The following is a 46,387-nucleotide window of genomic DNA, read 5'->3' as shown; positions in this document are numbered from 1 at the left end:
CGTCTACACCCTCCGAAATCCCTGGCTAGCAAGGCGAAAGGGCGCCGTCCCCCCGACGGCGTCCGGGTTTTTTCAGTAGCCAGCCTTATAGACAACCGGCACCCAATCGTAATTGCTGTCATCACGACGGACATGGCCAATCCCAGGAAAGGCGTGATGGGCGCCGGCCACCAAATATTTCTGATCGGCGGCTTCCGCAAATGCAATGGCGCGGCTGGCTGCTGCCGCCTTCTGATCGACGTCAAAATCAACGGTGACTTCGGGTTGATCAAATTGCAGGACGTCACCATGGGCGATTGGCGACGAGCTTGCCAAGCGCCGGTCCCATCAGATCACCTGTCCCTGCATCAACAAGCACAAGTTTTTCACCAGTATTGATGAGGAAGGCATTGACTGAGGTTTCGGCGTCACCGGCCTGAAAATGACCTTCAAGATAGGCCTCGGCATCCGTTTCCTTGATGTTCCGGTAAATCTTCGCCATCGGTAATTTGACCGTACCATCGGAAAGCGCGGTGATTTCATAATCGCCGAGCTTCAGACGGTAATAGCTGGCGGCTTGCTTGCCAATGATTGCTGCCTTGGCAAGCACGGTGGACGGTAGGACACTGATGACACCGGCGGCAAGAGCGATACCGGCAGAGGATTTCAGTAGGTTGCGACGGGTTTGCATAAAAGGCTCCAGGGATTGTGTTGACATGGTCTTGAACTGACCTGGAGAGCATTTATGTATCGGACTATCAGTGAACAAATCGATGCGGCTCATGGTAACTATCGATCATTTCAATCTTCGCTCTTTTGATCTCAATCTGCTCATCGCTTTTGATGCTTTGATGTCGGAAGGCAACGTGACCAAGGCGGCGAAGCGGCTGAAAATCCAGCAGCCCGCCATGAGCCATTCGCTCTCCACCTTACGGGTACTTTTACAGGATGAGCTTTTTATCCGTGTCGGCCAGGTCATGCAGCCGACTGCGAGGGCAAGCAGTCTTGCTGTCCCGGTGCGCCAGGCGTTGCGGCAGGCTCAACTTGCACTGTCAGGCGGCGTTGCGTTTGATCCGGCAAGCGAGGAGCGCACATTTCGTATCGCCATGTCGCCGGAGATAGATTTGTTGCTGATCCCTGATCTCACCGCACGACTGCGGCAGCTTGCACCGGGCATCAAGGTGCTTGCCCGGGTTTTCCCCTATGAGGCGATGGAGCCTTCGCTGGAGGATGGCAGCATCGATCTGGCCGTCGGCTGCACTTACACCAAAACCAGTCGCCGTGCCTTCGAACCACTATATGCGACGGATTTTGCCTGCTGTTTCAACCCTGCGCTTCTGGATCTATCGAACCCGGTAGATCTTGAAGCATATCTTGCCGCCAAACATGCAACGATCTCACAGAACGAAACCTTGCAGGGCTGCATCAAGGACGCACTGGAAATTGCCGGCGTCGAACTCGACGTGGTGATGGCAGGGCCGGGTTACATGTCGGTACTTTCGGCAGCGCAGATAAGCCCGGTCATCGCGACTGTGCCAAGCCGCATTGCCGAGCGTTACGGGCCTCTGCTTGGTCTAGAAGTAAGCCCGCTGCCAGTACCACTCAGCTTTCCACCCGTTAACATGGTCTGGGCGCAACACGCTGATGGCGACGCCGCCAACGCCTGGCTGCGCCAGCAAATCCGTGAGATCGTCGCTGATGTCGGCATAACCAGGGAATAACTGTCAACTACAGCTGCTCATTGAGATGACGCGGTTGAAACTCCATCCCAAACGCTTTTCCGGGGCCTTTTAACTGTCCGCTCCCCAAAGCTCCGGGTTCTGTCTGAAGTACTCGACCAGCATTTCGGTAAGTACTCGCACTTTCCGGGTTGGATGCTGGCTGGGTGGTCGCACGACATAGACTGCACCCGGAGGAACCGGAAAACGCGTCATGATCGGAACCAGGGTGCCGGCGGCTTCGTACTCATGCGTGATGCACTGCGGGAGCCAGGCAACGCCGAGACCTGCCGCAGCGGCGGCGGCAAGTGCTGTGGCGCTATCGGCTTTGAACTTGCCCTGCGGCTGCACCGTAACGATCCTGTCGCCGTCCATGAACTGCCAGGCCTCCGTTCCCTGCATGAGGGCCGGATGGTTGACAAGTTGTAATATATTGTCCGGCGAGCCGTGTTCCTTGATGTACGCCGGGCTGGCGACAAGCTTGCCATGGATCGGCCCAACGCGTTTGGCAATCAGGTTCGAATCCTGAAGATAGGCGCCCCGGATCGCGCAATCAAACCCCTCTGCGATCAGATCGACAAAGCGATCGCTATAAGATGTATGGATGTGAAGCTGCGGATGCAAACGCGCCATTTCCGCAAGTACCGGGGCAAAGTGGGTTGGGCCAAAGGTAAGCGGCATGGCAACCCGCAAACGACCATGCAGTTGGCCAGTAGGATGGATGGTTTCCCGGGCAGTATCAATCTCAGCACTGGCGCGGGCTGCGTGATCCCTGAATGTTACTCCCGCTTCCGTCAACGCAGCACCTCGGGTCGTCCGCGCAAGAAGCTGCACACCAAGCTCGGCTTCAATCCTAAAAAGCCTGCGACTGACAATCGACTTAGACAGGCCCAGGCGACGGGCAGCCGCCGATACTCCTCCGGCATCAGCCACGGCAACAAATGTCTGCAGGTCCTCAATATCCATCTCAGCGTTCCTGATTCCGCGACACAGCTAGTCCGAACTTGATACTATTACAACATCAACAGGAACGGCAAATTGTCTTCTGGCAGCATCGCTCGCTGGCGTGTGTTTCCTGTGAACCCATGGCCGTCCACAACGGCAAAAAAAAGGAACTCTTGATGACCCCTCGTAACGGCCTCGATTCTCTTCTTCGTCCCGAAGATTCGGTCCTCGTTCTGATCGACCATCAACCTTATCAGCTCGCGAACCTAAACAGCCACGATCCGCAAGCTGTCGTCAACAACACGACCGCGCTGGCGAAGCTGGCAAAAGCCTTCAATGTTCCAACCATTCTTACCAGCGTCATCGCGACGCGCGGTGGACTGCTTTTCAAGCAGATCACCGACGTCTTTCCAGGCCAGGATGTCATCGATCGCACTTGGATAAACACCTGGCAGGACGAGAATGTCGTCAACGCCGTCGAGGCGACCGGAAGGAAGCAATTGATCATTGCCGGTCTGTGGACGGAGGTTTGCGTTGCAATGCCCGTGATCCAGGCCGCCGGAGAGGGCTGGGACGTGACAGTGATCACCGACGCATCGGGAGGGATCTCAAAGGAATCCCACGAAGTTGCCGTTCAGCGCATGATCTCGGCCGGTGCCAACGTCATGACCGTCATGGCTCTTGCTGGTGAATTTCAACGCGACTGGGCACGCACCGAGCATGTCGATGAGCTGACTGAGATTCTCATTCAGCACTTCGGCGGCAGCGGCATCGCCTATCTTTGGGAGCAACAGCTCCTCAACACGCCAGTCGCTGACTGATTAGGCGGCTTGAGCAAGCACCTCGGTGAGGGTCAGAACAAGCCGCCCTCACCGCCTTTCTCTCAAGCAATGACAGAGCAACCATGAAAGCAGCAGTCTACGATCACGCCGGGACACCGGATGTCCTCCGTTACGTGGATGTGCCCGATCCAGCCTGCCCAAGCGATGGCGTTCTGATCCGCGTCGAGGCCGCCGCCATTGAAGGTGGCGATCTGATCAATCGTGCGTCCACCCCTCCTCCCCATGCAGCCTTCATCATCGGTTATGCTGCCGCAGGAGAAATCATTGCGGTCGGGAAAAACGTGGCGGACCGTCACGTTGGCCAGAAGGTGACAAGTTTTGATCTTGCCGGGTCACACGCAGAGCTGCGCGCTGTTGCCGCTGGCCAGACATGGCTTGTGCCTGATGGGCTGGACATGGCCGCCGCCGCTGCTTTGCCAATCGCATTCGGCACGGCGCACCACTGCCTCTTCGCAAGGGGAGATATCAAGCGCGGCGAGACGGTCCTCATTCAGGCGGGCGCTGGCGGCGTGGGGCTTGCCGCCATTCAACTGGCGCATCAGGCAGGTGCTTCGGTGCTTGCAACCGTCTCGGGGGCCGAGAGGACGGAACGCCTTCTGCAGCTTGGCCTTGACCATGCGATCGACCATCACGCGACAGATGTCGTCGACGCGGTGATGCACCTGACGGCAGGTCGTGGCGTCGATCTGGTCATCGACCCGGTCGGAGCAACCCTGCAAAATTCTCTGGCGGTTCTGCGTCCCGAGGGACGTCTGGTTTTCGTCGGCAATGCCGGCGGTTCAAAGCTCAGCCTTGACCTGTGGCCAGCACTGCAGGCGAACCAGTCGCTTTTTGGCGTTTTTATGGGAACGCAATTGGAAAAGCCTGATGTCTACGACACAATTTCACAAATGCTAAAGTGGGCTGCGGCCGGTACTGTCAAAGTGGTCGTGGACAGGACATTCCCGCTTGACGCGGCTGCAGAGGCCCATGCCTACGCCGAAAACAACTCCATCCTCGGTCGCGTTGTCCTCCTTCCCTCGGGTTGAACACTAACGACAAAGAGCAACCGATTTCCAAATCGCCATTTGCGGAAAGCACGCGCCGAATGGCAGCCCAGCATTTTATGAAGCGCCGCCAGACGATGGCTTCCTGTGCAGGAAAGCAGTGAGGCGGCAGGCTGATTACGGCTTCAGGGTTTATCGTGTTGCACGCGCCCTAATCTCCTCAGACTTTGTGTCTCTCCTGCTTCCGATTGATTGCGGCAAGTTCCAACGCATTGCGAACCCCCATCTTCATCAACACCTTGCCGCGATGGGCCTCCACCGTTCGCATGGCGATGCCAAGAGTGTCGGCGATTTGTTTGTTCATCGCACCAGTCAACATCAAATCCATGACCTCGACCTCGCGCGCAGAAAGTGAAGCATGCCGGGTCTCGAGATCGCGGCGGCTTTCCGCCTGTGCCTGCATCATCTGGCCGGCTTCGATGGCATTAAGCGCGAGATCAACGATTTGATTGTCGTTAAACGGCTTTTCGACAAAATCGAAAGCTCCCGCTTTTAATGTACGTACCGCCACCGGCACGTCAGCGTGACCGGTCAGGAAAATGACGGGAACCTCAGATCCCATAATGCGTAATCGCTCGTAGACCTCAGGCCCCGACAGCGCTCCCATCCGCACATCCATGATGACGCAAATCATGTCGTCCAATGGCTGCGCCGCTAGAAAATCTTCCCCTGAAGCCCATGTCCGGGTCTGCACGCCACGGGTGGCAAGAAGGAACGACAGTGCGTCGCGAATTGCCTCCTCATCATCGACGATGTCAATCAAGTTACTCATCCGTATCCTCCCTCATACATCCTCCAGCTCCTCCTGCTTCGAGTAGCCCACGTCAGCAAGCGGAATGGAGACACTGAATATGGTTCCTCCCCCCTCCGCGCGCCGATGCATCAAGTGGCCTCGATGCAATTCGATAAGCGTGCGGCAGATTTTCAACCCCATGCCCATGCCCTGCGTTTTTGTGCTCGCAAAGGCATCGAAGATCGTATCGACCATTTCCGCGGGAATTCCAGAGCCTGCATCCTCAACTTCAATCACCGCCTGCCCGTCGTGTTCAAACAAACGAACGATGACCGCACCATCTCTTCGCGTGTCGGCCATCGCCTCCATTCCGTTGCGAATGAGGTTGATGAGAACCTGCTCAAGCAGAATGGCATCAGCCGCAACCGCGCAGGCTCCCTCCCCTTCGCGCAGAAGCCGCACGCCATGTTCGCGCGCATCGGCCTGAAGGAAATCGAGTGTCTCATCGATGACATCGGACAGCTGTAGATTGGTAAACCGTGGCTCGCGTTTTTTGACCAGATCCTGAATACGTCTAATGATGAGCCCTGCCCGATCCGCCTGACGTGCCAGCTTTTCCGTCGCTTCCCGCAAAAGTGTGAGATCCGTGTCCGGCCGGTGCATAAGATTGAGCATGCCAGCCGCATAAGACGCAATTGCCGATAGCGGCTGATTAAGCTCATGCGACAATGTTGAGGCCATCTCGCCAAGCGTCACCAGCCGGCCAGTTCTCGCCAGCGTCTCATCGTGGAGACGAGCCCGCCGGGCGGCCTGTCGTGCTTCGGTTACATCGATGATCGAGCCCATCCAGCCACGATGCTCACCACGCGCGTCAATCAATGGCGCCTCATAGACCTCGACTTCGATCTCGCGTCCATCGCGTGACACAAAATAGGTCTCAAATCGCTGGCTGACGGCACCGCCCGCCGCAAGTCGACGATGGCGCTCTTCCGTTTCAGGCAGATGGGCCGGGTCCCAGTAAGGCAAGGGTGGAGAGCGCCCGATAAGTTCATCTGCGCTCCATCCAACCAGCTTGCAGAATGCCGGATTTACAAAAAGAATCCGGCCATCGTGATCTTTGGCCCGCAATCCGACCGTCAAACTTTCTTCCATTGAGCGCCTGAACGCGGTTTCTGCCCAAAGACGCACCTCCGTCGCCCGCCTTCTTTTGCTCGACCGGTGCAGGATAATCATCGTCAAAACAGCGAATGCAGCAAGGCCGGCAATTGCTCCAAAAAGAGCTGTCGAAAGAAATGTCAGCGGGCGGCCATAGGCACTGATGCGAAGCCAGGTGCCGTGTAGAGGCGGATCGATACTGATCACATGTGTCGGGTTTTCAGGATCGATTTCCAACCGTTGCCGGCTGGCGAGCACATTGCCGGACAGATCGACCAGCGTCACGCCATATTGCTCGGCAATCCACCAGGGCAGATGCCGATCAAGCACTGACGGCAGTGAAATGGTGGCGGTCAGAACGCCGCGCTGGTCGGCCAGCAAGATGCCGAAAGTCACATGGCCTTCGGGTGTGATTTGTCCATAAACGGGTCTCGATGTGACCGTTGCAACATCCAGAATCTGCGCCGCCAGTGTCGGGTCACCGGGTGCTGCGTTGTCCGGGAGGCCTTTTTGTACCTGACCGTCAGAGCCATACCAGAGAATGGAGAGAACTTCAGGGTTGCTCGTGATATGACTACGCGCTCTGGCCGCAATAACCGGATCTGCCGTTTCGCCAGCATGATCCATCGCCAGGCGAACCAGCATATCTTCATCAACACCGAGCTGAAACCGCAGTGTCTGCTCGACCCACAAGGCATCCGTCGCCAACTTTATACGCGCACTTTCGCTATCGTCACGCGCAACAGCCCAGACGAATGCCCAGACCATTCCTGCCAAAGCAATGATTGCAATCAAAGGAACAATCGACAACAAATCAATGCGCATGGCCAATGGACTGGGATTATCATCCGACCATGGATACCAGGCAGCATTTGAAGGATTGTTGGTCTGCGTTAGAGAAGAACGCGTTGATTTTCGAGTTTTCTTGTCTCTCAATACCGGTTCCGTCCCCCAAACGTCCGCGAGCCTTTTCAGGCCTTGTCCGCACCATAGCCTTGTGTGCGTCAGGCCACTATTGCGGGAATCCACAATAGCGAGATTGCAAACATGGTGGCAAGGAAGCGGATGATAATTGTGTCGCAGCTGGAGGGTTGCGACTTTCAGGAGGAAAAGAATGTTCACTCGTCGTTCGTTAGCGGCCCTCGCCAGCGCAGCTATCATCTCGTTGGCTTCGGCCTTGCCAGCTCTGGCAAACCCTGTCGTCATCAAGTTCAGCCATGTTGTCGCCCCAGATACCCCCAAGGGTAAAGGCGCGCTAAAGTTCAAGGAACTGGCAGAGCAATATACCAAAGGCGCAGTACTGGTCGAAGTTTATCCCAACAGCCAGCTCTACAAGGATAAGGAAGAACTGGAAGCACTTCAGCTTGGTGCCGTCCAGATGCTGGCACCATCCCTCGCCAAATTTGGTCCATTGGGCGTTCAGCAGTTTGAGCTTTTCGATCTGCCGTATCTGATGTCTAACTACGATGATCTGCGTAAAATAACCGATGGCGAGGTCGGCCAGCATCTTCTGGGCCTGCTCGACAGCAAGGGCATAAAGGGCCTGGCCTACTGGGATAACGGCTTCAAGCTGATGTCGGCAAATTCGCCGATTGCATCACCCGATGATTTCCTTGGCCTGAAGATGCGTATTCAGTCATCGAAGATCATCGAGGGGCAGATGCTGGCTCTTGATGCAGTCCCGCAGGTTCTGCCATTCTCTGAAGTTTATCAGGCACTGCAAACGGGCGTTGTCGACGGCACCGAGAATCCGCCGTCCAACATGTTCACGCAAAAAATGCACGAAGTACAAAAGCACGCGACCCTGACCAACCACGGCTATCTTGGTTATGCCGTTATCGTCAACAAGGGGTTCTGGGACGCACTGGACCCGGAAATTCGCACACACATTGACCGTGCGATGGACGAATCCACGACCTACGCAAACTCGATCGCCCGCGAAGAAAACGAATGGGCTATGGCCGAGATGGTCAAGACCGGAACGACTAAGTTCCACGAGTTGAGTGATGAAGAGCGTGCCGAATGGATCGAACGTCTGCGTCCACTGCACGAACAGATGTCGTCTCGCATCGGTGCGGACCTCGTCAAACAGGCCCATAGCGTTTTGGGTATCCAGTAATTTCTTCAAATAACTTGTCCAATTGCCCAAAGGGGGTGCCTGCCGCGCCCCCTCTCTTATTCGTGAGGTTTGATTATGCTGCGCATGCTCGACCGTTTCGAAGAAATCCTTATCGCGGCGCTAATGGCGGCTGCCGTGACATTGATCTTCGTCGCTGTTCTTCACCGTTTTTCGATTGGCTATGCTGCCGATCTCGTTCGTTTTGCTCGTGCCAACAACATGCCCGAACTTCAGGCATGGGCGCGCTGGGTGTTTGCCAACATCAACGCCATCAAGCTGACATGGGCCCAGGAGGCTTGCATCTATCTTTTCGTCTGGATGGCTAAATTTGGCGCCGCCTACGGCGTACGTATCGGCATCCATGTCGGTGTCGACATGCTGGTCAACATGCTGGATGACAACCGTCGTCGGGTCGTGACGATAATTGCAATGTCAGGCGGCGTGATCTTCACCGCAATACTTGTCTGGATCGGCTCGACATTTGTCTACCACGTGGGTGTTGGAGGCCAGATTTCCGCCGACCTCGAAATGCCAATGTGGATCGTCTATCTCGCGGTTCCCCTGGGCTCCGCCTTGATGTGTTTCCGGTTTATTCAGGCGCTCCATCTTTACATCACCAAGGGCATCATCATTCACCACGAACTTGGACACGTGGATGGTGTTGAAGACGAGTCCGCCATTCAGCATGGAGGACATCGATAATGACCGCCCTCATCATTTTTACGATCCTGACCATTCTGCTGGCGACAGGCATGCCTGTCTCGATCGCCCTCGGTTTGACGGTGTTCAGCTTCCTGTTCGCCTTCACCAATATCCCCATGGATTCCATCGCCCTGAAACTTTTCACAGGCATCGAAAAGTTCGAAATCATGGCAATCCCGTTTTTCATTCTGGCGGGCAATTTCCTGACCCATGGCGGTGTCGCAAAACGCATGATCGGGTTCGCCACCTCCATGGTCGGTCATTGGCATGGCGGCATGGGCCTCGCGGCGGTTCTGGCCTGTGCGTTGTTCGCTTCGATCTCAGGCTCAAGCCCAGCAACGGTCATGGCCGTCGGCTCCATCATGATCCCGGCTATGGTCAAAATGGGTTATCCACCGCAGTTTGCCGTCGGTCCGGTCGCCGCAGCCGGTGGTTTGGGAATTCTCATTCCACCTTCCATCGTCATGGTCATGTACGCCGTCGCAACGTCCGGCATGCTCGCAGTCGGACCGGATGGTGAAACGGTATTTTCTCCATCGATCGGACAGATCTTTATCGCCGGTGTGGTGCCGGGGTTGATCCTCGCTGCCATGTATGCCGCAACCACCGTCTGGCGTGCCTGGAAAAATGGTTATCCGCGTCTGCCAAGAGCCGGATGGCGCGAACGATTTGTCGCGTTTCGAAAGTCGGTGTGGGGCCTTTTGCTGGTCGTTATCATCATGGGCGGCATTTATGGTGGATTGTTCACGCCAACCGAAGCGGCTGCAGTCTCGGCCGTGTACGCCTTCGTGATTGCCGTCTTCGTCTATAAAGACATCCGCATGAAGGATGTACCGCGCATCCTGTTGTGGTCCGCAGCCATGTCAGCCATGCTGCTGTACATCATCACAAATGCCGTGATGTTCGCGTTCATCCTGACATCGGAACAGATTCCGCAGCTGATGTCCGACTGGATCGTCTCGCTTGGTTTCGGCAAGATTGGCTTTCTGTTGATCGTCAACATCATGCTGTTGGTGATCGGCATGGTTATGGAGCCATCGGCAATCATCCTCATCATGGCGCCAATTCTTTATCCGATCGCCGTCAAATTGGGGGTTGATCCGGTCCATTTCGGGATCATCCTGATCGTGAATATGGAAATCGGTCTCGCCACGCCGCCAGTTGGACTTAACCTCTATGTTGGTTCCGCGATCTCACGACTGGGTCTGACGGAAGTCTCCAAATCTGTCGTGCCCTGGCTGCTGACAGCCATCGTTTTCCTGATGATGATCACCTACATCCCGGAAATCACGCTCTTTTTGCCAAGGCTACTAGGAATGTAAAAAAGCAACGCCTTTTGCCCCATAAGCCGCGGTCGACCTTGCGTCAGCCGCGGTTTTGTTTTGCACATGCCATTGCCTTCGTCGCTCCTCAAAAGCCGCTTGCCAGGACCTTCTTCTGCGGTAGCTTGGTTCTGCACAAAACACGGCAACAAGGGGGGAATACATATGGAGAGTTTTCGCAAAGGCCTGCTGTTTCCTGTGGCGCTTATCATTGCTGGCGTGGCGATATTCTTCCTCTATCTGTTCATCATCGGCCATGATCCGGATGAGCGCCCACTGACCGTCACGCAATGGGTAATCGGTGGAATATTGATCGGTCCCGGTTTCGGTTATCTGCTGAGGTGGAGGAAAGCGAAGGATAGCCAAAAGGCGAAATTGGACTGAGCCAAAAATCACATTTTTTCATCATCCAAACGACCTTACTCCGCGTGACCGGACAGCAATGCCTCGAGTTGATCCAATTGCTCCGGCAAAGCGGCCGCCGATCCGTGTAGCGCTTCTTCAAGCCCATCACTTGAAGGATAGGCCTCATGGTAAGTCAGCAGTGTTTGACCGTATCGGTCCTCAAAGGTCACGGTCGTGATTGCGCCTTCTTCGCCCTCGTCATTGGTCCAGACCATACGCGCATTCGGCACGACCTCGAGATACTTGCCGTAAAAGGCCATGGTTTCCGCGCCTGTTACAGCAAACTCCAGCCGATATTTACCGCCGGTGCGGACATCCAGCTCACATGTGACAAGCGAAATACCGGACACCGATTTTGGGAACCACCAACGCCGGAACAGTTCAGACTGGCTCCACGCTTCGTACACCCTGCTCCGCGGCGCATCGAACACCCTAATCACAACGAGTTCACGATCTCCTCTGCGCTCGACTGAAGTACGGTTCCGCGCAGAACCTGCATTACTAGTGCGCTCGCTCATCGCTTCCTCCTGTTCCACCTCTTGGGTGATTTCATCCAATGCTAGAAATGGATTTCGAAGAATTTGCGGCGGCAATGTCTCCGTCACTCCCGCATGCAAGAGACACATGGTCTTTCACAAGAGCCCTGCGTCCAGCCTTTCCGGCCGGGCGCAGGTTTGAATTGGTTTAGTGAGCCTTCATCTCGCTAACAATCCGTTTTGCGTCCATCGATGACGGATAATAGGTCGGCCAATTCGTGACTTCTTCCAGAAGAGCGGCGCGGTCATTACCCCAGTAGAGATGGTAATGGTCGGCTTTTTTCGGTGCGATACCGTGGTCGCTGAACTGGATGAACTGCGGGGCAGCGGCATCACCTTCGGTTTTCTTGAAGATAAACCGCACACCCCGATTGCCCTTCTTGTAGGTCAGAGTTTCCTTGCCGTCATATGCATAGCTGCCTTTCGTAGGCTTTCCGTCCTTGTAGAAACTGACAACATCACCCTCGATGGTGATCCGATCCACATCGGTCTTGTAACCAACCTCGTATTCGGCTCGGTATTCCGCGGCACTCATGGAACCCTTCTCGGCCTTATGGGACCAGACTGGATCAAGTGTGCCGTCCTGCAGGAACGGATAAACCGACTGCCAATCGCCGGCATAGTCGGAGAGTGGGCGGTCTTTGACCTGCGCATCTTCGAAATAGCCTGCGTAGGTCTTCGGATCACCGTGGCTGTGGCCAGCATGGTCATGGTCTTCACCATGTTCATGAACCTTGCCGCTGCCACCTGCTACCGCAATGTTGTAGGGTTTGCCTTCAACAGCGATCGTGCCAATTTCCTTGAGGTCATCCTTGGAGATACGGCGTACCAAGCCGGCATTCGGATCGCTCATGACAATCTCATCACCGGCCATCGCGATACGGGGCCGAGGATCATTCCAGTGGCCATCCATGGAGTAGGGTTCGGTCACTTTGGCACTCTTGAACAGTGTACCGTCCAGCACATCAACCTGATGAAGGGATCCATCTTCTGTCAGGACATATCCAAACCGGGCATTGGCCGGATCGAGGACAAAATCGATGCGACGGAAGGGAAGCTCAATATAACGGAAGTTGGGGGCATCGACAGGGTCAACGACAACCAAGCCCTTTGCTCCATAATTTCCAAGGAACACCTGCATGCTTTTGGCACCAAGCAAGGTGCCTGTGGTCTCGCCTGCAGGAAGGTCATCGGGATAGTTCAGCATGCTGGTGACCAAACCACCTTTACCTGATGTCACCGTGATGATCCCCTCCTTGCAGCCAGCTGCCAGATAGGCACCTGAAAAAGCTTCGCCATGGATGCCGGTGCACGTTGCAACATCGCCAACCGGCGTGCCGTCGACGCTTACAACTTGCAAGCCGACGCGTGATGGTGCTGCGCCGCCTTCTACAGGTGCGTCAGAGGCAACCGTCGTCACCCAACCCTTGCCGACCGGTGCAACAAATCCATGATGGGCACGCGCTTGTGTCAACCGTGTTGATTTTATTTCACCTTTAAACAAATCATGTGCCGCGATGATGTCGGCATATCCACCTTTGTCGAAGTGAACGACCACCTTGCCATCATGATCGATGACGTGGAAGGGGCGCGGACCGGTCAGCGTTTCTTTTACCGCAGCCGGGTCAGCAATCTTGATATCGGAATGATCGCCGTGCGAATGAAGCGAAATACCGCTATTGATGAAGTTGACCGCATCATTGTCTGATTGAACGGCAACGATGCCTGCGCCCTCATTGACGCTATAGAGTTTGTTCTGGCCGGTGGTATCGAATGTCCAGCGATTATCCGGCTTTTCCAGATCAAACGCGGTAATCTTGCCCTCGTCATGGTCTCCCACAAAGACGCGGTACAATGTTACATTCTCACTAGCGCTTTCATCGGCAAAGGCCATGGGGCCAATCAAACTTGCCGATAGCGCAAGGGCGGATACGCCCAGGATTAAATGTCTCACGTTTCTCTCCTTTTTTAATGATATATCATTACGGTTCAAGGTTATTTAAAACCGGGGAATATCGGGGTTTCAGCCACCACTTATCGCAGCCGCCAATGTCGAGGTTTCATTCCACACCTCACGAATGCTGAAGCGCTCGAAAAGCATCAGCGACATCGTGTTCCAAGACGTCCGCCATGGCTTTGTGAATGGAGACCTGGATCGTGTCGCCATTGCTCATCACGAGAATGACGGTTTCCTTTGGCGGGCAATCTGGCAAAGCACATGAGATTTCATTGACAGAAACAACGGCATCATCCGGAATTGCCAACGCCTGCCGGGCCCATTGTTTGATGGATCGCGCCTTTGCGATGATATCTGAGGAGCCACGCGCCAACGGGTTGTGGAATGCTGCTCTCATGTCCTTGCACCTCGTTTTCGCAAAGGACCTGCTGCCAGAGCGCGAAACAGGTCGCGAATTGGACCAAGCGGCATATCCAGCCCGATCAGTACGACACGACTGGAACGGTCGTGATCAGGCCACGCACTCAGCCGTTCAATCGGATAGAGTCGGTGCTGCACCGCGTGAGCAATGGCCGGCTTTTCCAGATTGTCCGCAAGGGCGAATATGCCTTTTAATCTCAACAGGCCGGACCGGGTATTCGTCGTGATAACATGGAGAAAAGTTTGCAAGGCCTGCTGAGACAGGGGCACATCATGCGTCAACACCACAGCTTCTATCTCGTCACCATGCCGATGAATGTCATGTGTATGGTCTGCATGTTTGGTCAGCGCTTCCATTGCCAACCAGCCGGCCACATCCTCGGCCTTGCCTGAAATGGAGTAAGCATCACCGTCCAAGAGATCAGCAATCTTGAAATCGGCATCATGATTATCGTGAAAATGTGCTGCCGGGTTGAGCAACTTGAGTTCACGCACCCAATCCTTCGGCTCATCGGCCAGATCTGTTTTCGTCAAAACAATATGATCAGCAAAAGCCAGCTGCTTCCAACCTTCGATGATGCTGTGAAGTGTCATGCGGCCGTTCAAAACATCGAAAGTGGTCACAACTCCAGAGAGTCGGAATTGCCTGGCAACCACATGGTCTCTCAGAGCGGCGGCCGGCGCACCTCCGGGTATGATGCTGTTTATGATGGGAGCAGGATCGGCCAGTCCGGTGGTTTCTATGATGACACGATCAATAGCCGGTATTTTCCGCTTTTGCATAGCATCGTGCAATTCATATAAGGACACGCGAATATCGCTGGTCGCGGTACAACAAATGCATCCGGTTGTTGTTTGAAAATACCGTTCCGATCCGACACGCACCAAACCGTGATCAATCGGCACACTGCCAAATTCATTGACGATAACAGCCGTGCCCGCCATGCGCGGATCGGTTAGGATCTCATTGAGCAAAGTGGTCTTTCCAGAACCAAGAAAACCCGTCAGGAGCAATACCGGCACGGAAGCTTCGTTGCTGTGGCCATCAACATGAGACGGACCAGACGGTTGCGATCTTTTGAACAGCCGGTGGAGCATTACCATCTCGCAATAAGGGCATCAGAATAGTCTTGTTGTCCGCTACACCCAGATCCGTTGAACTGGTTGTGTTGGGTCAATGCAACCCGAATATGTTATGACATTACACGCGTCAAGCAATATGTTTTGTTATAACATACCTTTCTATCTTGTAATCGATTTTGATAACGCCAGCGACGCTCTTACAGGGTAAAGCGCAGAAACTTACATGGGGAATTGAACCGCGCCTGAAGCCATCACTCTGATAAATTGAGTGCGATCCTGCTCAGCAGACGCCAATTCGCCTCTCACGAGTCAAGATCGTCTTTCTGCCTTACACCAAATAGTTGGCAAATCGACTCATGTCGTAACAGAATCGTTGGAGACGACATGCCACAGGGGTCGACAATTCAATTCCGCCCCGGCAAACCGGCGGCGGGAAATGTGTGAAACAACGAATTGTCAAAAAGAGTGACTGATCCATGGTTAAAAACCATCATGACATCTGGGATATCGTGGACGGCAAAAGTGCTGCCTATTTTGAACTGAGCGATACTGTTTGGGATCATCCGGAAACCAATTTCGAAGAATATGCATCCAGTGATGCACATGCCGCTATGCTCGAAGCAGAGGGCTTTCGTGTTTCGCGTGGCGTTGCTGGCCTGCCAACGGCGGTGCTAGGCGAAGCGGGTCACGAAGGTCCGGTCATTGCAATTCTTGGCGAATATGACGCCCTTCCCGGCTTGAGCCAGATGGCAGGTGTCGCGGAAGAATTGCCGAAAGAAGCCGGTGGACACGGTCATGGCTGCGGCCATAACCTTCTTGGTACGGACTCGCTTCTGGCGGCCGCTGCGGTCAAGGATTACCTGGCTGCCCACGGCATCGAGGGACGGGTGCGTTATTATGGATGCCCGGCCGAAGAAGGTGGTTCAGGTAAAGGTTTCATGGTCCGTGAAGGCCTGTTCGACGATGTGGACATTGCTTTTTGCTGACACCCGGCACCGTTTGCCGGCGTCAATGATCCCGTTTCACTCGCCTGCAATGAGATCACGTTCCATTTCACCGGCCGTGCCGCCCATGCCGCTTCCGCTCCTCACCTGGGCCGAAGCGCACTGGATGCAGTCGAACTGATGAATGTCGGCGCAAATTACATGCGCGAGCATACGCCCTCATCTGCACGTATTCATTACGCCGTGATAGATACTGGCGGGTTTGCCCCCAATGTCGTGCAGGCAAAGGCCGTTGTTCGTTACCTGATACGCGCCCGCAGCCTTCCGGAAATGCAAGCCCTGCTCGAACGTGTCAAAAAGATTGCGGACGGTGCAGCCCTGATGACCGAAACCACAGTACGAAGCGAAATCGTCAGTGGTGACGCCAATCTGATCGGAAATGTCCCGCTCGAACTCCTACTGCAGCGCGAGCTTGAGCGGCTCGGGCCGCCTGTCTTCGATGAAAAAGATCAGGAAACAGCGCGGCGCTTTCAAGCAACGCTGAGCAAGGAGGACATCTCTGACGCCTTCCCCCGTTTTGGTGTCGAGCCGAAGGCGGATCTCGCGCTATGCGATGCTATTTACCAGCCCTACCACGGCGATAATTCCCTTGTCGGGTCGACCGACGTTGGCACGGTAAGCTGGGTTGTCCCCACCGTGCAGATGCGTGGTGCGACCTGCGCTATTGGCACGCCGCTTCATTCGTGGCAGATGGTGGCGCAGGGAAAATTGCCTGCTGCTCATAAAGGAATGGCTCATGCTGCCAAAGTCATGGGCAGCACGGCGGTCGAACTGTTTCGAAATCCCGACCGGATTGCAGAAGCCAAGCGAGACCACGCGCGTAAGCTGGACGGCGTTACGTTCGTAAATCCGATCCCTGACAGCGTGCAGCCGGCTCTGCCCGTCGAAACGAAATGAAAGACAGCTCCTGGAGTTGACGGAAAGTGAAATGACGTTCAATTGCTCCCTCAAATTATGGCCTGATAAACCATGAAGGCCTTTTTCGACATTCTCAGCTTCGGTCCTGACGGCTGGGGTTATGTTTTAACCATGGCAGTCCTTGTGACGGTATCGCTGGCGGCGATGGGCTTTGCGCTTGGTGCAGCCATTGGCGTCTTTGCCGCCTGGGCAAAGATTTCCGGCGGGCGTACATTGCGGACAATCGCTGATGGTTACACGACGATCATTCGTGGCATTCCCGACCTGCTGGTTATCTACCTGTTTTATTTCGGCGGCAGCGCGGCCGTGACCGCCATCGGCAAGTTTTTCGGGGCGCAAGGTTTTCTTGGTTTTCCGGCTTTTCTTGCCGGGGTGCTGGCCATTGGCATTTCCTGTGGCGCCCATCATACCGAAGTGTTTCGCGGTGCATTCCGTGCCGTGTCGAAAGGGGAACTGGAAGCAGCCTCCGCCTGCGGCATGGGACAGGCACTTAAGTTTCGCCGCATCATCGCGCCGCTGGCGCTTCGCCACGCTTTGCCCGGTCTTGGCAATGTCTGGCAGGTTGCCCTGAAAGAATCCGCGCTCATTTCCGTCGTTGGTGTTGTTGATATTCTGCGTCAGGCGCAGATCGGTGCCGGGTCTACCGGGCTGCCGTTCAACTTCTTCCTGATCGCAGGCGCGCTCTATCTGCTGATCTCCTCGGTTTCAGGCACGATGCTGCAGGCCGCCGAGCGACACTTCTCACGTGGTGTCAGGAGGGCAAAATGAATCTGGAATTTTACACCGAAGCCTTCCTGGCAATGATGGGTGGCGTGCCCCTCACTCTGCAACTGGCAGCCAGCGCCATTATCTGCGGCGCAGTGCTTGCCCTGTTACTGGCGCTGATGCGCCTGTCCGGCGTGACTGTGCTTGACTGGATTGCACGCCTCTACATCTTCGTGTTCCGCGGCACACCACTTCTGGTGCAGATATTCATCATCTATTATGGGCTTAGCCAGTTTCCGGCGATCCGTTATTCCTTCCTGTGGCCCATTGTGCGTGAGCCCTACTGGTGTGCGATCATAGCACTGACCTTGAACAATGCCGCTTATGCCGGTGAAATCATCCGTGGCGGTCTTTTGTCCGTGCCTCACGGCCAGGTTGAAGCAGCGAGGGCCTGCGGCATGTCGCGTTTCACCTGCTTCCGACGCGTCGTGATGCCACTCGCCATCCGGCAGGCCCTGCCCGGTTACGGCAATGAGATGATTTCCATGGTCAAGGCGACATCGCTCGCCTCGATCATTACATTGATGGAAGTCACCGGTATTGCAGCGAAACTCATCTCGGAAAGCTACCGCGTCATTGAGGTATTCGTCATCGCCGGTGCACTCTATCTGGCCATCAATTTCGTTCTGACCCGCCTGCTTCTGATCGCGGAATACAGGCTTACGCCCTACCTGCGTCAGCCAACGGTCAGCATCCTCACCGAAGGAAAATCACTTTGAGTAAAGTTATCTCTACCAATGCCCCGGTGGCGCTGAACGTTGAGAACCTGCGAAAAAGCTTCGGCCCAAATGAAGTGCTTAAAGGCATTTCGCTTGAAGCGCGAGAAGGCGAAGTCATTTCAATTCTTGGCTCGTCGGGCTCGGGAAAGTCTACGTTGTTGCGCTGTATCAATCTGCTGGAAATCCCGACCTCCGGCACGGTGACTGTTTCCGGCGAAACCATTCGCATGGCCAAAAACTCGAAGGGTGAGGCTTTTCCTGCCGACAAACAGCAGGTTTCGCGCATCCGCTCTGAGTTGGGCATGGTTTTCCAGAGCTTTAATCTTTGGTCACACAAGACTATTCTCGAGAACATTATCGAAGCGCCGATCTATGTTCAGGGCCGCCCCCGTGCTGAATGTGTCGATGAGGCGGAAGCCTTGTTGGCCAAGGTCGGCATCGCGGACAAGCGTGACTTTTACCCGGCTCACCTGTCCGGTGGACAGCAGCAGCGCGCCGCGATCGCCCGTGCATTGGCAATGAAACCCAAAGTCATGCTGTTCGACGAACCGACATCCGCACTCGACCCGGAACTGGTCGGCGAAGTTTTGCGTGTCATGCGTGGGCTAGCCGAAGAAGGACGGACCATGCTGGTCGTCACCCATGAAATGGGTTTTGCCCGCGACGTATCCAACCGTGTCATCTTTGTTCATCAGGGCGTGGTGGAAGAAGACGGCGCGCCGGAAGACGTGTTCACCAACTCCAGATCGGAGCGGTTCCGTAAATTCATCAGCCACGAAAATGCGGCCTGAATATTTTAAACGGCATTCATTCATGCCAAACGCGGTTTGGCATTTAACTGCAGTAAGGGAAGTAAAATGAAGACCAAGGGATTTTTGAAAGCCCTGTTCGTTTCGGCCATCGTTGTGACCGCCGCTTCGGCACACGCTGAAGAAAAGACATGGACCAAGATCACCATCGCGACCGAAGGCGCCTTCCGGCCCTACAACTTCACCAAGCCTGATGGCACGCTGGATGGTTATGAAATTGAGTTGAGCAAAGACCTTTGCGCACGCATGAAGGTGGAATGCACCATGATTGCGCAGCCGTTCGACGGCATCATTCCAGCACTCAACGCTGGCAAGTTCGATGCGATTATGGCAGGCCTCACAGCGACTGCGAAGCGTGAAGAAACCATCGATTTCTCGGTATCTTACGGCCTGACACCACAGACCTTTGCAACGCTGAAGGACAGCCCGTTCGCCAAGCTGCCACACACTGGTGAAACGCTTTATCTTGCCAAGGACGAAGCTGCGGCCCAGAAGGCGATTGACGACGTTGCTGCGGAAATCAAGGGACGGACGATCGGCGTGCAGACTGCGTCGCTGGGCCTGACGCTTCTCGAGAAATATTTCAAGGATTCCACTGATATCCGCGAGTACAAGACCACCGACCAGCACGACCTCGACCTGAAGTCTGGTCGCGTTGATCTCGTTGTCGCTTCGCTTGCCTATCTCAGCGACACCGTCAAAAAGCCAGGCAACGAAGACATCGTTATGACCGGTCCATTCTTCAAAGGTGGCATTCTTGGGCGTGGCGTTGCCGTTGGTCTGCGCAAGGGCGAACCTGAGCTGCAGAAGATGTTCAATGAGGCGATCGACGCTGCGAAAGCAGACGGCACTGTGAAGCGCCTGTCTGAAAAGTGGTTCGGCTTCGACGTCACGCCGTAATCTCAGAACACGCTTTGTAAAAAAAGGCCGCCTCAGGGCGGCCTTTATTTTGAGACATTGAAGACCCCTTGTAGGCACATGACAGGCTAAAAGGCGTCGCTCACACATTATCGTTTTCTGAGCGAAAAGCCGGCGGTTTGCCGCCAGCTCCCAATCGATCAGGACTTCAGCGCAGTGCTTCTTCGCCCTTGTCAGCATCAAGGATTGCGTCAACCGAGATCATGTCAGGCATCTTGAGGGCTTTGGTACCACCACGGGTGGCAAGCAGGTAAACAAGATAAACGACACCGATCGCGAACATGATCGCGACGTAAGACCACGGCTTGGCAAACGATGCGTCACGGAAGATAGCCAGTTCAAAGGCCAGCCAGACGATTGCAACGACAAGAACCGGGGTTTCCCACGCACCAAGACGAAAACCCTGGCTTGGAGGAAGATTCTTGCGCTGGAATGCGTAGATCAAAACCGTCACAGCATAGATGATTGCCGGCAGAAGCGTCGCCGCAGAGAATAGTGCAAACAGCGCGTCCGTTTGCTTGGCGAACAGTGCGAGAATGACTTGGCCGACCACCGCCATGAAAACCGTGGCATTAACAGGGGTTTTCAGCGTTGGGCTGATGCGGTGCCAGAGCTGCCAGCCAGGAAAGCGCTCATCGCGCGACATCGCCCAAACAAGACGTGTGCCGCTGAGCAGGATGACAAGACCGCACGAGAAAATCGAGATCACAACGAGGACCAGCAACAGGTTTCCAAGGATCGGCCCGAGCACGCGATTGATCACATCTGCGATTGGAGTAGCAGAACCACTCAAGGCTGTCGGGTCGCCGAGCAAAGCCGTAACTGCGAGAAGGAAAAGCATGCCGATCACGCCAAGGCTGAGAACCGCCTGCCACATTGCCTTTGGAACCACGCGTGCGGGATCACGGGTTTCTTCGGCAAGGTTCGCAGCAGATTCGAAACCAACAATGGTGAATGCACCGAGCAAGGTACCCATGATCCAGGGACCGACGCTGGTCAGTGTTCCGAAGGAATAATATCCCTCCTGTTCAATTGCGCCTGTGCTGAACAGGTTCGAGATATCAAGTTCGTTGTTATAGGCTCCGACGCCAAACAGCAGTACGACCAGACCAATCATGCCAATCAGCTGGATGGTCACGGCAACGGCATTGAATTTTTGCGTGAACTTGGTGGAGAATGCGATCATCACTGCTTGGGCGATGATAACGAGGCTGGTTATCCACCAGGCGTTTTCGGCTGTTCCCTCATAGCTCAACAGGACGGGTAGAACCGTCGACGCGATTGTGTAGTCAACCGCAACCAGCACGACGGCAAGAAAAGTAAAGCCAATCCAGCCCATGATCCAACCGAATACGGGATTGGTGAGACGGGACGCCCACTGATAAATGTACCCCGTAACCGGTATGCGCGCAGCAAGCGAACCGATGATCAGGGCGACCATCAGCTGTCCGATGACAACAACAGGCCAGGTCCAGATACCCATGGGACCGGATGTCGAAAGCATGGCGCCGTAGGCCGTAAAAATACCTGTTGCGATGGATACGAAACCGAAGGCGACAGCGAATGACTGAAAGGGTGTTACGTCCCGTTTCAGGTGATCATGATCAGTCTGCACCGGCACCGATCCGGGTTTGGTTGCGATTGTCATTTTTATTCCCCTTTTTTTCCTCAAACGTCAGTTCGCGAATTCGTGTTCGACCTCGCTCCAAAGGCTGACGCGTTGCCCCTTGGATTTAAAAAACTCCATTTCCCGCTTGACCCCGGCGCTCTCTTGCCAGCCCGGACCATCGATCACGACGATCTCTTCCATCGCATCCATGAAGACCTGATCGATCGGAGCCCACAGCTTGCCGATCCCCGCTTTATCGAGATCCGGGAGATGGCTGTTGATGGGATGAGACATTGAAATCTGGCTGAAGACAGTCGATCCGCTGCGCGCAATCCTGGCTGCGACAGCATTGGCTTCGTGGAACCTTTTTTCCACGACTTCGCGATCCGCATGGCCGTATGGGCCAGCGAGAAATATCTTTCTCATTCTATTCTCCGAGTTTTAGATCATTACGTTAGAAGTCAGCTTCGCCAGCCTCGTGCCCTTTCAACGGCCTGAGCAAACAAAGCGTGATGTTCATCAGTGACGGATCCATCAGGTTCAAAACGCGTGTGCTTTGCCCGTGTCGCACTGACATCGAGGCCACAGAATTCGGCAAGTCCCAACGCTGTCACTTCATGCATCGATGGCACCGTGATGGAACGCTTGCTAGCCGACGCGAGAAACTGACCGAAATACGGACTTTGTGACAGGCCGCCATCGATCGAGATACTGGAACCAAGATCGGTCACTTCCGATGCCGCCTCGATCAATCCAACAGTCAACATCGCAATGCCTTCGAGCACCGCGCGAACAAGATCACGACGATCCGTGGCGTGGTCCATTCCGATGAACAAGGGGGCTGCAGTCCGATCCCAATAGGGAGCCGCAAGACCAGACAAGGCAGGCACGAAAATAATGCCACGGCTAAGGGCAGACGGGCCCTCGAAAACACCAAGTTCTTCCAGTGCGGAGTAAAGACCGATATTGCGCGCCCATTCCAACGCGGAACCGGCGTCGTAAACGCCGCCCTCGATCGCATAGGTCGTACCACCCTCCTGAAGCGCCCAAGCCACCGTCGGCAACAATTCAGACTGGGGTGGACGTTCCGACCCGCTTACCGCCAAAAGAAAGGCACCAGTGCCGAATGTGATTTTGCAGTCACCCGGGTTTCTGCATCCGTGTCCAAACAACGCGGCTTGTTGGTCCACGATGGATGCCTTGACCGGGATGCCGTTGATCGTGCCAAAATCATCGTCCACATTAGCGATCCGCGGCAGGCACTCTTTCGGAACGCCGTGAAGAGCGCAAAGTTCGTCGCTCCACTGGCCAGTTTCGAGGTCAAGCAGTCCCGTGCGGGAGGCCGTCGCGAGATCAGTGGCAAACACATTGGCAAGCGAGTCGAGAAAAAAAGCGTCGGTTGTTCCAAGGCGCAGGCGACCTGCTTCTTTGGCCTCGGCGATATTGGGGATGTGCCGAATGAGCCAGGCGAGTTTACTTGCCGAGAAGTACGGATCGAGCGGTAGGCCACAGATGCGCTTTGACACCTCTTCGGCATCAGGACCAAGATCAGCGAGGTACTTTGCCGTTCGGGAATCCTGCCAGACGATAACGGGAGACAACGCTTCCTTGGTTTCTGCGTCCCAGGCGATGCAACTTTCGCCCTGATTGGCGATAGCGACCGCATCAACGGGTCCAGCCGCGTCCAACACCGCCAGGATATTTTTCAGGAGCTCATGTGGATCGTGTTCGACCCAACCCGAGAAAGGATGATCCTGCCCGTGTTTGCGACTGGCAACGATCTTCCATTCTCCGCCATCCTCTACGACAAGGCAGCGTGTGGACGTCGTGCCCTGATCAATGGATGCAATACGCATTCAATCCTCCCGACTGAAACTGAAATGAATAGTCTGTGCATGACGAACGGCAGTTGGACGTGGCACGATTATCCGGCTTTCCGGCCGCCAAAGTGCTTTTTTTTGCCAAACAGAACGTCCATCGATTAACAATGAAAGCGTGCCGTTTACTCGGTCTTTAAACCGCAACTGAAAATCGTTGAGACCACCAGGCAGTTCGGCACCGCTCCGGATCAGGTTCGGCACCACCAATTTGATCGGTTCGTCAAACGTCACTTTGATTGGCGTCTCACCAGAAGCTGGCTGCAGCATATCGACCGCCAACGCATGTCCGACGGCCCGACCCTCCCTGAAGGCCCAGCCACCCGTTTCGACGGCACGCAGGACATTGCCTGCAGCAAAATAATGCGGGTTTTCGCAGCGACCATACTGGTCGACAGCCGGCCCTGTGCTCCCCCAGTCCATGGTTAGCCCTGACGTCATCAACAGAGAGGCTTCCGGCGTGAACCCGCCCGAGAACAGGATACCATCACAGTCTAGCGTCTCGGTCTTTTCGCCTCTTCGCACAACCACTGCTTCAACGCGTCCGCGGCCCAGAATATCGACAATCTCGGCGTCGCGATGGAACGGTATTCCCATCAATGAGGGAAACCAATTCAAGGGTGCCCGGACAAGCGCCTGTTTCCTTGGCTCCAGCACCGCGACTGGGCGAGCGCCATGGCTCAGACACGTCCAGACAGCAGAGAGTGTCACCAGCTCAGAGCCAACGATAACCGGTCGTTTGAACGGCATCATGTTGTGGAACGCGACATAGGATTGAAGCGTGCCCGTTGTCAGGACGCCCACGGGCCGGTCACCCGTCACAAGGCGTGCTGCGCGGGTTGTTTCACGCACACCCGTCGTGACCAGCACGCGCTTGGCGGATAGGGTCTGCAGCCCATCAAAATTCGAGACGAGAAGCTCACCACCGTCACCCAGACGGGCAACCGAATGTCCATAGCGAACGTCGATACCGAACTTGTGTGCTTCTTTTTCCAGCCTTTTTCCATAGGACGCCCCAAGATACACCCGTCCGAACTCGAGCATTCCAAACGGCGAATGACTACAGTGCCTGGTCGCACCTCCAAGATGCTGTTCACGTTCGAGCAGCGTGACGCTTTTGATGCCAGCCTTTCGCATGGAAATTGCTGCCGCCACACCGGAGGGACCACCACCAATGATGATAACGTCAGACTGGCTCATTTGCCGCCCTCCTGATCCACAGCCAGTGGGGTCGCCAGACAGCCTTTGCTCATTTCAGCCAGTTTGGCGTTACAATAAAAGCCCTGACAGCGCCCCATCCCCGCCCGGGTACGTCTGCGCAGACCACCGAAATCGCCTGGCGGCAAAGGCGACGTGAGGGTTGCCTCAATTTCACGACGTGTGACCATCTCACAATGGCAAACGATCTCGCCATGCTCTGGAGCCTGCCAGTCACGTTGGCGCGATTCCGCCAGATTGGGCATATGCACATCCGGGGCGTTTTTCTGTTGGAATTCGCCACGGGAGGCACCGCCATGGAGCTCAAGCGCGTGCCGGGCAAGACCGAGAGCGGCACTCAAACCCGTTGAACGAATACCGCCAAGCGTAATCGCATTATACTCAGGACGATTGATGACCCGGTATTCCTTCTTTTCCGATGCCGGACGAAGTCCGGCGTAGACAGCCGTGACAGGTATGTGTGCCAAGCCGGGAACCAGCTTGGTTCCATGCTTCACCAAAGCATCGAGCGTGTCATGTTCAACAGTCGCACGAATGCGGTCATCTTGCTCTTCAGCGGTTGGGCCTACGAGGATGTTTCCGAATGCGGTCGGACAGACAACAATACCTTTGGTTATCTCGTTGGGTACTGGAAGCACGATTGTCTTGAGCTGTCGTGATGCCGCCTTGTCGAGAACCACAAACTGCCCCTTACGTGGCTTGATCTGAAACTCTGGGCTGAAACCAAGCCGCGCATCGACGTGGTCACCGAAAAGGCCAGCCGCGTTGAGGACCGATTTTGCTCGCACCTCGCCGCGATTTGTCTCGAGTTTCCATTCGCCATCAAACTGGCCGGACCGTACTTCGCATTGACGCAAGACGACAGCGCCGAGCGCAATCGCCTGTTGTACATAGGCCAATGGTGCAGACCAGGGGTCGATGACGTGCTCATCGAACACGTGAAGCGCGGCAACGATGTTTTCAGACAGACCGGGCTCGACTGCGCGTGCTTCAACCGAATTGAGCAGACGCAACCGATCAACGCCGTTCTGGCGGCCTTGCTCGGCGATTTCTTCCAGCTTTAATGCCTCTTCCGGTGTCCATGCACAGACAAGTGCGCCGGTCTCAACCAGTGGCAGGTTCATGCTCTGATGTATGTCGAGGTACTCTTGTCGGCCAGCTTGGACGAGTGAAAGTTCCAGACTGTTCTTTGGTGCATCGAACCCGGTGTGAAGAATGGCACTGTTCGCCTTGGAGGCACCCGACAATATATCTGAGCCCTTCTCGATCAGAATGACCTTTGCGCCAGCCAAAGCAAAACGCCGAGCAGCCGCACAACCGACGACGCCCGCGCCAATGATGGCAATGTCGAATATTCCGTTTCCATCCCACTCAGATTGTGCGTTCACAATACTGTATCCTACCGTTCGGTCATACTATGCCCGAACGGTAACAATTAACTTTCCCAGTTGTAAAGAGCCGACCTGCGGAAATCTGATGTCCCGCGACCTATCCATTGATTCAAAGAGGAATTTTTTCATAGTTTAAGGTTTCTTCTTTGCCCATTCGGAACTATCTAGTAAGTGATTGTCTTGAATATTGCCCATTCGGGCATCTTTCTGCACAATATCTATGCGGCAGCGAAGGGATTAAACGTGCGTCCACATGAGCGCCATCAGGAAATAATTCGGCTTGTTACCCGCCAGGGCGAAGTCAGCGTTGATGAACTTGCCGATGAATTGCAGGTGTCACGAGAAACCATTCGCCGCGACCTTGTGAGCCTTGATGAATTGGGACGACTCCAAAAATTTCACGGCGGTGCAAAACTGCGCTCCGTCGTGGCAACCGATATCGGAGCGGAGGGACCATTCGCTACGCGCATGGCAGAAAACCTGTCGGCAAAACGTCTCATCGCAAAAACAGCCGCCAGCCTGCTATCCCCGGGAGACAGCCTTTTTATCGACACGGGAACGACGACCGTATTGTTTGCGGAAGCGATCGCCGGCTTTTCAGGTCTGACTGTTATCACCAACAGCACTCGAATAGCGTCAATCATTGCCGGTGGTGGAGAGAACAAGGTATTTCTCATTGGCGGGGCCTACAGCCCAGATGCGTCAGAGACAGTCGGTTCACTTGCTGTGGAGCAGATTGCACGGTTCAGAGCGCAGCATGCCTTTATTACGGTCGGCGCAATCGACAGCACAGGTCTTCTGGATTTTGACGAAGCCGAAACACAGATTGCCCGTGCAATGATAGATCGGGTCGAAACAGTGACGGTTCTTGCCGACGCGTCCAAATTCAACAAGCGTGGTATCTTCGAAGTGACCGGCTGGGATCGTGTGGACCGCCTTGTCACAAATGGCGCTCCACCGTCCGACATTTCTCTGGCGGCGGAAGCCGCAAATGAAACCGATATTATTATCTGCCGCTGAGGTCTTCACGTGTCGTTTTCGGCACATGATAGCAACACGAATGCTGACGGCACCGTGTCGTTAGAATAACCCGGGGCGATAGCGCCACTTGAACGGGGTTATCGTTCCTTGGCGCCTTGCGAAGACAGCAGCTTTTCCAACAACGAAGACAGGGTTTCCTGCTCATGCTTGCTCAAACCGTCCACGATCAGGTGCTGGTTTGCAACATGGGCAACGACAGCTTTCTCAATCAATCCCAACCCGTCTGCGGTAAGCGCAACGAGCGTACCGCGCTTGTCGGACGGGTTGGGACGACGCTCGATCAGCCCGGCTTTCTCCAACCGATCAATTCGGTTCGTCATGCTGCCGGAGGAGATCATCGCCACTTCGTAAAGTTCAGTCGGCGTCAGCGCGTAGGGAACACCACTGCGTCTGAGCGTCGCCAACACATCGAATTCGCCGGGTTGCAGTCCAAAGCTTGTGAAGACCGGACCAAGCCGGTCGCGACCAATGACCAACGCAGCCTCGTTCAACCGACCAAGCAGGACCATGGGACCAGTCTTTATCGTCGGTATTTCATTGGCCCACTGTGTGGCCGCAAACATCGCTCTATCCATATCTCACCTATCTTGACGTCAAGATATATTACCTCTACACCGAAACATATAGCTCTACATAGAGATATAATCCTCGAGCCTTCCCGGCAATAGCTCTGGCAGAAAAATGAACAAGTCCCCTTCTTCTCTCCTGTTTTTTACAAGTGTCATACTCGTTGGTCTTAACCTCCGCCCCATCCTTGCATCCATCGGCCCGTTACTCGATGGCATACAACGAGATACCGGCCTGAACGACAGCGCCGCAAGCCTTCTGACAACACTGCCTGTCGTCATGATGGGCGTTTGCCTTCTTGCAACATCATGGCTTCGACGGACTATCGGCGAAGACAGAGGAATCCTTCTTGGGCTGGCACTCATTTTCTTAGGCGCTCTCGCTCGGATCAGCGGGCCGACGTCGATAAAATTGCTGCTCACGGCAACGTTAGGCGGCGTTGGCATTGCAATCGTGCAAGCACTGATGCCGACTGTTGTCAGGAGACGCGCTGGTTCTCAGACCGCGCAACTCATGGGGCTGTACTCAACCGCTATTATGGGCGGTGCGCTGCTCGCCAGCATGATATCGCCGTGGCTTGCAAATATGTGGGGTTGGCCGTCAGCACTTGGCGCATGGGCACTCCCTGCGCTTTTGGCGATTGCCAGCTGGCTGATAACGCGCGACAGTCCGCAGGTCATACCGACATCATCAGCTTTGAACAGGTCGCCGCGGGCCTGGGCACTGCTTGCTTTTTTTGGATTGGGAACCGGCGCCTACACCCTAGTTCTGGCTTGGCTACCGCCATTTTTTACCCAGCTGGGCTGGTCGCCTCAGGCCGCAGGAAACATTCTCGGCGCCCTCACAGCCGCTGAAGTCGTCGCGGGAATTGCCGTCTCCTTATGTGTTGATCGCAGCCATGATCGCAGACCGGCATTGCTGACCGCATTGGCATCTCTGCTTGTCGGAATGCTGATGCTTTGCCTTGCCCCTTTTGCATTGGCTTGGCCGGCTGCGATTTTGGCAGGACTGGGGATCGGCGCACTGTTTCCTTTGTCGCTGATCGTCTCGCTCGACCACGGTGAGGGTAATGAAGCTGGTGTAATCCTAGGCTTTGTTCAAGGGGGAGGATATGTACTGGCTGCGACACTCCCCTTTGTCGCCGGCATAATACGACAAAACCTCTCTGACCTGACACCCGCATGGTGGCTGATGTCTGGGCTTTGTGTGGTGCTTGCCACTATCGCCGTTCGTTTGCGTCCCACTGACAGAATTCGCTCGTCAGAGATACAATCCGCTCAATCAGCATAGGCAACATGAAGCTGGCAGGCGACGCTCAGCAAGGTAAAATCCGCAGCATCGGCAATGTTGCGCCCCGTCAGGGTCTCGATACGGGTCAGTCGCTGATAAAGCGTATTGGTGTGGATTTGTAACGCATCAGCTGTGCGGCCCGCCGACTTTCCCTCCTGCACGTAGCGAAACAGGGTTTGGTAAAGGACGCGATGTTTTTGATCACTGAGAAGTGGGTCCAGGACCTGGCGGGTAAAGCGCAATACTTCTTGCCGGTCGCGCCCACCCAATAGCAGTTCGATGCCCATATCCCTATTGGTTAGAATACCTGGACGGCCCCGTCGCAAAAGGCACTCGGCCGCCTTTATGGCTTGGGCCTGTGCAGACCTGTGAAAACCCGGCTGTTCGTAAATATCGCTCGCCCCAATGCATACCGCCGCCACACTGGCCACATCCATCAATACCGCAAGGTTTCTCTCAAGCGCCGCCATGGTCGAGGCTGAAAAAAGCATGACGATCTGCTCGCGCTCATGAAACACAAGAGCATTGGTCAACTTGGTTGCATTCTGGAGTTCGACCTCATGTTTGTGCAAGGCTAGGTGCGCTCCAACGAGCGCCCGCTCACCGGGAGGCGTCGCAACAAGGATTTGGCTGAAACGATCCGGCCTGAAGCCAAATTGCGGTCCGAGAACGTCGCCCTCTATGCCCTCAGCCAGATCCTCGAAATAGGCTTTTTTGCTGGCGTTGAGCACATTGACGCGGGACATGTCCCGTACGAAATCCAGCGCGACAAAGGCGGCCAGCGTACCAAACAAAGCGCGGTGAAAACTCGTGTCACCAGACACATCGAAATGGAAGTATCCAACCGGCGCTTCAGCCACCTCCACGACTTGCTGCAGTGTTTCGCGCTTGCTGCTCCACTGCCCGGAGTGATAGTCCATACCAAGAACGTTTTCGAACCGAAACTCGACATTGAACAGCTTGGCGACCATGGCAAGTTGTTCAGCCAGTCCGCCGCTGGTCGAGAATATACGCAGCAATGTGTCGTGTAATTGAACCGCACGATCAAGCTCTGCATTCTTGCGGGCAAGATCGCTACGCATCGCTTCCAGCCGGTCAGATGTCGCAAGCGCGTTCTGGTAGACAAGCGACCTCTGGTAAGCGATCGCGACCTGTGCCGCCAGGGATTCAAGAACCTGCCGGTCAAATACCGAAAAAGCACCGTCGCGTGAAAAACACAGCGTCGTCAGTGTACCAAGGCGCTTACCTTCGGCCATGACGGGCACACACAGTAGCGCATTGGAGATTTGTGAGCGTTCCATGAAGGATTGATTTTCAGGGCGCATGACCCGGTGGGCATCAATAATGTTTTGACGACCGTTATGGATCGATGGCCGGCCGGTGGTGAACACGTCCCCGGAAACGGATTCGTTTGGTTGCAGGCGATAGTCTTTGTAGTCATCCGGCAGGCCGTCATACGAGACGGGGATGAGATAACCGCTGTCTTCATCGAACAAGCGAAATACCCCGGCATCCGAATGAGGCAAGACGTGCATCACTTCGCGCAAGACGTTATCGACAATTTCATTGTCGTCCAGCGAGTTGATGACAGCAGCGTTAACCGATGCCAGCATGCTGACCGTCTTGCTTTGAACGGAAATGATTTCATCCCTGACGATTTGCAGGATTTCGGCGACAATCATCTCACTCTTGCTGCCGAAAATTTCAAACCGCGTTTGCTTTGCAGTAAAATACGAGTGGTCAACGACCAGCAACAAACTGCCACCCGCACGCGTGATTGAGTGGTTCAAAGACAGCGGTGCGTTTTCAATGTCGACATCGAAATCCTGAAAACGGATCATCCCGGATCTCGCCAATTCGCGCAGCCGAGAATGAGAGTGCAAATCGATTTTCATAGACACCTTTATGGCTGAACACACATAACAATAATCATTCTCATGTGTGTTTCAACATAGCTTTATTTTGAGGGGGTGCCACAAAGAACAAAAGCCAAAGCAAGGGGAATTCTAGACATGTTTTCGAATATACAACGCCGCCATGTGATCATAGGAATGTTGTTCCTGTGTTGGGTCGTCGGTTTTATCGACAAGACCGCAATCAACATCGCCATCATCCCGATCAGTGAGGAGTTCGGCCTTAGCTCAGATCATCAGGGCATGATCATCAGCGCGTTTTTTCTTGCATATTCGATGACCCAGCTGATCGGCGGTTATCTGGTGGACCGTTTCGGAGCGCGGCGTGTTCTCAGTTCCGCTGTCGCCGTCTGGTCGCTTGGAACGGCAGTTTCTGGCGCGGTGAGTAACGCGGTGGGTCTCGCCGCTGCGCGTGCCGTTACTGGTGCAGGTGAAGCGGTGTTTCCGGCAGGCGGCTCGGTTGCCATCACGGAACACTTTGAAAAGTCGCAGATGGCGCGCGCCAAGTCGGTGCTGCAGTCCGGCGCATCGGTTGGTTTTGCCGTCGGCTCCATCGTCATTACAGCACTGATTGCTGCCCATAGCTGGCAGATGATGTTTTATGTGCTGGGCGGCATTGGCATCTGCATGTCAATCGCGCTTTTCTTCGTCATGAAGCCAGTAGATGACCAGTCCGTTGCCAAGGCAAAGGTTGAAAAGGTTTCCGAAAAGAAACGCATTGGTGCGTTGCTGAAAAACTCGCTGACCTGGAAAATCACGCTCGTCTATTTCTTCACCAACATCGTCTTCTGGGGCCTGCAGTCCTGGCTGCCGTCCTACTGGGTGAAGGTGAAAGGCATGAGCATGGTGCAGATGGGCGCCTATTCGATGATCCCACCAGCACTCGGGTTTATTTCCTTTCTGACTTGCGGCTGGCTGCTCGACCGCTACTTCCACCAAAAGGAAAAGTATCTCATCTGCATCGGCTCTGCCGTGTCTGCGATCTTCATCTACCTGATGGCCAATGAAGAATCCATTCCACTCGCCTTTGCCTATCTCTCGGTTTCCAACGTCTTCCTCAATGCGATCTCGATCAGCGTCTTCGTCAGCATTATGAAGCACTTCCCGCAGAACACCGTCGGAACGGCGACTGGCCTGATCAACTCGCTCGCCCAGCTCGGTTCCTTTGCATCACCGATGCTGATCGGAGCTGTCCTTTCGGCCACCAATCAGAATTACGGCATTGCATTCTCGGTGATTGTCGCCTGCGCGGTTGTGGTCTGCATTATCGCCACCACCTTTCCCGCCGTTCACGGCAAAAAGCCTGTCGAACAGACCGCCTGAAGGAATAAAATGACTTACCTCGACATTATCGAACGGACTGTCACGTCCCAGTCCGACAATCTCAAATCCGTATCCGATGCGATCTGGTCTTTTGCTGAAATCCGTTATGAAGAAACGCGCTCCGCAGCCCTTCTCGCCGACGAGCTGGAAAAGGCTGGCTTTGATGTCGCGCGTAATGCCGGCAACATCGAAACCGCCTTCGTCGCCAGCTACGGCGAAGGCCAACCGGTCGTCGCAATCCTCGGTGAATTCGATGCCTTGACCGGCCTCAGCCAAAAGAGCGGTGTCACCAGCCACGATCCAATCGTGGCAGGCGGTAACGGTCATGGTTGCGGCCACAACCTTCTCGGCACCGGCGCGCTTGCCGCCATTCTGGCGCTCAAGGCCTGCAAGGACGAACTAGGGCTGAAAGGCACGATCCGTTATTATGGCTGCCCCGCAGAAGAAGGCGGCGGCGGCAAGGCCTACATGGCGCGCGAAGGGCTGTTTTCGGACGTCGACGTCGCATTTACCTGGCATCCGTGGGATGAAAATCTCGCCTATAATGCCCGCATGCTGGCGACCAATCAGCTGTATTTTACCTTCCGTGGAACAAGCGCTCACGCAGGTTTTGAACCCCATCTGGGACGCTCGGCGCTGGACGCAGTCGAACTGACCAATGTCGGCTGTAACTATCTGCGCGAACACATCCTTCAGGATGGCCGCATTCACTACGCGATCACCGATACCGGTGGGCGCGCACCGAATGTGGTGCAGTCGCAGGCACAGGTGCTTTACAAGGTGCGCGCGCCGCGCATGGATCAGGTCCGTGAAATTACCGAACGGGTGAAGGACGTGGCACGCGGTGCAGCGCTGATGACCGGCACCCAACTGGAAATTACCTTTGATGCGGCATCGGCTGATCTTGTGCCGAATGTCACGCTGGCACGGATGATGCATCAGGAGTTCGAAAAGTTCGGTGTTGCCGGTTTTTCAAACAGCGAAAAGGATTTTGCCGGTAGCATCCAGAAAACGTTTTCGAGTGAAGTTCAGGCCCGAATTGCCAAACGCGGCAAGATCCTGTCAGAGGACCTGAACGCATTCGAGGAGGTGCCAACATTCCTGCATGGTTCGACTGATGTCGGCGACGTCAGCTGGCTTGTTCCAACAGGCCAGGTCTATGTGGCGACCGAAGCCTATGGCACACCTCCACACACATGGCAGATGGTGTCGCAGGGAACCTCGGGTTATGCCCATAAGGGCATGTTGCAGGCTGGCAAGGTGCTGGCAGCTTCCGCCGTGCGTGCACTGACCGACCCGGAACTGATTACCGTCGCAAAACGCGAACACCAGCAGCAGTTGGGCGGCGAAAGTTACATTCCACTGATCCCGGCAGACGCCACCCCGCAGCGTCTCCGCTGACAGACAATCCGCACCAGATCCAACCGCCCTGACTTGAGAAGCGGATGATCACGTGAAGCCAGACATGTTTTCAGCCTGCGAGCGGCCCGAGGCTGAAACCATCACGCTATTACCAGCAGGAAAAAGCCCGGCATTGCTGCCGGGCGTTCCCTATCGACTTTTGTTAGACCAGAACGAACGGGTCAGACGAACCCAGCCGAAAGTCGCGTCATCGATATTCGCGCTTTGGTTATAACCCTGTACTGCTAATTCAAGCAGTAAATGCCGCTGATCAAGCCCGAGAGGCGCAACCCAACATGAGGTCCAGCGGGCTCCACGGTGAAGAGAATTACAATCTTCCGTTGCAAAACCCAATCAGTTTGATAGACAAATAGCCATATAGGCTCTTTGATGACGAGTGACATATGATCGAAACTGATAGGCTGTTATTACGGCCGTACGTGTTGGCTGAATGTCAGTCTTATTTGGCAATGTGCTCCGATCCCCTAGTACTCAAATTCCTGGGTGGAAAACCCTTTTCACCCGAGGATGCCTGGCATCGGATTTTACGCTACACGGGCCACTGGGCATTGCTGAATTATGGCATCTTCGCCGTCATTGAGAGAAGTTCAGGCGAATATATCGGTGAAACCGGGATCGCGGATTTCCACCGGGGACTTGGTGACGCCTTTGATGGGTACGGTGAAGCCAGCTGGACATTCGCTTCGCGGGTGCACGGGCGTGGATTTGCATTGGAAGCGGCCGAGGCAGCGCACAAATGGTACAACGCCAATTTACACCAGAACCGAACCGTGTGCCTTATCGATCCCGATAACGCAGCGTCTCTGAAAATGGCTGGTCGACTGGGCTACACCGCCTTCGATACGAGAGATTATAAAGGGCAGACCATGGTAGTGCTCGAACGCACGGCCTCTGCTTAGTAAACTATCGGCAGGCCTTTACAGGACAGAGGTCGGCGGAATAATGAAGTACGATATCGACAAAACAAGCACATCGGTACCATTACTGCTGGCTCTCTAGGTATTTAGCGAAGCGCCGTAAGCTTGCCGTCAAACGCGATGACGCCCTGACTGATTTAAATCCACTCAGCGTTTTTATCGATTTCCCGTCATCTATCGATGCAAGATCGAGTATCACAGCATTGGCAATTGTATGGGCACGACTAGCGACTGCGATTCACCTGGGTCTCCGCGAGACACAAGGATTTGATGATCCGGCGTGGGGTCGATGCGGGTTCCACCAAGGTCTGCACCGGCCAATATGTTTGCCGCCAAGTCGCGGATTTCCTGAAGAAGCGGCGGCGCCATTCGGAACGCAAGCAACCAGACAACATCGTCCTCAGGTAAGGTCGTTCTGCTAACTGGTGCATTTGGCTGGCTTGATCGATTGCGACAGAACCGGGACTATTGAGGCGTAGGCTCTAGCGCCTTTGCTTGCAGACCTGTGCTCAACGATGAGGTCGAATGAGATTCAATGATCCCGCAGCTTGAGCCTACGGGTGAGTTTTTAGCGGCGCCAGTAAGAAATTGGTCATGGAAACCCCATACGCTCCTACCGATATGAAAGGCGGTGGCTGCCATGGTTTTTTGGGCATGATCGTTGATTACAGTTCACTCTTGATTGCGCTTGCCGTCTCGACGACGTGTCTTGGTGTGACCCTGCTTGGCAGTTGGTTCGCACGCCGCTCCGAGACCTTTCTACTGAGCTGTACGCTCGGGCTCGTGCTTATCGTTGGCGGCATTGTTACCTACGGTCTCTATGTAAACGATCCTGCTGTTTCGTTTGGCGTTGTGTCGTTCATACTTCTTCATGCAGGTTTCGCAATTATCTGGGGAGCGGGCTGCCAATTTCGCAGCAACATCTTGCCGCTGCGAGCTACAATTGCTTGGGCTTTGGCAGCAATGCTTGTCTCCATCCCTCCGCTGCTGATCGGTTATGATGGGATCGCATTTATCGCTCAAAATACGGCGATTGCCGCAATGCTCTTCGCGACCGCCTGGCAATATTGGCGCGCGCGCGGAGAAGCACTTGTTCCTCTCATCGGAATTTCCATCCTCTATTGCCTGGCGGCAACATCCTTTGTTGTCTGCGCCGCCGTTCTCGTTGCCGACGGAAAGACCGTACTGGGAGTTGCGCCAAACAATTGGGCCGAGGATCTCAATATCGCTGTTTGCATCGCTGGCATGACCGGCATCGGCGCCCTTTCACTGGCCCTTCACCAATGGCGGCTCGCCGCACGTCACCTTCTTGAAGCCATCACAGATCCACTAACCGGCCTCCTAAATCGCCGTGCGCTATTCGAGCGCTACGGTCAGCGTTTGATCGGACCGGAAACGGCAGTCTTGGTCTTCGACCTTGATCATTTCAAATCCATCAACGACACTTTCGGGCACGCTGCGGGCGACCGGGCGTTGAAGATCTTTGCTGCTGAGCTTGCGGTTAATTGTGGACCCGGCGACACTGCTGCGCGTCTTGGTGGCGAGGAATTCGCGCTGATCTTGACCGACGTCATGCCCAATCGTGCCGAGATGGTGGCGGAGGACATTCGCAAAGCCTTCGAAGATCAGAAAATCCATGTGGAAGGCGAAACCCTCACATGCACGGTCAGCGCCGGGATCGCCTTGGGATGTCCCGTTCCAATGGATTTCGACGCTATGCTGAGTGCGGCAGACAAGGCACTCTATATCGCCAAGCGCGCGGGCCGTAACCGGATCGAGCTTGCAAGCCACCTGCACTCTGTATCGATTGGTGCCGCTAGAACCGTATCGTAGGCGAACTGGGCATCAAGCGAACTAAGGACAAGGGTGTCACACCGCTCTCATCGTCGATTACAGCCGAAGCAGTTCGACAACTAACTCGACCCTTAGTACTTGATCCGGCTCGGGCCTAGCGACGACACCATGTACGCAAGAAACGCAAGGTCCTATTGGCAGGAAGAGCCCATCAGCCACTGCGGAACTAATCGATATCGCCAAGCAAACGATTAGGTCCTGGCCTCGCAAACCGAAGATACACCCTGGCGGCAAACCTAGCCAAGGGAATCAGGGAGTTGTTAGGTCTGCCGTCGTTGTGGAAAAGGCCACCGATCGTCTCCAGACGACTCCGTTGAAAAAATCGAGTTATTCAACGACGCGTTCATAGCGAAACAAGGTTCATTCACGCAAACTATGCGCAAAGAAAAAGCCCGGCATCTCTGCCGGGCTTTCATTAATCGACTTTTCGTCAGATTAGAACGAACGTGTCAGGCGCAGGAAGCCAGAAGTGTTATCGTCGCCAACGTCTGGGCTAACGTAGTCAACAGTCGCACCAACCTTAAGGCCTGTCGCAAGCTGGTATTCAGCCAATACACCAACGCCCCAGATGTCGTTGTTGTCCTGCGTGCTCCAGTAAGCAAGGGAAGGAGCGATTGTCAGCTTCTCTGTTGCCTTGAGAGCGTACGAACCGGAAACGGTCCACTCGTAGGACGTGGCAGCGAAGTCAGAGTCAAAACGGTCGACGTAAACGTTGTCACCCGAAGACCAGCCTGCGCCGAGTTCCAGAGTGCCTGGGCCGATCGGTGCAACGAGCGTTGCATAGATGGCGCCTTCTTCAGCTTCGTTGTCGTAAACACCGCGCAGTGCAGCGTTTGCGGAACCGAAATCAACCTGTGCATAACCCTGCAGACCAAATTCGGAACCTGCACGATCGGAGTATTCGCCAGACAGATCGTTGATGCCAACACCAATGCGGAATGTACCTGCGTCATAGAGGTAGCTGACAGTGTTGAAGTTTGTTGCAGCTTCAAACGCGTCAAGCTCACCGTAAATGCCGATGTCATCCCACCAGGTCAGAACTTTACCTGCAGTCAGGCCGCCGACGCTGACCCAGGCCTGCTCAAGCTCGAGAGACGAGGAAGAGTTTCCATCGCGAGGACGGTAGTCACCCTCCAAACGAATGTACGTGCCGATGGTGCCGAGTTCGGAGTCGGTCTTCGTGTCGAAGAACACGCGAGCACGAACCTGGGAGTTCCAGTCAGACGAACGACCGCCTGGAGCCAAACCACCAATGTCTTCGCCGAATGCGACGGTCGCACGAACTTCGCCACCAATGCGCAGGCAGGTTTCAGTGCCCGGGATGTAGAAGTAGCCAGCGCCAAAAGCGTCGCAAACGCGTACGTATTCCAGAGGCTCGGGTTCGGCAGCGACGATAGCGTCAGCGGCCTGTGCGCCAGAAACTGCTGCGAGTGCTGCAGCGGAGCCGATGAGAAGGCTCTTGATGTTCATAGTGACCTCCAGTGAAGGATTAGATTGCTATCGGTTAGATTTGTGAAAATCATCTCAAAACCTAAACCAGTTAAATAAAAACAGGCGAAGCCCGCTTCTTGACGGAAAGAATACGCGACGCACTCACGGTTGCAATCACGTTGCCTCAATTAGTGCAATTTTTTGGACGCTTCCCACCGTGACGTTGCAAAATACACACAAAAGTAATGAGAGGGCATCAATCGTCACTTATTTCGATATCCACCTGAAAAATAACGAATTGTGTTAGAATTCCGGTCGAATTACGGCAAAAATACGCCCTTATTTTCGGAGCAAAAAGCATCAGACAAAGAAACCGACACGCCTCTCCCGTAAAAACTGAGCGTCTAGAAATTTAGCCTGACAAAAACAATCATAGATTGTACTTCAGTTCAAATATCAAGTCCTCCTGAGCTTTTATAGATTGTCGTGAAGAAGAAATTTGAGAAGAGGTGCTGACCATCTAGCAGCCATCAAGCCGGTAAAATCGACGTATCTTGAGATCAAACGGATTGTGTCATCCTCTTCGCCCATTACACCAAGAGAGCGTGCTGCGTGTTGGAAATGAACTTTCTGAACCGCTCTGATTTAGGATTACGAAATACCTCTTCAATCGGACCGTCCTCCTCAATGACGCCTTCGTTAACGAAGACAATACGTGTTGCCACATCGCGTGCGAAAGCGATTTCATGCGTCACCAGCAACATGGTCCTTCCTTCTTTGGCAAGCGCACGCATTACGGCCAGAACCTCGCCCACGCGTTCGGGATCCAGTGCCGATGTCGGCTCGTCGAACAACATGACCTGAGGATGCATGGCAAGCGCCCGGGCAATCGCAGCATGTTGCTGCTGCCCACCGGAAAGATGACCGGGATAAGCATCGCTCCTGTCGGCAATACCGACCTTTTCCAGGAGGGCACGAGCTTCAACAACACATTCTGCCCGCGGGCGCCCCTGGACGTGGACCGGCCCCTCGATGAGATTCTCAAGAATGGTCATGTGAGACCACAAATTGAAGCTCTGAAAAACCATAGCGGCGCGTGCACGAATACCATCGATCTGCCGACCGTCGGCAATGGCAAGACCGTTACCCTGCTTTTTGAGCTTCACGATTTCCCCTGTCACCACGACCTCACCAGCTGTTGGAATTTCCAACATGTTGATACAACGCAGCATCGTGCTCTTGCCGGAACCCGAAGAACCAAGGATCGCGATGACCTCGCCTTTATGTGCATCAAGCGAGATGCCTTTGAGCACTTCGAGCGTCCCGAAGCTTTTGCGCAGGCTGCGTAGATGGGGTGTCAACCATGCTTTTTGGCTTTAAAATAAACAGTGAGCCATGCACAGAGTAATACTCAGATGAGTGCTGCTCATCGCGTATCGTTCCGAACGTGACCTTCCAGCTGGAGCGCAGCCAGATCGTTGGGTCACCGCCCTGCGTGGTCACGTTAACTTCAGCGGTGCCGTACCGCCTGCCACATCGATTTCCTCACCCGGTCCATCGCGCAGCAATAACTGGCCCATGTCCTGTTCCGCCACTTTAAAACCGTAGCAATTTGGGCCGTCGGCCAGAAATTTTCAGAATTGTTTGCTGGCAGCGAGCGAGGCCCCGATCGATTTCTGACCTTCGCCTTCAATATTGAAGAGAATGCTTGCATCGACCATCCACAGATCGGCCGTTTGCAGTGACATACCTGCCTTTATCATGCCGAATGTCCCGGATCCGTCGAGAGCAGCAAAGCCTCCCGTTGCGCCAAGCCTGGGTTTGAGCATTGCGCCGCTTTCGAGGATAAAGGAACGTGCAATCTCGGCGCCGAGACTGACCCGGAATTGCTTTGCATCGAAGCCATCAATGGTGATCGTGTCGCCTGCAGCGTTGCCGATCATGTAGTCCTCAACTTTTTCGGAAAAATACACAGCCCTGAGTTTTGGAGCCAGAGTGGTGTCGTTGCCGATATCCCATTGGCCGTCGATCGATGTATCGGCCATCCAGCGCCTTGTCTCGAATGCGCCATCCCAGAACATTGTATCGATATCATTGGATGAACCTCCATAGAGCAGGCTGCTGTTCCAGAAAACACCCTTGCCGATTTCTAAGGAAGCGTAAGGACCGGCGAGCCAGCCATTGCCCTTCAACTCTGCGTCCTCATCGGTCGGATTGGTCATATGGTCGTAATGGAAGGAGAGACCGAACAGCGCGCCCTCGCTCAGCAGATAGTCTGCCCCCATGTTGATCATTGCGAAGCTGCCCCATTTGGCGCCGTTGATGTCTTTGTCACTGTGGGCCAGGAAGGCACCGTCGATCCAGATGTTGAAGGCTGAGGAATAACCGCCGGTAATGCCATCCGCACTGTCACGTGCTGCTTCCATCTGAGCAAGGCTTGTGGAGACGTTGACCGTCATGCCGTTTTCGGACGGTGTCATGCGTGCAGAGACAGCATCGGTTGCCTCAGCCATCCGACGCCGCTCCAGAAGTCCTGGAACATGGATCATGGAGGAAATCATGTTCTGGCGGCTCCCGATGAAGCTGCGTACAAACCGGTCAGCATCAGATGCAACCTGCGCCGCGTCGTAGGCAATGTTATATGTCACTGTGCCGGTATTGGAGATTCCGAGAGCACTTGTCAGTCTGAAACCGACACGGACCTGTCCTTTATAGGCCGGGTTCGGCGTGAACTGCAGATACCAGCCGACTGGTGTCGTGACGGGCCCGCTCTGTGCGAGTTGCCCCTGAATAATCACAGCAGTGCCAGCATTCGGTGGCTCCACGAAGGTCCTCTCGGCTTGCACGAAAGGCCCGCCGGTGGCGCCACGATTAAGATACACATCGGCAGGCGATGAACCGGCCTCGACTGTGACGACTTTATCAACGACGGTCACGGCACGCGCTGTGACTGGCAGTGTGTAGCTTGCCGTTCCAGTGGCCCCGTTGCCATCACGCGCCTCGATCGTGAAAGCATAATTCTTTGCTTCGGCATCCGTCTCTAATGGACCTGTGAGTTCGCCTGTCGAAAGGTTGAGCGTCATGCCATCAGGTAGCGCGCCGGTGATCAGGCTGTAAACAAGAGCGCCGTTGCCGCCCGTTGCGCTGATAGGCTGGCTATAGTCTTCGCCGGCCATGGCTTCCATCAGCGTGCCAGCAGATGGCGTGAAGACGAAACTGCCCTCTGAAGGATTAACTTTTAGTGCATAGGTAGCAGAGCCGATCAGATTGTTTGCATCAACCACCGTAACTGAAAATTCGTAGGTTCCCGTCGCCGTCGGCGTTCCGGAAATCTTTCCTGTTGCGGGGTTGACGGCGAGACCTGCGGGCACCAATCCTGACGTTGTGAAGAGGAATGGTGCGGTTCCGCCAGTTAAAGAAAGAGCCTGATTATACACCACACCCTTCGTTGCCTCATTCAACACTCCGCTTACAGGTGAGATGATGATTGGCTCCGCCACATAAGTGAAGCTATTGACCAGCACGTCTGCACCGCCCGGCGTGCTCACGGTGACATTGAACGCACCGACAGCATGAGCGGGTGTCGTTGCGGTGATCTTTGTCGACGAAACGACGGTGATGTCTGTTGCGGCCACGCCGCCAATGCTGACCTCTGTCGCACCTGTCAGGTCCGTGCCGGTGATGGTAATGGAGGTTCCGCCCGCCGTGGTGCCGGAGTTCGGGGTAATGCCAGTCAGGGTCGGCGCAGCAGCGACCACTGTTATCGTGACAGTTGCCTCAGCCGATAAGCCATCGTCATTGCTGGCAGTGTAGGTGAAACTATCGGGGCCTGAGTACCCAACCGTCGGTGTATAGGTGATCGACGTACCCGATGCGGTTGCCATGCCGTGACTGGCCTGCGTGCCAACCGCGACCGAAGTCGCAACACCGCCTGTTATGTCGAGAGCAATCGGATTGTCGGAAGAGCCCGCAGACACGCTTTTCGAAACAGCATTAGCGACCGGCGGGTTTGTTGCGACATAGGTGAAGCTATTGGCCAGCACGTCTGACCCGCCTGGCGTGCTCACGGCGACATTGACGGGCCCCGCCGCATGAGCGGGTGTCGTAGCGGTTATCTTGGTCGACGACACGACGGTGACGTCTGTTGCGGCCACGCCGCCAATACTTACGCCCGTTGCGCCTGTAAGGTTGGTGCCTGTAATGGTGATGGATGTGCCGCCCGCCGTTAGGCCGGTCGTAGGAATAATCCCGTCCAATGTCGGTTCAGTGACCGGAGCCGAGCAAACAATTGTCACTGCACTCAGGTAGGTTTTTGAATCTATCACAATACCCAGCCCATCGGTGCTGAGTGTATTGTGGGTACCGGAATGGGCTCCAGCAGATCCGGAATACGAGGAGTAGCGGAAAAAGACCGTACTGCTTCCGTAGTTGTTTAGTCTGATTTGGCCGGAGAAAATTTCCGGAACGGACTTCGGGTCGGTCCCGTAGTCCGTGAAGGATACGCTGACAAACTCACCCGCTTCGAAATCGGAGGCAGGAAAATCCCGCGAATATCCTGTGGTTCCACTAATGCTGTTCAGTGCATTGCAAGCGGCCGAGAGAGCAAATGCGGGTGTGGAGATTGCCGCGGTACCGGCCATAAAAACAACCACGAGAACAATCGACGAGAAGACAGCCTGCATAAACTTCGGAACATATGATTTTTTTGCAGGAAGGTGGGTTGCGGTGGTGCCATTCATGTCTGCGCGTTTCCGTCGATTCTGCGTGTTGGCAACTACGTTGCCGTCTTCCACATGCGTTAAATCGGTTCGCTCTATTTCGAAAGAGCACAACTGGAACGGAATGATACGAATTGTAACGGTAGTTGTGCTTTGACCGCAACATTGGGCCGAAAATGCAAAATCCCCTTGAAAATGAAGCTGAAAAACGGACGTGCCGTATCATTCTTCTGACTTACGCATCCCTGGAAACTGCATGATTGCTCGTTGCATGATGATGGCCGAACCAGCCGTAATGCAGACTGCGATAATGCTCGTGGCGCTACATAACACCCCGCATCCGGCCAGGACTAGCAAACAGCGAATTATGCTTCGCCAGATAACTCCACAATATGATCAAACACTGCGGCCGGATCGTCATGATCTGGGTTAAGCATATCTGCACTCCGTTCAAGCGACGCAACAAGTGCGGAAACGGCAGAAAATTGGACCATTCACCTCACATTTTGCCGCTAGCTCGCACCCATGCCAGCGCTTCAAAGCCATCATGCACATCGCAGTTGCGCGGCATGACTGTAACTTTCGAGAATTCGGCCAGTTGATTTGAATGGCTGACTTGGAGGCGAAAAGTTGCACGTTGGCATTCGCCTGCAAAGACAACTTTGGACCGGTCGCGTTGAGAAACTCGTCATTGTCGTAGCGACCGGAACTCCCCGCCATGGCAAGGGAACGCAATGCCACCACGGTGGCTCAATGATAAGTGTGGCGTCTTCGTTTTGTAGCTGGGGTGATACGGATGCCGAACTGGTCGCTCTATTGTCTGGCCACGTCGTGCGCGGTTTCACCCGCACTTGACTCAACCTCTATACCCCCCGGCCAGCGACAGGCTGGCCAAGAGTGATCATCGACAGGTGGCAAATATTGCACTCCCATACGGCGTCAACATTTCAGCACCTATTGTCGTCATACGGGGCACAGAGCGCTGCTCCTGCCCCATATGAGTGTAGATTTTAGAAGTGGTAGTTCACGCCAGCCTTGACTGTGTGGTCGCTTACGGTCGTTTCGCTAAGCGGGCCACCGGTGCTGCTGCGCACATCGCCAGTGCGCGCGTAGTTGTATTCTACCTTGCCGGAAATCTGCTGGTTGAACTTGTGTTCAACGCCAGCGCCGACCAACCAGCCGGGCTTCCAGCCGTCGGGACCCTGAGCCGTACCGTCGCGCATGCTGGTAATCGTGGCGCCTGCCGTGCCGTAGACGAGTGTATCGCCAAGAGGCATGCCGGCCTTGGCCTTGGCAGAGACGCGGTAGCGCTCTTCCAGATTGCCGCCTGGTACGAGCACCTTGGTGTCGCCCAGGTGTGACAGCTCCCCTTCGCCACCTACGACGAAACCGTTCGTTTCCATGTTGTAGCCACCCTGAATGCCACCCATGAATTCACGGTCGCCGGAGAAAGGATTGCCATGGCGCGAAGCCGTACCGGCATGAAGACCGACATAACCGCCGGTCCAGCCGGATGACTGCCCTACCGGCTCGTTGTACGACGGTGCTTCATAGGAATTGGTGAGGTCGGCTGCGAAAGCAGGACCGGAAATGACAGCGGCTGCAAGCACTGATGCGATGTACTTCTTGATCATGACTTTACTCCATACACAGCCCGCAGATGGTGAATGCGCAGGCGAAACATCGGCTTTCGCCACGGGTGAGTTCAAATCGGAACAGCTTGGTCGCTGACCGTAAGCACACCCGCACCGGTATGCCTTTCATTTTCATTAAAACATTAACAGCCTGTTAACCGAGAGAGGCGAGGTGCCGAGATGAAGTGTCCAATTGGTCGGCTTATACGGTGGCTCACACCGCAATAGTGTAGGGGGGCAGAACGCGAGAGACAACGGAATCAAATGCTTGCAATCGATCCAGGGATCGCCATCCTTCGATTTTCAAACAGAGAACATTTTTTCGTGAGCATTGCGCTAAATTTACGTGATCGCGACGTCTCGAAACACGATCCATAGACTTTCGTCTGCAGGTGGTATGACAATCGGGTTTCCCGCGGCAATAACCGGCGGCCCTTCTATCATCGTACTCCATTGACACTACTGCGGCGCTCTGACCAACTTCATCGCGCAATGTTCAAACAACGTGCCAACACCAGGGCCGGTATTGCCTGGCACCGTCTTGGGACGACCTTATGAGCGCATGTTATTCTTGAGCCCACCCTAGGCGCCCCTGCGTTCCATCCGGATCATATCCGCTGCCTTTTCGGCAATCATCACCACTGGAGATGCGGTGTTGCCGGAAATGATACGCGGCATGATCGAGGCATCGACAATACGCAATCCTTGAACGCCTTTTGCCCGCAGTGCTGGGTCAACGACGGCGTCGGCATCCACTCCCATGCGGCATGTACCGACCGGATGGAAGATGGTGGTGGCGATATCGCCTGCTTTTTCCAGCAGCGCGTCATCACTTTCGAACTGGCGGCCGGGGAGAATCTCCTCGGGCTGGTAGGGGCGCAATGCGTTGGCCGCCATCACCTGCCGGGCCTGACGGATCGCTGCTATAGCAACGGAGCGGTCATGGCCGGTCGACAGATAGTTTGGCCGGATTTCCGGCTGCTGGTGCGGATCGGTCGAGCTGATGTGGCATGTGCCCACACTGCTCGGGCGCAATTGGCAGACCGAAACGGTAATGGCCGGGAACGGATGCAGCGGATCGCCGAGCTTGTCGGTGGAGAGCGGTTGGACGTGGTACTCGATATCAGGACGGTTTGCGCCGGGAGTGGATCGCGTGAACATGCCGAATTGGCTCGGTGCCATCGACATCGGTCCAGAGCGCATCAGCGCATATTCCGCTGCGATCCTGATCTTGCCCCTCCAGGAGTTGGCAAGCTGGTTGAGTGTGATGGTATCCTTGACTTTGAAGACGGTCCGGATTTGCAAATGGTCCTGCAGATTTTCACCCACAGAGGATTTTGCCAGATTGACCTTGATACCAAGCGATCCGAGACGGGCGGGATCACCGATGCCAGACAATTCCAACAGCTTCGGTGAGTTGATGGCGCCGGCCGCCAGGATCACCTCACCGCTGACTTTTGCGTGAAACAAGCCTGCGGATGTGCGATACTCGACACCGGTGACACGGCTTCCCTCCATCGTCAGCCGCTCGACCAGCGCATGTTTGATGAGGCGCAGGTTTGGGCGCTTCAGAGCGGGTCGCAAGAAGCCACGCGCCGTGTTCCAGCGCACGCCCTTATGCTGGTTTACGTCGAAGAAACCCGAGCCTTCATTGTCGCCATCGTTGAAGTCCGCACGAGGCTCGATGCCGAGTTCGCGGGCACCCTTCTGCACAGCCTCGAGGATCTTCCACTTCAGCCGCTGGCGACTGACCTTCCATGGTCCACCGGTCGAATGCATGTCGCCTTGCGGACCATGAAAGTCTTCGGAGCGTTTGAAATAGGGCAGCACATCCGACCATCCCCAGCCGTGATTGCCGAGGTCGCGCCAGCCATCATAATCGGCCGCTTGCCCACGCATATAGATCATGCCGTTGACCGACGTGCAACCACCCAGCACCTTGCCGCGCGGGTAAGCGAGACTGCGTCCATTGAGGCCTGCTTCGGCAGCTGTGCGCATCATCCAATCGGTTCGTGGGTTGCCAATGCAATAGAGGTAGCCCACGGGGATCTGCACCCAATGATACCGATCGGAGCCTCCGGCCTCCA

The 46,387-nt window shown here is 55.0% G+C and carries 37 protein-coding genes and 2 pseudogenes (1 of these 39 running past the window's edge); 19 read left to right on the top strand and 20 right to left on the bottom strand.

What is annotated here, in order from left to right; all coding sequences use genetic code 11:
• Positions 1–72 precede the first annotated feature (72 nt).
• Positions 73–670, bottom strand: a pseudogene (locus ACZ5FM_RS25310) (twin-arginine translocation signal domain-containing protein).
• 91 nt (positions 671–761) lie between these two features.
• On the opposite strand from ACZ5FM_RS25310, the gene ACZ5FM_RS25305 reads away from it, so the two are divergent.
• The gene (locus ACZ5FM_RS25305) at positions 762–1,700 is read left to right on the top strand and encodes a LysR substrate-binding domain-containing protein (protein ID WP_464041176.1); all 939 of its coding nucleotides are present in this window, start codon (positions 762–764) and stop codon (positions 1,698–1,700) included.
• Positions 1,701–1,769: 69 nt separating this feature from the next.
• On the opposite strand, the gene ACZ5FM_RS25300 is transcribed toward ACZ5FM_RS25305, so the two are convergent.
• Positions 1,770–2,663, bottom strand: a complete 894-nt coding sequence (locus ACZ5FM_RS25300; RefSeq protein WP_312950811.1) for a LysR family transcriptional regulator — start codon at positions 2,661–2,663, stop codon at positions 1,770–1,772.
• A gap of 155 nt (positions 2,664–2,818) precedes the next feature.
• Here ACZ5FM_RS25300 and ACZ5FM_RS25295 point away from each other — a divergent pair, with 155 nt between their 5' ends.
• Together ACZ5FM_RS25295 and ACZ5FM_RS25290 are read left to right on the top strand one after the other, a co-directional pair.
• Positions 2,819–3,463 carry a hydrolase gene (locus tag ACZ5FM_RS25295; protein WP_464041175.1) on the top strand — a complete coding sequence of 215 codons (645 nt, stop codon included), beginning with the start codon at positions 2,819–2,821 and terminating at the stop codon, positions 3,461–3,463.
• 83 nt (positions 3,464–3,546) lie between these two features.
• On the top strand, positions 3,547–4,512 hold the full coding sequence (locus ACZ5FM_RS25290) for a quinone oxidoreductase family protein (protein WP_464041174.1): 966 nt from the start codon (positions 3,547–3,549) through the stop codon (positions 4,510–4,512).
• A gap of 178 nt (positions 4,513–4,690) precedes the next feature.
• Here ACZ5FM_RS25290 and ACZ5FM_RS25285 read toward each other — a convergent pair whose 3' ends face one another.
• Together ACZ5FM_RS25285 and ACZ5FM_RS25280 are read right to left on the bottom strand one after the other, a co-directional pair.
• The gene (locus ACZ5FM_RS25285) at positions 4,691–5,302 is read right to left on the bottom strand and encodes a response regulator transcription factor (protein WP_464041173.1); all 612 of its coding nucleotides are present in this window, start codon (positions 5,300–5,302) and stop codon (positions 4,691–4,693) included.
• 12 nt (positions 5,303–5,314) lie between these two features.
• Positions 5,315–7,354 carry a two-component system sensor histidine kinase NtrB gene (locus tag ACZ5FM_RS25280; RefSeq protein ID WP_464041172.1) on the bottom strand — a complete coding sequence of 680 codons (2,040 nt, stop codon included), beginning with the start codon at positions 7,352–7,354 and terminating at the stop codon, positions 5,315–5,317.
• 178 nt (positions 7,355–7,532) lie between these two features.
• Between ACZ5FM_RS25280 and ACZ5FM_RS25275 the strand changes: the two genes are divergently transcribed.
• From ACZ5FM_RS25275 to ACZ5FM_RS25260, 4 genes are all read left to right on the top strand, one after another.
• Positions 7,533–8,537 (top strand): TRAP transporter substrate-binding protein, encoded by a 1,005-nt coding sequence (locus ACZ5FM_RS25275; RefSeq protein WP_312950824.1) that lies wholly within the window; start codon positions 7,533–7,535, stop codon positions 8,535–8,537.
• Between the two features lie 75 nt (positions 8,538–8,612).
• Complete coding sequence (locus ACZ5FM_RS25270) at positions 8,613–9,239, top strand: TRAP transporter small permease (RefSeq protein WP_250985837.1); 627 nt, start codon at positions 8,613–8,615, stop codon at positions 9,237–9,239.
• A complete protein-coding gene (locus ACZ5FM_RS25265; protein ID WP_250985836.1) occupies positions 9,239–10,561 on the top strand; it encodes a TRAP transporter large permease in 1,323 nt (440 codons plus the stop codon). Before ACZ5FM_RS25270 ends, ACZ5FM_RS25265 begins: the two co-directional genes overlap by 1 nt.
• Before the next feature lie 165 nt (positions 10,562–10,726).
• Complete coding sequence (locus ACZ5FM_RS25260; RefSeq protein ID WP_464041171.1) at positions 10,727–10,945, top strand: hypothetical protein; 219 nt, start codon at positions 10,727–10,729, stop codon at positions 10,943–10,945.
• A 35-nt stretch (positions 10,946–10,980) separates the two neighbouring features.
• Here the strand turns inward: ACZ5FM_RS25260 and ACZ5FM_RS25255 are convergent, their stop codons facing one another.
• From ACZ5FM_RS25255 to ACZ5FM_RS25240, 4 genes are all read right to left on the bottom strand, one after another.
• Entirely contained in the window at positions 10,981–11,484 is a 504-nt protein-coding gene (locus ACZ5FM_RS25255; RefSeq protein ID WP_464041170.1) for an SRPBCC domain-containing protein, read from the bottom strand.
• Between the two features lie 166 nt (positions 11,485–11,650).
• Positions 11,651–12,322, bottom strand: a complete 672-nt coding sequence (locus ACZ5FM_RS25250; RefSeq protein WP_409515627.1) for a ZinT family metal-binding protein — start codon at positions 12,320–12,322, stop codon at positions 11,651–11,653.
• 1,252 nt (positions 12,323–13,574) lie between these two features.
• Positions 13,575–13,856 (bottom strand): hypothetical protein, encoded by a 282-nt coding sequence (locus ACZ5FM_RS25245; protein WP_464041169.1) that lies wholly within the window; start codon positions 13,854–13,856, stop codon positions 13,575–13,577.
• The gene (locus ACZ5FM_RS25240) at positions 13,853–14,977 is read right to left on the bottom strand and encodes a CobW family GTP-binding protein (protein WP_464041168.1); all 1,125 of its coding nucleotides are present in this window, start codon (positions 14,975–14,977) and stop codon (positions 13,853–13,855) included. Before ACZ5FM_RS25240 ends, ACZ5FM_RS25245 begins: the two co-directional genes overlap by 4 nt.
• Before the next feature lie 461 nt (positions 14,978–15,438).
• Between ACZ5FM_RS25240 and ACZ5FM_RS25235 the strand changes: the two are divergent.
• The 5 genes and pseudogenes from ACZ5FM_RS25235 (at position 15,439) to ACZ5FM_RS25215 (ending at position 20,077) form a co-directional block, all read left to right on the top strand.
• Positions 15,439–16,863: pseudogene (locus ACZ5FM_RS25235) on the top strand (M20 family metallopeptidase).
• A 72-nt stretch (positions 16,864–16,935) separates the two neighbouring features.
• Positions 16,936–17,652 (top strand): ABC transporter permease, encoded by a 717-nt coding sequence (locus ACZ5FM_RS25230; protein ID WP_192490289.1) that lies wholly within the window; start codon positions 16,936–16,938, stop codon positions 17,650–17,652.
• On the top strand, positions 17,649–18,368 hold the full coding sequence (locus ACZ5FM_RS25225; RefSeq protein ID WP_464041167.1) for an ABC transporter permease: 720 nt from the start codon (positions 17,649–17,651) through the stop codon (positions 18,366–18,368). The genes ACZ5FM_RS25230 and ACZ5FM_RS25225 overlap by 4 nt, the downstream gene beginning before the upstream one ends.
• Positions 18,365–19,159 carry an ABC transporter ATP-binding protein gene (locus tag ACZ5FM_RS25220; RefSeq protein WP_464041166.1) on the top strand — a complete coding sequence of 265 codons (795 nt, stop codon included), beginning with the start codon at positions 18,365–18,367 and terminating at the stop codon, positions 19,157–19,159. The genes ACZ5FM_RS25225 and ACZ5FM_RS25220 overlap by 4 nt, the downstream gene beginning before the upstream one ends.
• A gap of 66 nt (positions 19,160–19,225) precedes the next feature.
• Positions 19,226–20,077 carry a transporter substrate-binding domain-containing protein gene (locus tag ACZ5FM_RS25215; protein WP_192490286.1) on the top strand — a complete coding sequence of 284 codons (852 nt, stop codon included), beginning with the start codon at positions 19,226–19,228 and terminating at the stop codon, positions 20,075–20,077.
• Between the two features lie 166 nt (positions 20,078–20,243).
• Here the strand turns inward: ACZ5FM_RS25215 and ACZ5FM_RS25210 are convergent, their stop codons facing one another.
• From ACZ5FM_RS25210 to ACZ5FM_RS25190, 5 genes are read right to left on the bottom strand one after another with little or no spacing between them, the layout of a single operon-like run.
• Positions 20,244–21,743, bottom strand: coding sequence for an APC family permease (locus ACZ5FM_RS25210; protein WP_464041165.1), 1,500 nt, complete (start codon positions 21,741–21,743; stop codon positions 20,244–20,246).
• Positions 21,744–21,770: 27 nt separating this feature from the next.
• A complete protein-coding gene (locus tag ACZ5FM_RS25205; RefSeq protein WP_312950850.1) occupies positions 21,771–22,130 on the bottom strand; it encodes a DUF1937 family protein in 360 nt (119 codons plus the stop codon).
• A gap of 35 nt (positions 22,131–22,165) precedes the next feature.
• Positions 22,166–23,560 (bottom strand): FGGY family carbohydrate kinase, encoded by a 1,395-nt coding sequence (locus ACZ5FM_RS25200; protein WP_312950853.1) that lies wholly within the window; start codon positions 23,558–23,560, stop codon positions 22,166–22,168.
• Positions 23,561–24,781 carry an NAD(P)/FAD-dependent oxidoreductase gene (locus ACZ5FM_RS25195; RefSeq protein ID WP_464041164.1) on the bottom strand — a complete coding sequence of 407 codons (1,221 nt, stop codon included), beginning with the start codon at positions 24,779–24,781 and terminating at the stop codon, positions 23,561–23,563. It lies immediately after the preceding gene.
• Entirely contained in the window at positions 24,778–26,187 is a 1,410-nt protein-coding gene (locus ACZ5FM_RS25190; protein WP_464041163.1) for an FAD-dependent oxidoreductase, read from the bottom strand. Before ACZ5FM_RS25190 ends, ACZ5FM_RS25195 begins: the two co-directional genes overlap by 4 nt.
• 183 nt (positions 26,188–26,370) lie before the next feature.
• Here ACZ5FM_RS25190 and ACZ5FM_RS25185 point away from each other — a divergent pair, with 183 nt between their 5' ends.
• On the top strand, positions 26,371–27,210 hold the full coding sequence (locus ACZ5FM_RS25185) for a DeoR/GlpR family DNA-binding transcription regulator (protein WP_312950861.1): 840 nt from the start codon (positions 26,371–26,373) through the stop codon (positions 27,208–27,210).
• Positions 27,211–27,308: 98 nt separating this feature from the next.
• Here ACZ5FM_RS25185 and ACZ5FM_RS25180 read toward each other — a convergent pair whose 3' ends face one another.
• Positions 27,309–27,806, bottom strand: a complete 498-nt coding sequence (locus ACZ5FM_RS25180; RefSeq protein WP_464041162.1) for a MarR family winged helix-turn-helix transcriptional regulator — start codon at positions 27,804–27,806, stop codon at positions 27,309–27,311.
• Between the two features lie 106 nt (positions 27,807–27,912).
• Here ACZ5FM_RS25180 and ACZ5FM_RS25175 point away from each other — a divergent pair, with 106 nt between their 5' ends.
• Positions 27,913–29,088, top strand: coding sequence for an MFS transporter (locus ACZ5FM_RS25175; RefSeq protein WP_464041161.1), 1,176 nt, complete (start codon positions 27,913–27,915; stop codon positions 29,086–29,088).
• Here the strand turns inward: ACZ5FM_RS25175 and ACZ5FM_RS25170 are convergent.
• A complete protein-coding gene (locus ACZ5FM_RS25170) occupies positions 29,076–30,929 on the bottom strand; it encodes a GAF domain-containing protein (protein WP_464041160.1) in 1,854 nt (617 codons plus the stop codon). The two genes, ACZ5FM_RS25175 and ACZ5FM_RS25170, sit on opposite strands and share 13 nt — an antisense overlap.
• A gap of 171 nt (positions 30,930–31,100) precedes the next feature.
• Between ACZ5FM_RS25170 and ACZ5FM_RS25165 the strand changes: the two genes are divergently transcribed.
• The 4 genes from ACZ5FM_RS25165 to ACZ5FM_RS25150 all read left to right on the top strand — a co-directional run bounded on the left by ACZ5FM_RS25165 (position 31,101) and on the right by ACZ5FM_RS25150 (position 36,496).
• Positions 31,101–32,324, top strand: a complete 1,224-nt coding sequence (locus ACZ5FM_RS25165) for an MFS transporter (protein WP_464041159.1) — start codon at positions 31,101–31,103, stop codon at positions 32,322–32,324.
• Positions 32,325–32,333: 9 nt separating this feature from the next.
• Positions 32,334–33,725 (top strand): amidohydrolase, encoded by a 1,392-nt coding sequence (locus ACZ5FM_RS25160; RefSeq protein ID WP_464041158.1) that lies wholly within the window; start codon positions 32,334–32,336, stop codon positions 33,723–33,725.
• A 404-nt stretch (positions 33,726–34,129) separates the two neighbouring features.
• The gene (locus ACZ5FM_RS25155) at positions 34,130–34,645 is read left to right on the top strand and encodes a GNAT family N-acetyltransferase (protein WP_275643614.1); all 516 of its coding nucleotides are present in this window, start codon (positions 34,130–34,132) and stop codon (positions 34,643–34,645) included.
• A 672-nt stretch (positions 34,646–35,317) separates the two neighbouring features.
• Positions 35,318–36,496 carry a GGDEF domain-containing protein gene (locus ACZ5FM_RS25150; protein WP_464041554.1) on the top strand — a complete coding sequence of 393 codons (1,179 nt, stop codon included), beginning with the start codon at positions 35,318–35,320 and terminating at the stop codon, positions 36,494–36,496.
• Positions 36,497–36,952: 456 nt separating this feature from the next.
• Here ACZ5FM_RS25150 and ACZ5FM_RS25145 read toward each other — a convergent pair whose 3' ends face one another.
• The 3 genes from ACZ5FM_RS25145 to ACZ5FM_RS25135 form a co-directional block, all read right to left on the bottom strand.
• Positions 36,953–37,987: a porin gene (locus ACZ5FM_RS25145; protein ID WP_464041157.1), complete on the bottom strand. Its 1,035-nt coding sequence runs from the start codon at positions 37,985–37,987 to the stop codon at positions 36,953–36,955.
• Positions 37,988–38,538: 551 nt separating this feature from the next.
• Positions 38,539–39,309, bottom strand: coding sequence for an ABC transporter ATP-binding protein (locus ACZ5FM_RS25140; RefSeq protein WP_464041156.1), 771 nt, complete (start codon positions 39,307–39,309; stop codon positions 38,539–38,541).
• A gap of 273 nt (positions 39,310–39,582) precedes the next feature.
• Positions 39,583–42,687: an IPT/TIG domain-containing protein gene (locus ACZ5FM_RS25135; protein WP_464041155.1), complete on the bottom strand. Its 3,105-nt coding sequence runs from the start codon at positions 42,685–42,687 to the stop codon at positions 39,583–39,585.
• A 609-nt stretch (positions 42,688–43,296) separates the two neighbouring features.
• Here ACZ5FM_RS25135 and ACZ5FM_RS25130 point away from each other — a divergent pair.
• The gene (locus ACZ5FM_RS25130) at positions 43,297–43,521 is read left to right on the top strand and encodes a hypothetical protein (RefSeq protein WP_464041154.1); all 225 of its coding nucleotides are present in this window, start codon (positions 43,297–43,299) and stop codon (positions 43,519–43,521) included.
• A gap of 155 nt (positions 43,522–43,676) precedes the next feature.
• Here ACZ5FM_RS25130 and ACZ5FM_RS25125 read toward each other — a convergent pair whose 3' ends face one another.
• Together ACZ5FM_RS25125 and ACZ5FM_RS25120 are read right to left on the bottom strand one after the other, a co-directional pair.
• Positions 43,677–44,300, bottom strand: coding sequence for an outer membrane protein (locus tag ACZ5FM_RS25125; RefSeq protein WP_275643610.1), 624 nt, complete (start codon positions 44,298–44,300; stop codon positions 43,677–43,679).
• A gap of 582 nt (positions 44,301–44,882) precedes the next feature.
• On the bottom strand, positions 44,883–46,387 hold the 3' portion of the coding sequence (locus ACZ5FM_RS25120; RefSeq protein WP_464041153.1) for a GMC family oxidoreductase. Its footprint extends 118 nt past the window's final position; the window shows 1,505 of its 1,623 coding nt (coding positions 119–1,623); its start codon lies beyond the right edge, outside the window; the stop codon is at positions 44,883–44,885.

The sequence above is a fragment of the Agrobacterium sp. 5Ca50 genome (assembly GCF_055381905.1).
Note: the sequence above shows the minus strand (reverse complement) of the source record. Positions and strands in the feature narration are given on the sequence as shown.

Excerpts from the sequence above, each read along its gene's own strand:
- ACZ5FM_RS25305 (WP_464041176.1), top strand. The coding sequence starts at position 762 with ATGGTAACTATCGATCATTTCAATCTTCGCTCTTTTGATCTCAATCTG.
- ACZ5FM_RS25300 (WP_312950811.1), bottom strand. The coding sequence starts at position 2,663 with ATGGATATTGAGGACCTGCAGACATTTGTTGCCGTGGCTGATGCCGGA.
- ACZ5FM_RS25295 (WP_464041175.1), top strand. The coding sequence starts at position 2,819 with ATGACCCCTCGTAACGGCCTCGATTCTCTTCTTCGTCCCGAAGATTCG.
- ACZ5FM_RS25290 (WP_464041174.1), top strand. The coding sequence starts at position 3,547 with ATGAAAGCAGCAGTCTACGATCACGCCGGGACACCGGATGTCCTCCGT.
- ACZ5FM_RS25285 (WP_464041173.1), bottom strand. The coding sequence starts at position 5,302 with ATGAGTAACTTGATTGACATCGTCGATGATGAGGAGGCAATTCGCGAC.
- ACZ5FM_RS25275 (WP_312950824.1), top strand. The coding sequence starts at position 7,533 with ATGTTCACTCGTCGTTCGTTAGCGGCCCTCGCCAGCGCAGCTATCATC.
- ACZ5FM_RS25270 (WP_250985837.1), top strand. The coding sequence starts at position 8,613 with ATGCTGCGCATGCTCGACCGTTTCGAAGAAATCCTTATCGCGGCGCTA.
- ACZ5FM_RS25265 (WP_250985836.1), top strand. The coding sequence starts at position 9,239 with ATGACCGCCCTCATCATTTTTACGATCCTGACCATTCTGCTGGCGACA.
- ACZ5FM_RS25260 (WP_464041171.1), top strand. The coding sequence starts at position 10,727 with ATGGAGAGTTTTCGCAAAGGCCTGCTGTTTCCTGTGGCGCTTATCATT.
- ACZ5FM_RS25255 (WP_464041170.1), bottom strand. The coding sequence starts at position 11,484 with ATGAGCGAGCGCACTAGTAATGCAGGTTCTGCGCGGAACCGTACTTCA.
- ACZ5FM_RS25245 (WP_464041169.1), bottom strand. The coding sequence starts at position 13,856 with ATGAGAGCAGCATTCCACAACCCGTTGGCGCGTGGCTCCTCAGATATC.
- ACZ5FM_RS25240 (WP_464041168.1), bottom strand. The coding sequence starts at position 14,977 with ATGCTCCACCGGCTGTTCAAAAGATCGCAACCGTCTGGTCCGTCTCAT.
- ACZ5FM_RS25230 (WP_192490289.1), top strand. The coding sequence starts at position 16,936 with ATGAAGGCCTTTTTCGACATTCTCAGCTTCGGTCCTGACGGCTGGGGT.
- ACZ5FM_RS25225 (WP_464041167.1), top strand. The coding sequence starts at position 17,649 with ATGAATCTGGAATTTTACACCGAAGCCTTCCTGGCAATGATGGGTGGC.
- ACZ5FM_RS25215 (WP_192490286.1), top strand. The coding sequence starts at position 19,226 with ATGAAGACCAAGGGATTTTTGAAAGCCCTGTTCGTTTCGGCCATCGTT.
- ACZ5FM_RS25210 (WP_464041165.1), bottom strand. The coding sequence starts at position 21,743 with ATGACAATCGCAACCAAACCCGGATCGGTGCCGGTGCAGACTGATCAT.
- ACZ5FM_RS25205 (WP_312950850.1), bottom strand. The coding sequence starts at position 22,130 with ATGAGAAAGATATTTCTCGCTGGCCCATACGGCCATGCGGATCGCGAA.
- ACZ5FM_RS25200 (WP_312950853.1), bottom strand. The coding sequence starts at position 23,560 with ATGCGTATTGCATCCATTGATCAGGGCACGACGTCCACACGCTGCCTT.
- ACZ5FM_RS25195 (WP_464041164.1), bottom strand. The coding sequence starts at position 24,781 with ATGAGCCAGTCTGACGTTATCATCATTGGTGGTGGTCCCTCCGGTGTG.
- ACZ5FM_RS25180 (WP_464041162.1), bottom strand. The coding sequence starts at position 27,806 with ATGGATAGAGCGATGTTTGCGGCCACACAGTGGGCCAATGAAATACCG.
- ACZ5FM_RS25175 (WP_464041161.1), top strand. The coding sequence starts at position 27,913 with ATGAACAAGTCCCCTTCTTCTCTCCTGTTTTTTACAAGTGTCATACTC.
- ACZ5FM_RS25170 (WP_464041160.1), bottom strand. The coding sequence starts at position 30,929 with ATGATCCGTTTTCAGGATTTCGATGTCGACATTGAAAACGCACCGCTG.
- ACZ5FM_RS25165 (WP_464041159.1), top strand. The coding sequence starts at position 31,101 with ATGTTTTCGAATATACAACGCCGCCATGTGATCATAGGAATGTTGTTC.
- ACZ5FM_RS25160 (WP_464041158.1), top strand. The coding sequence starts at position 32,334 with ATGACTTACCTCGACATTATCGAACGGACTGTCACGTCCCAGTCCGAC.
- ACZ5FM_RS25155 (WP_275643614.1), top strand. The coding sequence starts at position 34,130 with ATGATCGAAACTGATAGGCTGTTATTACGGCCGTACGTGTTGGCTGAA.
- ACZ5FM_RS25150 (WP_464041554.1), top strand. The coding sequence starts at position 35,318 with ATGATCGTTGATTACAGTTCACTCTTGATTGCGCTTGCCGTCTCGACG.
- ACZ5FM_RS25145 (WP_464041157.1), bottom strand. The coding sequence starts at position 37,987 with ATGAACATCAAGAGCCTTCTCATCGGCTCCGCTGCAGCACTCGCAGCA.
- ACZ5FM_RS25135 (WP_464041155.1), bottom strand. The coding sequence starts at position 42,687 with ATGAATGGCACCACCGCAACCCACCTTCCTGCAAAAAAATCATATGTT.
- ACZ5FM_RS25125 (WP_275643610.1), bottom strand. The coding sequence starts at position 44,300 with ATGATCAAGAAGTACATCGCATCAGTGCTTGCAGCCGCTGTCATTTCC.